Below are 57,671 nucleotides of genomic sequence, written 5' to 3'. Positions count from 1 at the left end.
GGTGATTTTTTTAGAGCCAATCGCGCTGTATATGACCCGCGACTTACTGACCCCCGGCGATGGCGGCTGGCTGTGCGATTATCCGCTGCCCGATACGCCACTGCCGGCACTGGGTGAGCCAGCGGTGTTTATTCAGGGCCCTGAGCAGAGCCCTGAGCAGAGCCCTGAGCAGAGCCCGGCAACACCGCCGCAACTGACGATAATCAGTTATGGCAATGGCTATTACTTAAGCCGGCAGGCGGCAGCTGAGCTGGCGCCGGCCGGTTATAGCCTGCGGTTGCTCGATTTACGTACCCTGGTGCCACTTAATATCGAGGCCATTGTTGCGGCACTGGCCGATTGCCAGCAGGTACTGATTGTTGATGAATGCCGCAAACGCGGCTCGCTCAGTGAAGAGTTATTTACCGGCTTACATGAAGCGCGGCCAGGCTTTTATCAGCTAAGCCGGATCACCGCCCATGACAGCTTTATTCCGCTGGGCGCAGCGGCTTATGCGGTATTGCCGTCGAAGCAGCAGATAATCGATAAAGTGCAGCAGTTGCTAAGCGGAGAGCATCCAGCATGAGCCAGAAAAAAACCGCTGTGGTGGTGTGTCCGGGCCGCGGCAGCTATAACCGGCCGGAGCTTGGCTATATAACGCAGCAGCTGGCTAACGACGGGCCGTTTCGCCAGCAGCTAAACGAATTTGATGCGCTGCGCGGTGAGCTGGGTTTGCCAACGGTCACTGAGCTGGATACGGCGGCCAGTTTCAGCAGTGGCCTGCATCTTAAGGCTGAGAACGCTGCCGCGTTAATTTTTGCGGCCGGCCTGGCCGATTTCAGCCAGATCAACCGTGATAAGTACGACATAGTGGCTATTACCGGTAATTCTATGGGCTGGTATACCGCGCTTGGCTGTGCCGGGGTCTGGCAGGGCGGGCAGAGCATGCAACTGGTGACCAGTATGGCGCAGCTAACCGCCGGCGCGGCAGGGGCCCAGTTTATCTACCCGATACTAAACAGCGACTGGCAGCCTGATATTGATAAACAGGCCCGGCTGGCCGAACAGTTATATCTGCATCAGGGCGCGTTGTTTATGTCGATTGCCTATGGCGGTTATGCGGTGCTGGCCGGTACCCAGAGCGCAGTGCAGCAGGCAATGCAGGCACTGCCGCCCTGTGATGAGCGCTTTCCGTTATTACTGCCGGGCCATGCTGCTTTTCACAGCCCGCTAATGCAGCCAGCGGCTGATCAGGCACTGGCAAGCTTTGCCGAAGCCTTATTTGCCACGCCGCAGTTGCCGCTGGTTGATGGTCGCGGCGTGATCTGGCCCCGCCAGTTGTCCCAGGCCGCGGCGTTAAAAGCCTATACCCTGGGCCAGCAGGTATGCGATACCTTTTACTTCAGCCGTGCCGTTCAGGTGGCAGTAAAAGAGTTTGCTCCCGAGCATCTGATCTTGCTGGGGCCGGGAAGTGGTCTGGGCGGTGCCGTGGCGCAAAGTCTGATTGCTATTAACTGGCAGGGGCTGAACAGTAAGCAGGATTTCAGCGCCGCCCAGCAAGCTGATATGCCTTTTGTGCTTAGTATGGGTTTACCAGAGCAGCGCCAGCTCGTTATCTGAAGCGGGCGCTTTTGCCTAATCATTCAGCCACTTAATTTATCAGTTGTTTCACCGACAAAAGCCGGCCATTGAGCGCAATATGGCTTTTTGTGCTTGCTAACATACAAGCGTGTATGTATATTGCCGGGCTAAGCTGGTCTGAGTTTACGGCTGAAATAAACAGGCGTTGGTTTATGAAGCCGGCGCAGCTTTTCCCCAGCAGTTTTCGACAAACTTGGTCAATACAGGACACTTTATGCACTTTTTTAAGCCGTGGGCTAACCCACTGACTTCGCCTGCTGGCATTGCGCTACTGGCTGCTATGTTGTTGCTGGCGGGCTGCAGCGAGCCCGCCGCACCAACGGGACAAGGCGCCGCAGTGCCTGAAGTGGCCGTAGTAACCTTAGCGCCCCGTGCGGTAGAACTGACTACCGATCTGCCCGGGCGCACTACCGATTTTCGCCAGGCTGAGATCCGGCCGCAGGTCAGCGGTATTTTACAGCAACGGCTGTTTACTGAAGGCCAGCAGGTGGCTGCCGGCCAGTTGCTGTATAAAATTGACCCGGCCCCCTATCAGGCAGCGCTGAGCAGTGCCGAAGCTGCGCTGAGCAGTGCCAAAGCGATGCAGCACAATGCCCGCTTAAAAGCAGATCGGATTGACGGTTTGCTTGGTAGTAAGGTGATTAGTCAGCAGGATGCGGATGATGCCAAAGCTGCCCTGCTGCAAGCTGAGGCGGCAGTGGCCAGTGCTGAAGCGGCGCTATTAACTGCACAAATTAATTTAAATTATACCGATATTACTGCGCCTATCGCCGGCCGGATTGGCCGCTCTCTGGTCACTGAAGGCGCGTTACTTACCGCTAATCAGGCACAGGGGCTGGCAACTATCCGCCAGCTTGAGCCGATTTATGTTGATTTAACCCAGTCGGGTATCGAGTTATTAAAGCTGAAGCGGCAACTGCGGGTGGATATGCCGGCAAATGAGAGCGCTGCGCTGAAGGTTGAGTTGCTGCTGGATGACGGTAGCCGCTACGCTGAGCCGGGCCGGTTGCAGTTCTCGGAAGTGAATGTTGACCCAGGTACCGGCATGGTGACCTTGCGCGCGGTATTTCCCAACAGCAACGCTGACTTACTGCCGGGTATGTTTGTCCGCGCCCGGCTTTATCATGGCAGTATTGAGCAGGCGATATTAGTGCCGCAAAAGGCCGTTAGCCGCACCCCGAAAGGCGATGCCACGGTGCTGCTGGTAAACAGTGCTAATCAGGTCGAGCTGCGGCCGGTTACCCTGGGTAAAAGTTATGGTCAGCACTGGCTGGTAACCGAGGGGCTGCAAAGTGGCGAGCGGGTTATTGTCGCTGGTTTACAGAAAGTGCGGCCCGGTGCCACGGTCACCGTCGTCAGCGCGACAGACGGGGAATAAGCCATGGCCAACTTTTTTATCAGCAGGCCGATTTTTGCCTGGGTTATTGCCATTGTCATTATGCTGGCCGGATTACTGGCCATTAAGCAGCTGCCTATAGAGCAATATCCACGAATAGCCCCGCCGGCTATCAGTATCAGTGCCTCGTATCGCGGCGCATCAGCCCAGACCGCAGAATATGCCGTAACTCAGGTGATTGAGCAGGCAATGAATGGCCTGGATAACCTGATGTATATGTCGGCCAACACTGACTCGTCCGGCAATGTCAGCCTGACTCTGACCTTTGAAACCGGCACCGATGCCGATATTGCCCAGGTGCAGGTGCAGAATAAACTGCAGCAGGCCTTGCCGTTACTGCCGCAGGAAGTGCAGCAAAATGGCGTGCGGGTCGCCAAGTCTAATGGCGGCTTTCTGATGGTTATTGGCTTTATCTCAGAAGATGGCAGCCTGGCGCGCGATGATATTGCCGATTTTGTCGTGGCCAATATTAAAGATCCGCTAAGCCGCACCAACGGCGTCGGTAATGTGCAGGTATTTGGCAGCCAGTATGCGATGCGGGTATGGCTCGATGCCGATAAGCTGAATCAGTTTCAGTTAACCCCGGCCGATGTGACGGCAGCAATCCGGGTGCAGAATAATCAGGTAACGGCGGGCCAGTTAGGCGGCGCACCGGCATTGCCCGGCCAGCAGTACAATGCGGCAATTCTGGCGCAGACCCGGCTGACTACTGCCGAAGAGTTCGGCCAGATATTGCTGAAAGTAACCAGCGACGGCGCCACGGTTAAACTGCGTGATGTGGCGCGGGTTGAACTGGGCGGTGAGGATTACTCGATTATTGCCCGCTATAACGGCAAAATGGCCACCGGTTTGGCGATAGAGCTGGCCACCGGCGCCAATGCGCTGGATACCGCAGCCGCCGTAAAAGCCAAACTGGCTGAGCTGGAGCCGTATTTCCCGCGCGGCTTAAGCGCCGTTATTCCTTACGACACCACGCCCTTTGTTGAAGTATCAATAAGCTCAGTGGTACAAACCCTGATTGAAGCCATTATTCTGGTATTTCTGGTGATGTATCTGTTTTTACAGAACTTCCGCGCAACATTAATTCCGACCTTAGCGGTGCCGGTGGTGTTGCTGGGCACCTTTGGCGTGATGGCCGCTTTTGGTTTTACCATTAATACCCTGACCATGTTTGGCATGGTGCTGGCCATCGGTTTGCTGGTCGATGATGCCATTGTCGTGGTTGAGAACGTCGAGCGGGTAATGAGCGAAGAGGGGCTGAGCCCGGTTGAAGCTACCCGCAAATCGATGGGTCAGATCACCGGCGCGCTGGTCGGGATTGGCTTGGTGTTATCGGCAGTGTTTGTGCCAATGGCCTTTTTTGGTGGCGCCACCGGTGCTATTTATCAGCAGTTCTCGATTACCATCGTTACCGCAATGGCGCTGTCGGTGCTGGTCGCGGTTATTTTTACCCCGGCGCTGTGCGCTACTATGCTGAAACCGATTAATGGCAATCATCAGGCGAAGCGCGGTTTTTTCGGCTGGTTTAACCGCGGCTTTGAGCGCAGTAACCAAAGCTATCAGCGCGGTGTCGCAGGCATGCTGGCGCGGCCAAAGCGCTCTATGCTGGTGTATGGCGTTATTGTGCTGGTAATGGCTCTGATGTTTATCCGCCTGCCGACCTCGTTTTTGCCGGAAGAAGATCAGGGCGTATTTTTAAGCATGATCCAGCTGCCAACCGGGGCCAGCCAAGAGCGGACCGAGGCGGTGATGGATAAGGTCGCTGCCCATTATGCCACTGAACAGGCAGTAGAATCGGTTTTTACCGTGTCGGGCTTCAGCTTCGCCGGTCGCGGTCAGAATATGGGGCTGGCGTTTGTCCGGTTAAAAGACTGGGATCAGCGTGGCCCGGCTGACAGTGTCCAGGCGGTAATAGGCCGGGCCTGGGGCTTTTTCGGCACAGTAAAAGAGGCCCAGATTTTTGCTTTTAACCTGCCACCGATTGCCGAGCTTGGCCGGGCAACCGGCTTCTCGTTGTTTTTACAGGATCGCGGTGGTCTGGGCCACGACGCGCTGTTAAATGCCCGTAACCAGTTGCTGGGGATGGCGGCGCAGCAACCCAACCTGCTTGGCGTGCGGCCCAATGGCATGGAAGATGCGGCCCAGCTACAGATTGAAATTGACCAGTTACAGGCCCGGGCGCTTGGGGTATCCCTTAATGATATTAACCAGACCTTAGCGATTGGCTGGGGCTCTACCTATGTTAATGACTTTACTGACCGCGGCCGGGTGAAAAAGGTATTTGTCCAGGCTGAGCCCGAATTCCGGATGACACCGGAAGATATCAGCCGCTGGTATGTGCGTAACAGCAGTGGCGAGATGGTTAGTTTCAGCGCATTTGCCAGCAGTGAATGGGTATACGGGCCGCAGCGGCTGGAGCGTTATAACGGCGTGTCGGCGATGGAAATTCAGGGCGAGCCGGCGCCCGGCACCAGCTCAGGCGATGCGATGGCGACGATGGAGCAGTTAATCAGCCAGTTACCGCCGGGTATCGGTTTTGAGTGGACCGCCACCTCTTATCAGGAAAAACTGTCTGGCTCACAAGCGCCGGCATTATATGCACTGTCAATTCTGGTGGTGTTTTTATGTCTGGCGGCGCTGTACGAAAGCTGGAGCGTACCCTTTGCTGTGATTTTAGTGGTGCCGTTGGGGATTATCGGCGCGTTAACCGCGGCCTATCTGCGCGGTATGGGCAACGATGTCTATTTTCAGGTCGGGCTGTTAACGACGATGGGCCTGGCCTCGAAAAATGCGATTTTAATTGTCGAATTTGCCCGCGAACTGCAAAACCAGGGCAGGGAACTGAGCGCCGCCATTCTGGAAGCGGTGCGATTGCGGCTGCGGCCGATTATCATGACCTCAATGGCGTTTTCGCTTGGGGTACTGCCGCTGGTGATCAGCTCCGGTGCCGGCTCGGCCAGCCGCAATGCCATTGGTACCGGCGTGCTCGGTGGCATGATCTCGGCCACGGTGCTGGCCGTGTTTTTAGTGCCGGTATTTTATCTGGTGGTGATGAAAGTGTTTGCGAAAAAAGTGGCAGCAGCCAGCTAAGTTATGTCTTAAAAGTTAGTACCTTTGCCAGCTGAACCGTTTTGCAATTGCGGCCAGCTGGCTTTTTTATGCCTTTTTCAGGCCCTGCAACATCGTATCAATCAGCGCCGGAGCATGTTGCATCAAGTCACACTGCTGCGGTTTTAACAAGAAATGACTTATTATGCCGCCGACATACATATGCATGGCATTAGCCGCCAGCCTGGGGGTAATACCGGGGCGCAAGGTGCCTGCGGCCTCAGCACGCTCAAACGCCCGCTGCATCACGGCGACGGTCTGGGTATCTAATTCATCTTGTTTGGTTACTGCGGGGTTTAACTCATCAATATATTCGCAGCGATGAAAAATAATAGTCAGGACCCGGCGTTTCTGCTCGCTACTGGCAATCAGTTGCAGGCCATTGGTAAACAGCTGCTGTAACTGACTGAACGGATCAGCGGCCAGGTTATTATCTATTTCCGTTAACATGGTTTGAAACGGCAGCCGGACCCGCTCCATCATCGCATTAAATAAATCGGCTTTATTCTGAAAGTGCCAGTAAATTGCACCCCGGGTGACATTGGCTGCTATCGCAATTTTCTCAAGGGTAGTGCGGGACACTCCCTGCTTAAAAAACAGCAGTTCGGCAGCATCGAGAATGGCAGCACGGGTGCTTTCTGCTTCGGCTTTAGTACGTCTGGCCATAGTTAAGTTGGGCTAAAAAGTTAAATACATTATGGCCTAATACTAACAGAACAATGCCAATAGCTCTAATGGCAATAGCGCCAGGTGCAATGGCAAATGCGACAGGCCAGTATCAGAGGCAGGGCAAGATTATTGTTAAAGGCAGCTGCCCGGCAGCAGGGAGAACCACCAGGCAACTGAAGTTGGTGCTTAACGCAGGCATTGTGAAGATGCCAGCTGAGCAGGTCTAGTTAGCGGGGCTTAGAAAGTATAATTCAGGCCCACTGTCATCAACGACACATCAGACTCAATCAGGCCGTCATCTTCGTCTTCCAGATCGGGCAATACATTGTACTCAGCCACCAGACTTAAATTATTGGTCAGGTGAAAGTTTGCGCCTGCGCCATAAATAAAGCCACTTTCGGTGGTAGACTCTGAGCCAGTCAGACCGGGAATATCGTAGGCAAAATTGTATTTGGTTTCGCCATAACCAGCTGTGGCAAACAGGGCAAAGCGATCACCCAGTGGCAACGAGCCTTTAGCCATCAGTGCCATATGGCGGTCTATTTCATAACGGGCTGAATCGTCGTCATCAAAAATTTCTTCATCTTCTACGCCAATGGCATAGCGGGCTTCCAGCGCCAGAAAACTGGTTAGTTGCAAACCGGCATTGACCCCGGCTACCCCAAATTTAACATCGGTGTCGGCAAAATCGGATTCCAGTTCTACTTTATGCTGGCCGTAGTGGCCGCCCAGATAAAAGCCCTTGTCGTAGGTTTGGGCAGCAGCGGCTGCAGAAAAAAAGGTCCCTGCGAGTAGGGTGGTCGCGAGTAGTTTATGCATAGTGACTCCTTAATTGCGATTAAGACGAGTAAAGTCACTAACAGGTATAGCAAGGCACCGCTGAATCAATTATTAATTCAATGTAACTTTTTGTAATTTTTTGCCGCTTATTTAATGACAAAATCAAAATATTGGTCGGTATAGACCGGCGGCTGATGGGTAAAATGCCACCATTCCATGCTGTACACCTTAAAACCGGCTTGCAGCATAATATTTTCCAGCAACTGACGATTGGCCTGCTGTGTTTTGCTGATGGTAGGGTTGCCGACATTGGATACCGGGTCAAACATATCAAACGGCGAGCCCATATCCAGCGGCTGCCAGTTGCCCGCTTCATCTTTGGCGGCCAGCGTTAAATCGAGGGTACTGCCGCGGCTATGGCCGGACTTTTCCGCAATATATTCGCCTACCAGCTGATCTTTGCCAAGGTTGGGATAATACTCGGCTTTAGTGCTGGTATCGGTTAAATCGCTGGCCCAGCGCATAAAATGATTAACCGCCCGCTGCGGCCGGTAGCAATCATAAATCCACAGGGTTAAGCCTCTGGCCGCTGCCGCTTGTTGTGCCTGCACCAGCGCATTGGCGGCGTTTTGCTGCAAATAACATTTATTGGCCTTATAACCATCAACCTGACTGCCGACAAAGTTATTGCTGCCAAGGTACGCCATATGAATTTGGGCTTCGGGCAGCAGGCTGGCGACATCGGTAAAGTCGGCTGGTACTGATGGCTCAGCAGCAACCGGTAACGGGTTGGTCAGAGCCAGCAGGGTCGTAAACAGAGCCATTTTCATCATCGTTATCTCCGTTAGATCATCAGTACGCCGGCAATCACAAAGCTGATTAAGGCGATAGCGCCACATACCAGCGCATAGGGCAGCTGGGTTTTAACATGCTCCAGTAAATCACAGCCGGCGGCAACCGAGCTTACTGCGGTACTGTCGGAAATAGGCGAGCAGTGATCGCCAAATACCCCGCCGCTTAAAATCGCCGCCAAAATCAGCTGCGGTGGCAGCCCCAGCAGACTGACCATTGGCATGCCGATTGGAATAAGAATAGCAAAGGTGCCCCAGCTGGTGCCGGTGGTAAAAGAGATTAACGCGCCGGCTAAAAACAGCAGCGCTGGGATCAGCACCTGCGGCAGGTTCTGATCAACGATACTGGCAATAAAGGTACCGGTGCCCAGCAGTTTTAAGCTGGACCCGAGCGACAACGACAGCAGCACGATGGTCACCAGTGGCAGGAGTTCACTGATGCCTTTAAAGCCGATATCAACCAGTTGCTGATGTTTAAAACGGCGGCTGAATAACATCATTGCGTACACCACCACGCAGGCCAGTGCCGTGGCATAGAGCACCGACTTAGAACCTGAACCCTGCACCAGCTGGCCATTGCCGGTTAGCAGCATAAAGCCCAGCATGGCACCGACCAGGGTTACCAGTGGCACTAACATATAAGATGGATGGCTGGGTTCAGTCTCAATTTCACTATGGTGCGATAACGTATGCAGCTGCTGCTCTGAGGTACGCATCGGGCCGTATACTTTGCCACTGATGATGGTATACAGCACCACCACTAAGGTGATCAGGGCATAGAAATTAAGCGGGATGGTGCCAATTAAAATGGCCACCGGGCTCTCTGGTAAATCATAGGTGCTAAGCAGCCCCAGAATATAAGCGCCCCAGCCATTGAGTAAAATAATAATGCAAATCGGCGCACTGGTGCTGTCGATAATATAGGCCAGCCGGGCCCGGCTCATTTTAAATTTATCAAACAGGCCACGCGAGCTGATGCCGGCAGTCAGCGAGCTTAAGTTTGATTCAATAAAGGTGACACTACTGATAAAAAAGGTCAGTAAACCGGCCTGGCGGCCATTGCGGGCAATACCTTTATTAACCAGCATCGCTACCGTGGCCGACACGCCGCCGGAGTAGCGCATATAGGCCAGTAAGCCGCCGACTAAAAGCGAGAACATTAAAATACGGGCGTTATCGGCATCGCCGGTAACGGCAATAATCCGCTCCAAAGTCTGAATACTGCCATCCAGCAATAAACCAGCGCCAAAGCTCTGGCCGTTTTGCAGAAAAATCAGCAGCTCTGAGGTACATAGCGATAACAGCAAGGCCAGAATCACTTCTTTGCGCCACAGTACCACGGCAATGGCGACAAGCGCCGGAAGCAGGGTTAACCAGTCAGCCACCTTAGGCTCCTTTTTATTGTTTTTATACAACTAATTTATACAGTTACTTTTATACAGATAAGCATGCCGGCGAGCAAGTCGGCCACTGGCGTTTTGGCCGTTTTCTGCTTTACTTAGTGGGTTCTGTACCAGGTAATTCTGATATAAATTTTTTAACCTGAAGCTTGCCTTCGTAATCTGGTATGCAGTTAGCCGGTGATATGCAGCATCAATATCTTCAATAACAGGGAGTGTCGGTTATGCGTTTTTTTAAAGTTGCAGTGGTGCTGTTGTTATTTTGTAGTTTTCTGGCTGAAGCTAAATTAATAAGAGGCGGTGGTCGTGGCTCAGAAACTTCAACCCGGCCACAAAGCTATGGCTTATTTGATAACAGCTTTATCAGAGACGGTTATTTACAGTACAGTGCGCCGGCTATTAACCGGGTAAGTTTTACCATAGGTGATCTTGAGTTATTAGCCGTACCAGGAGATTGCTGGCTGATTACAGATATGCTACCACCGCCTGAGTACTGGCAGGAAGACCCTTGTTACTATGAGTTTATCCAAGGAGAGCAGCTGGATTTTGAGGGCGCGCTATTATGGGACTTCCCCTCTGCCTTTGCTGCTGAATTTAGCTGGACCTTGCGCCAGGGGGAGCAAAGCTGGACGTTTTCCGCTTTACGGGAGAATGGCTTTAACCCGGCGGCACTGAGGCCGGATGACTTAGTGCCCGGCGAATACTGGCTGACCTTTAACAGTGCCTTTTACTCAGGCCCCGATCGGGATTTTTATTATCGCAATGATCGCGATGACTGTTTTCCGGTGTTTCTGGATGAGGGCGATGAAAATTGCTACTACCAAGGCAGACGCTCTGATGTGTTGGGCTTTAGCTCGCCGTCAGAGCGGGTATTTATTCTGGAGCCGCTCGCGGTGCAGGTGCCATTACCGTCTACCTTAAGTTTATTTGCTGGCTTAGGGTTACTATTGTTTAGGCGGCGTAAGGTCCAACTGGGCTCGCGTAAGCGCTAACTGCCGTTGCTCATTAATTGCATTTTCCAGTTGCTGGCGCAATGGCGCCAGCTGCTGTGCCGGAATACTTTGTAAAATTGGATCATGAAAAGTCCACCACTCGCGCCAGCCATAGGCCATGGCCTGCTGCAATTGTTGTATTGCAGTTTTATTATCACCTTGCAAAGCAGCCAGTCTCGCTGCCAGATGATTTAGATAGCTATCCCGCAGTTCACTTTGCAGCGCGTCTTGTAATTGCTGCTGACATTGATTTAATAGCTTGTCAGCTGGCTGAGTTTGAGCATGTTGTTTTAACGCCCAGGATATTTCAAGGGCCGGACTACACATCGGCATGTTATAAAGCTCTTTAGCATCAAATACAGGGTAGCTTTGCAACAACAGTTTAATCGCAATATCTTTTTCGCCAACTAGCATGTGGTACCAGGATGCTTCAAATTTTAACCAGGGGTCGTCGGGTTCTGCTGCCAGTCGAAACTCCATTTCACGAAATAATGTTTGAAATTCACCTCGACGCATTAAATAACTTGGTCTGTAGTCTGGTTCTTCAATAAGTTCAGGCTGCATTATCACTAAATCAAGGGTTAGCAATAATGCTCGATACTGCTCAAGAAAATAATAGTTCTCTGGCGACAATTGCCATGCTTGTTGCCAATGCTGCAGACTATCGGCCAACTGCCCCTGATGAAAGTCGGTTAAAGCCAGACCAGCATGACCCAAAGGTGATTCAGGGAAGTCCTGTAATAACTGGCTAAAGCTTTCGGTCGCCTTAGTAAACTGGCCGCGGATCGCCTGTTCATAGCCGCGGTTATACAGCACCGCCACCGATACCGGATCCAGCTGATAAGCCTGCTCCAGCGCTTGTAAGGATTCATCATAACGACCCTGTTGCTTTAACAGCAGATACTGCCACATATGCGCCACTGCCAGGTTAGGGTTAAGAGCCAAGGCCTGCTGATAAGCGGCCAGCGCCGGCTCAAACTGCTGTTGCAGCTCGAGCATTTTGCCCTGAATGGCATAGGCTTCGGCCAGCTGTGGCGCGCGGGTAAGTGCTTTGTCCAGATATTCTGCCGCCAGTTTGGTGGCGATATCCACCTCAATAATGCCAAACTCTTTGCTGCCATCGCTTAGCAGCAGCAGGGTATCGGCCAGGCCAACATAGGCCAGCGCATATTCCGGATCCTGACCGATGGCTTGCTCAAATAACTGGCGGGCCTGCTGCATCGCTTCGCTGGTTTGCAGCCGGTATTGCTCGCGGGCTTTTAAATAGCTGATATAAGCATCGGCACTTCGGGTGCTGGCATTGGCCGATAAATCTTTTATCGTGCTGCCGGGTGCTAAGCTGGCCTGCAAGGCATTGGCGACCGAGCGGGCGACTTCGGTTTCCAGCGCAAATACATCTTGCAGCTCGCGGCTAAGCTGCTGACTCCATAAGGTCTGGCCGTTTTGGCCGTCGAGCAGCTGTAAGCGGATGTGCAGTTGCTGGCCGGTGGTACTGATACTGCCGGTCAGCAACGTAGCGACCTGCAGCCGGCTGGCGATTTCAGCAGGGCTTAGTTGCTGGCGACTGAGTACCTGGCCGGAGCTGGCTGCGGCTACCGTTAAGCCGGGGCTGCGCGCAAGCTGGCTGCTGATCTCCTCAGCCAGGCTGTTAGTTAATAAAGTCAGCTCAGGGCTCTTTACCAGCGGCGCCAGCTCAGGGCTGTTTTTCAGCGGCGATCGCTCAGGGCTGTTTTCAGTTGGATTTATAGCGGTAAAAGGCAGTACGGCAATCGAGTTGGCCGTCAGGCTCAGTGGCTCTGATGTCGCGGCAGATCGGCTTTGTAAATAATACTGATACCCGAGCAGAGCGCTGCAGAGAGTGATTAGCAGTAAGCTGCTAAGCTGCTTAGCGCCAAAAGCCGGCGGCTCGCCATCAGCACCGGCGATTAACTGCAGCCGGCCTTGCTGAACCTGATAGTACCAGGCCAGATAGCAGACGAGTGGCACCGCCGCGACCAGACTAATGGCGATAATACGACCGGGCAGCGGCGGCAGCTGCAGCAGCTGAGAAACCACAGAAACCACCTGCAGCGCCAGCCAGACAATAACCAGGTAAGCCAGTACTGTGGTTAACACCTTACGCTGGCGCAATTGCTGATAAAACTGCCGGGGACTAAACAATTAAAATTATCCTGGTTAATTTAGCATTGGCTAAGCTTAGCCTGAATTTAGCCAGTATGCTGAGCGCAGCTGCTTATGTTATGGTTAACATAGTCGGCAAAACCGCTCTTACTTCAAGTTGGCCGGGATATACCCAAAATCATTGAAGTTGCAGGTAGGCGGCAAGTGAGTGAAACTCCATGAGCATAGCTCTCTATGTGATTGGGGTGAGAGAGCGCAGCCAACACCGCTGCAGCTTTAAGGATAACGGGTATAGAGGATGCTATGTTAAAGCACGTATCATTATGGTTAGCATTAAGCGCGGTGTTATCAGGCTTGGCCAGCGCAGCTGATTACAGCAAATTTACCACGCCGGGCCTGGCCAAAGCACAGATAACTCATAGCGATATTGCGCCGCTGATAAGCTACTATCAGCAACAAAACTGGCTGGAGGTGACCGAGCTTGGCCGCTCGGTGGAGCAGCGGCCGGTTTATCTGCTGAAAATTGGTCACGGTGAGCGCAAAGTACTGGCCTGGTCACAAATGCATGGTGATGAGCCAACCGCCACTGCCGCCATTTTTGATTTGCTGGCCATTATTGATGCCCAGCAGCAACAACAGGCGGCAACCGGTAAAGGCGGCCCGGCCTGGCTGGATGAGATTAGTTTGTATCTGATCCCGATGCTGAACCCGGATGGCGCTGAGCGTAACAGCCGCTATAACGCGCTGGGCATTGACGTTAACCGTGATGCGCTGGCGCTGCAGACCCCGGAAGGCCAGTTACTGATGCAGGCAGCCAAAAACATCAAACCACATTATGGCTTTAACCTGCATGATCAGAATCGCTACCACGGCGCCGGGGATAATAAAAAACCCGCCACCATCTCTTTACTGGCACCGGCTTATAACGAGGCCCGGCAGATTAACCCCAGCCGCCATGCGGCAATGCAGCTGATAAGCGCGGTAAAGCCACTGCTTGATAAGGTGATACCTGAGCAGCTGGGCCGCTATGATGATGAGTATTCAATGCGCTCGTTCGGTGATACGTTTTCCGGCATGGGGATCAGTACCGTGCTGGTGGAAGCAGGTGGTAATTACAATGATCCGTTTCGCCAGCTGGCCCGCCAGCTAAATGTGCAGCTGTATTTACGCTGGCTGGAATTGATTAGCAGTGGCAGCTACCGGGATTACGATTTAAGCGGCTATAACAGCATACCGATGAACAACAGTGGCGGTATGAAAGATTTAATTATCAGCAATATCAATTTGCCCAAGGTTGATGGCAACGGTGTGCTGGCGCGGGTCGATTTAGCCTTTACTGCCGGTGGCAATGGCCGCGGTAGTGTCGGCCTGGATGAAATAGGTGACGCCGGTATTTATGGCGCTTATCACAGCCTGGATGCCAGTGGTATGGCATACCACGCCGGTAAGGCGTATCCGCTGGCTAAACCGCTGCAGTTAACTACCGATAAATACCTTAAGCTGCTGGCTGACGGCTACAGCCATTTTAGCGGCGATGCCGGCCTGCTCAGCAATAACTCCGGCCTGCCGGTGGCAATAAACCCGCGCGGTGTAAACGGACCCTGGCCGCAGCGGCATGCCAGCACGACCTTTTTACTCAGTAAAGACAATAAGGTGCAGCTTGCGGTGATTAATGGCCGGCTGATCAGGCTGGCGGATGGCAGCCTGATCGATCCGTTTGGCGGCAATTAAATCTGCACGACTGTTTCAGCTTTACTGGTTCAGCTTTTTCGGTTCAGCTTTTCTGGCCATTTAAGCGCTGCTGCCAGGCCAGCAGCGCGGCCAGCAATTTGCGGACATTAGCCTGAATTTTCTCGTCAGTTAAATCGCCGTCGGTATCAAAGGCGCCGCTGAAGGCATTAGCAAAAACCTCGGGCTGATTCAGCGGATGCAGGTTCAGATAAACACAGACCTGACGTAAGTGGTACTGGGCGCGGCTGGAGCCCATACCGGCGGCTGAACCCATAATGGCGACCGGTTTGCCGCTTAATAAATGATTGTCAGGCTCGCGTGAGGCCCAGTCCAGCGCATTTTTCAGTGCCGGTGCCAGCGAATAGTTATATTCGGGGCAGGCCAGTAATAACGCATCAGCTTCGGCCATTTGCTGCTGCAGGGTTTGCACTGCCGGCGGTTTTGCACCAAGATCGGCATTATAAAATGGCACCTCCATTAAATCGGCCAGGTGAATTTTCATGCCGTCCGGGCAGTTGGCCATCGCGTAGCGCACCAGCCCCCGGTTAGTTGATTTCGCCCGCAGGCTGCCGCAAATTGCTAACACATTTATACTCATCTTCACTCCTTTTTATGCAGACCGGTTTTTATACAGGCCGGCTTTCAGTGTAGTTCATCCGGGCCGGATGTCTGGTTTAAGTTCAGGCTGGGTAAAGTTGGCGGCGCGACAATGGCCGCTATACTGTAGCTTTCTGATACTACGTCTATTGCTACTATTTTTCGCCACGGAGCTTGTTATGCGTTACTCAGTTAGTCTGCCTGGCAACAGCTGCCATTTTAAAAAAGTGTTTTACCTGTTTTGTGCCGCGACAGGCATATTTATGCTGACCGCTTGCCAGCCAGAATCAACCCGCCCGGCCAGTGAGCCGGCTCAGCAACAGTCGCCAACCCCGGCCGATACCAGTCAGAATGCGCTGGACTGGCCTGGTAGCTATCAGGGGGTGATCCCCTGTGCCGATTGCCCCGGAATTAAACTGACGTTGCAACTGCAGGCGGATCAGCGTTATCAGTTGTCGCGTTATTATCAGGAGCGGGCCGATGAGCCGGAGCAGACAGAGGGCGAGTTTAGCTGGAGCAGCGATGGCCGGCAGATCACGCTGGACGATGCCGCCGGTACGCAATTTCTGGTCGGTGAAAACCGGCTACTGCTGCTGGACCCGCAAGGGCAAAGAATAGACGGCGAGCTGGCGGCACAGTACTGGCTGGATAAGCAGGATGACACCACGCCGGCAGATGCTGACAGCGTAAATATTGCCGGCAAATGGCAACTGACTGAACTGCAGCAACAGCCGGTAGATACCGATAACAAGGTGTTTTTACAGTTCGATCCGGCTGGCCGGGTAACCGGCTATACCGGTTGTAACAGCCTGACCGGCACCTATCAGTTGCAGGGCAGCCGGCTGCGTTTCGGCCCGCTGGCGACAACGCGCAGAGCCTGTCTGGAGGAGACCGTTGAACCGCAATTACTGGATGTATTAAACAAGGTAGATAACATCAGCATTGCCGCTGATGAGCTGAGTCTGAACCGGGCCAGAATGGCGCCGCTGGCCCGCTTTAGCCGGATGCCGGCAGCTGAGCAATAGCGGCTCAGCCTGCCGCAGCCAGTTTATCAGGGGTAGAGCAAATACGGCTGGCGTTTGGCAGCGAACTCGTTAAGTGCGCTTTGCCAGCTGGCCCGGATTTGCTGCCCGGTTAAGCCCTGTTCAATTTGCTTACGCAGGGTATCGCTACCGGCCAGTTTATCCATAAAGCCCGGCGAGTTAAAAAAAGTGGCGTTGTTTTCCGCAAATAAGCTGTACCAGTTAATTAAATAACTTAAATCTAAACCGCCGGCCTGAACCTGGCGCAGGTCCTGGCCTGTGCTGGGTGTGTCTTTTAATGGCGGGTTCATTGCCGCGCCAGGGGTGGCCACCGGGGTAAAGCTGAAATCGCCGAGGCTGAACTTATCATAGCCCAGCAGCTGAAACGGCATAGAAGTGCCACGGCCGACACTTAACGGGGTGGCTTCAAAAAAGCCAAGTGACGGATACAGGGCAATGGCCTGATCATTGGGTAAATTCGGGCTGGGCGGCACCGGCAGACTATAGGCCATATCGCGCTGATAATTCGCCACCGGGATCACCGTCAGCTGCAGCTGTTCAGCCTGCTTTATCCAGCGCTCGCCTTTAATCATCCTGGCCAGTTCGCCAACAGTCATACCGTGCAGTAGCGGTATCGGGTGCATACCGACAAAAGACTGAAAGGCTAAATCCAGCACCGGGCCGTCCAGATAGCGGCCGTTCGGGTTGGGGCGGTCGAGTACCAGCATGGCGACATTATGCTCAGCCGCGGCCTGCATCAGGTAATGCATTGAGCTGATATAGGTGTAATAACGCACGCCAACATCCTGAATATCGAAAATAACGATATCCAGAGCCTGCATTTGCCCGGCACTGGGCGCTTTGTTGGCGCCATACAGCGATAGCAGCGGAATACCGGTTTTACTGTCGATGCCGGAGCTGACGCTGGCGCCGGCATCATGATCGCCCCTGAAACCATGCTCGGGCGCGAAAATACTGACAATATTAACGTTATTGGCCAGCAGCACATCAACCAGATGCTGCTCGCCCACCAGCGAGGTCTGGTTAATCAGCAGACCCACTCGTTTGCCCTGCAACAACGGCAGATAGGCGGCCAGTTGCTCTGCGCCGGGGGTGATCCTGGAAGTAGTTTCGGGGGCAGCAGACGGCACAGTCGGATTCGGCTGACACCCGGCCAGCCACAGCATTGCCAGTACAGTTAGCAGGCGCCTCATTTTGCTGTCTCCAGCGCCTTGCTGACAAAACCGTTGTTATCAGCCAGGGCCTGCTGGCAGCTGGCTAAATCCTGGCCGGTCAGGATCAGTAAAATAGCCAGCTTGGCACTCATACCGGCCTGCAGCAAGGCAGCATTGGCCGTAACACTGTCGCAATCGGTAGCCTGCATCACGATGCGCACCGCTCGTGCCTCCAGTTTCTGATTGCTGGCATGTAAATCAACCATCAGGTTCTGATACACCTTGCCGCTGCGCACCATGGCGGCGGTGCTTAGCATATTCAGCAGCATTTTCTGGGCGGTGCCGGCTTTCATCCGGGTAGAGCCGGTCAGCACTTCCGGGCCTACTTCGGCACAAATGGCAATATCTGCTGCGGCCAGAATGGGACCGCTGGCATTACAGCTGATGGCAACGGTAGTGGCACCCAGCTTGCGGCCATAAGCCAGTGCACCCAGCACATAGGGTGTGCGACCACTGGCGGCAATGCCCACCAGCACATCATCCGGACCAAAGTTAATGGCAGTCAGTTCTTCCACTGCCAGTTCAGGGCTGTCTTCTGCGCCTTCTACTGCCTGCTGAATAGCTTTGCTGCCACCGGCAATCAGGCCAATAACCTGGTTAGCCGGCACACTGAATGTCGGCGGGCACTCAGCTGCGTCTAAAATGCCCAGTCGGCCACTGGTGCCGGCACCAACATAGATTAAGCGGCCGCCACAGCCAAAAGCCTGCACTATGGCATCAACCGCCCGGGCCACCTGCGGTAAACAGGGGGTAATTGCAGTGGCAACGCTTTGATCGGCCTGATTAATCAGGCTGACAATGGCCAGGCTGTTCAGCTTATCCAGCTCGGCGGAAGCGGGATTGCGTGCCTCGGTACTCATATTCGCCAGCTGTTGCAGTAATTCAGTTTGACTCATCAGACACTCACTTTGTAAATTCAGGAATATAAATCAGACTGGACTGATCCGGGCCAGTTGCCTGGCTGCCAGAATAAGGCCGCCGTCCAGCGCATCACCGCGAGGGGCTTGTAACAGTTTGCCGATATCGGCGCTGAGCAGCGACTGACTGCTGGCGGCCAGGCCACCGAGTAAGACCACCGGCAACGCACGCCGGCCACGACAGCATTGAATAAGTTCGGTAATGGCAGCCGCTTGCTGGTGCAGGATCTGTTGGGCCAGCGGGCAGCTTTGGTGGCTGAACACCAGCGGCGCCAGCGCGGCAAAATCTGTAGCACCGGCCTGTTTTAACCAGGGCAGCACCGTACTGACATTGTCGCCACAATGCTGGCTGAGAGCCTGAGTCAGCGGGCTGGTCAGTCCCTCGTCACTGTCCAGTTGCCAGAGCAGCTGGCGCACGGCCAGTTTACCCAGCCAGGCCCCGCCGCCTTCGTCACCGATATTAAAACCCCAGCCTCCGGTCTGCTGCTCGCTGCCATCCTGGTCCAGCCGCATCGCTACCGAACCGGTACCCAGCGCAACCATTACCACAGGCTGGCCGTTGTTGGCGCCATACAAGGAGGTGCGGGCGTCGGTTGTCAGCTGCCAGGCGGCAAAATTCAGCTGCAATTGCTGACAAAAGGCACTGTGCAATTGCGGGTTGCCGGCACCGGCCAGGCCAATACAGGCCATGACCTGATGCAGGCCAATACCCGCCTGCTGGCACAATTGTAAACTCAGCTGGCGTACCGTTCTGATAGCCAGATCCAGATTATTGGACAACTGGGCCGGGCCGCCGGCAGCCTGCCACTGCTGGCCGCTGAGCGAATGCTGCAGTCTGGCCAGGGTTTTACTGCCGCCACCATCTACCGCCAGTAAATACATTTAATGCTCCAGGTTAGTGGCCACTGCATCGGACCTAGCCGACCGCGGTGCACCCATCAGACAAACCAGCCAGGCAACCAGGGTGCCCAGACAGAGTTGCCAGGTAAAGCCCAGATCCCAGGCTGCCAGCGTCGGGCTGATCAACCGTAAAAGGTACGGCTGCATTAACAGGGTAACAGTGAACCCGGCCAGCAGCGCCGCGGTAACACTTTTGCTATTGCCTCTGCTGCTGAACAGCGCGGTAAAAAATACGCCCAGCAAGCCGCTGTATGAAAATACCATTACACTCAGGGCAAACGCCAGTAACGGCATAGCAGAATACTGCTGCCAGTAAAAACACAGAATGGCCATCGCCGACAAGGTTACTGCGGTTAATAACATGGCCCACTGGCCTGCCCGCACATAGTGCCGCTCTGTCGTTACAGCCTGGCGCTGCTGGCGCCAGGGCTTATAAATATCCGCCACTAGCACTGATGCCATCGAGTTTAAGCCGGAGGTTATCGTTGATAACGCTGCGGCAATCACGCCCACTACTACCAGGCCGCGCAATCCGGATGGCATTTCATTTAATACATAATACATAAAGACAGTAATTTGTTCACCGCCAAAGCTGCTGCTGTAGCTGGCGTCGTTACTGAATACGTCGGGCCGCTGATAATAGATATATAACAGCAGACCAATAACGATAAATACCAGCATCACCGGAATCACCATAAGTGCCGACGACAACAGCGCTTTGGCGCCACCGGCAGCGGTTTTACAGGTTAGCACCCGCTGGGTCATATCCTGATCCAGACCAAAGGCTGCAATATTTAACAGCACAAAACCGGTTAGCGCAGACCAGATGGTAAACACGCCGCTGCTGCTGAAATCAGGCCGGAAATCAAACAACAGTAATTTAGAGGTGCCGTCGGCCAGCGGCTCACTGAGTACGGCGTATAAGCTGGCCAGATCCAGCTGCAGGCTGCTGTACAGATAGCCAAGTACCACCAGGGCCGCCGTTACATACACGGCACATTGCATCGCGTCGGTATAAATAACCGAGCGGATACCGCCAGCCATGGTGCAGGCCAGGCCAACAGCAGCCAGCAGGGCAATCGCACTGATAACACTGCCGGGTTCAATATTATTAAACAGCAACATGGCAACAGCCAGCGCTGCCATATAAAGCCGGGCGCCACTGGCGAAAACCCGGCCAAACAAATACATTTTACCGGCATGGTTTTTAGCGGTGGCGTTAAACCGGCTTTCCAGCAGCTCGTATACGGTAGTGACTTTCAGCTGATAATAACGCGGGATCAGCCATTTTATTACCAGTAAACTGGCAATAATGGCGCCGATGTTGGTGGCCAGATAGGTTAAATTACCCCGGAAACCCATGTCGGGGCCGCCCAGAAAAGTGGCCGCAGATTGCGAGGTCGCCAGCACCGAAATTGCTACCAGAAAAGGCGGCATATTGTTACCGCCAAGAAAATAGTCACTGCTGGTATCGGCCCGGCGCCGGTTTACCCAGACTGCCAGGGTCGCCAGCAGCAGAAAATAGCCAAAAAATACTGTCCAGTCTAACAACGTTAATTGCATGGCGAGGTTCCCGACACATCGTATTAGGGTTAATTTTTGTTAAGCAGCACCCCGCTACTGGCGGGCGCACGTTTTTTTTGTTCTACTGCTGGCAGTTACCTGAAAAAGGTTACGTTAACAACGATTACGTTAACAAAGGTTACCTTACCACAAGCGGAGAAAACAGTGTGGCAGATAAGCAGAAAGGTCGGCAACGAAAATGGCTGGAGTGGTTTATCACAGGTTGCACCCTATCCGGTGCGCTGGTTATGAGTAGTCAGGCGCAGCCAACTGCTGCTACTGCAACCGCAGCCACGGTCCGCCAGATGCTGGGCCAGAAGCTGATGCTGGACTTACGCTATTACTGCCCTGAGCCGACAGCAGCTGGCAAATGTCGTACGCCGTTAACCAGCCTGCCGCCTGAGCTGGCAAAGCTGATTAGCCAGTATGATATTGGCGGGGTAATTTTATTTGCTGAAAACCTGCAGCACACGCAGCAGATTATTGGCCTTAACCGGCAATTACAGCAAGCCGCTGCGCAATCTGCGTTAAAGCAGCCGCTATTTATCAGTATTGATCAGGAGGGCGGCCGGGTCGCCCGCTTGCCGCGGCAACTGGCCACGTCGTTCAGTGGCAATATGGCTATTGGCGCCACCTATCCGCAGCATGGTACTCATTTTGCTGAACTGGCCGGGGCCATTACGGCTGCGGAATTGCTGGCGCTCGGTATTAACGTAAATTTTGCGCCAACCGTCGATGTTAATGTGAATCCGGATAACCCGGTGATTAATGTCAGGGCTTTTGCTGAAGATCCGGCTGTTGTGGCAGAACTGGGCGGCGCCATGACTGCAGCGATGCAGCAACGTGGGGTTATTGCGGCGCTGAAACATTTTCCGGGCCATGGTGATACCCATGTCGACAGTCATTTAGGCCTGCCAAGGGTAGAGCATAGCCGCGAGCAGATTGATCAGGTGGATTTATTGCCGTTTACTGACATCATTAACAAGCAGCAGCCGGGCATGATTATGACCGCGCATATTCAGTATCCGGCGCTCGACAGCAGTACCTTTATTGCCAAAGATGGCCAGCAGATGCTGAAGCCGGCCACCTTATCACGGGCAATCCTGCATGATTTACTACGAGAGCAGCTCGGGTATCAGGGCCTTATCGTCACTGATGCACTGGATATGGCCGGCATCAGCCATTTTTTCAGCCCGCACGATGCCGTTATTGCTACCTTTGCCGCCGGCGCTGATATCGCGTTGATGCCGGTGAAACTGCAAAGCCCGGCAGAGCTGGCTGATTTAGCTGCGCTGCTAAGTGCGCTGGAGCAGGCAGTGGCCAACGAACAGCTGAGTAAAACCGAGTTGCTGGCCTCGTATCAGCGGATCATCAGTCTGAAACAACAGTATCCCTTATTGCCGGAGGGAACAGCGGCAGAGCAACTGGCCAGAGCGGATCGTCTGCTTGGTAGTCAGGCGCATCGTCAGGCTGAGCTGGCGCTGGCCGAGGCAGCGATTACCCGCATTCCGATGCCAGACAACAACGATAAAGCCGCGCTGCCTGAGCTGAGCGGTAAGCAAATCCTGCTTATTATGCCGGACAGTAATAAGGCCGCTGCGCTCAGCGTGGCGTTGCAGCAGCAAAGCCCGCAGCCGCTGACAATTACCAGCCTGAGTTTATTGCAGGACGATCTGACCGGGGCCGCGACCCTGTTGGCACAGGCCGAGGTGGTGATCAGTGGCTTTATCACGCCAATGCCCTCGCTGGCAGAGATTGGCGGCATGGACGATATCAGCGCGCTCGGGCCTTTAGCCGCCCGCTATCAGCGCCAGCAGTTGGATTTTCTGGCGTTGCTGCGCCAGCTTGCGCAGTTACAAACCCCGCATGTGTTTATCAGTCTGCGCGCGCCTTATGATGCTGCTGTTTATGGCCAGTATGCTGATGTCAGCCTGGCCAGCTATGCCTATAACAGTGAAGATAACGCCATTGCCGCTGGTGATCCGGGCGCGACCTATACGGCACTGGCCCGGGTATTGCTGGGGCAGGTCAGGCCCGCCGGTCAGTTGCCGGTGACGATAAATACCGGTTCAGCGCAGCAGCCTGTGCCGGCAGCGGCCGATAAGCCGGCTCAGGCGCGCTGATATATGCTGAACTGGCTAAAAGCCCACTGTGATGCCATTCTGGCAACCTTGCCACCCCAGCGGCTGCTGGCGCTGGATGCGTTGCGGGGCTTAACCATTACGGCGATGATTCTGGTTAATAACCCGGGCAGCTGGAATTATGTGTACGGGCCGCTGCGCCATGCGACGTGGCATGGCTGGACGGTGGCTGATCTGATTTTCCCCTTTTTTATCGTGATTGTTGGTATGTCGCTGCAATTCAGCCTGCAGCGGCAACACAGTCAGGGTAAAAACAGCCTGCCCAAATCGCAGCTGATCCAGCATGCTGCCGTGCGCAGCCTTAAGCTGTTTGGCCTGGGGCTGTTTCTAGCTTTGTTTTATTTTAATTTTGCTGATCCGGCTTACAGTTATATTGAACAGAAACTGCTGAACCTGCGCTGGCTTGGCGTGCTGCAGCGGATTGGCCTGGTGTACTTCGCTACGGTGCTGATTGTACTTTACTGTGGCACCCGGGGCCGGCTGGCCTGGCTGGGCGGGCTTTGTCTGGTGTACCTGCTGGCCATGTGGTACCTGCCTTATCAGGACAGCCAGGGTAATACTTTCAGCGGCCTGCTGTTATCCGGCAATAGTTTTGCCGCCTGGCTTGACCATACTGTGCTGGGGGTTAACCATCTGTATTACCGCTCGGCGACGCCGTTTGCTTTTGACCCTGAAGGTATCTGGTCAACGCTGCCTGCTACAGCCAGTTGTTTAAGCGGGGTGCTGCTGGCGCAATGGCTTCAGACTGACCGCAGCCTGGCGCATAAAGTCCGTGGTTTGCTGCTGGCAGGTGTTATAGCAGTCTGGCTGGCTGAGTTATGGCATTTCAGTTTGCCAATAAATAAAAGCCTATGGACCCCCAGCTTTGTGCTGTTAAGCAGTGGCTATTGTGCGATTGCGTTGGCAGCGTGTATCTGGCTGTGTGATATTAAGCGCTGGCGGCGCTGGAGTGCGCCTTTTGTGGTGTTTGGCGCTAACGCCATTTTGTTTTATATGCTAGCTGGCATGATGGCACGGCTACTGGTGATGATCCCGGTTGGAGATGGCTTGCTCAAGGGCTGGATATTCAGCAACCTGTTCCAACCCCTGTTTGGTAACCTGAATGGCTCATTGGCCTTTGCCCTGACATTTCTGGCGTTATCCTATTTGCTGATGCACTGGTGTTACCGGCGGGGCCATATTTTTAAAGTGTAACAACCGCAAGCGGGTACAGTGGGCGTAACAATGCCCTTTGCAATTTATGCTGGCTGCAGTAAGCTCAATAACAGAATAACTACTTTGTGACGTGTCTATGCTTCGTATCGCCCTGTTTCTGGCATGCATACTGTTTACTGCCAATGGGTTGCTTATTACATTTGCTGTTGCCAATGAACCAGCTGCGCCGGTAAGCCGGACCCTGGTGGTAGGCATTTACCAGAATCCGCCCAAGGTTTCGGTTAGTGCGGATGGCATGCCGACCGGGATTTTTGGTGACTTGCTAAAACACGTTGCGCTGCAGCAAAACTGGCAGTTAAAACCGGTAAGTTGCGACTGGGCATATTGTCTGGAGCTGCTGGCAAGCGGCGATATTGATATTCTGCCAGACGTGGCATTCAGCCCACAGCGGGCGCAGGATATGAGTTTTCATCAAACCCCGGTACTGTACAGCTGGTCAAGGTTATACAGCCTGCCTGAATATAACATCAGTGAGCTAGCCGAATTGGCCGGGCTGCGAATTGCAGTACTACTGAACAGTTCCCAGTACCACTTTTTACATAACTACAGCCAGCAGCAGCAACTGGATATTGAATTGCTGGAGGTTAAGTCGCTGCAGGCGGCTTTTAATCTGGTGGCAGCCGGTGGTGCAGATATTGCCGTGGCAAACCATTTATTTGGTGATAACCGGGCGGCAGAATTTCAGCTGCAGGCTAATCCGTTGCGCTTTAATCCGGTTGAGCTGTTTTATGCCACCGCGAAGGATCGTAATCTGCAGGTTTTAAGCCGTATTGATGACGCGCTGCAACAATGGCAGGCTGATCCGCAATCCTATTATTTTCAAACCATTAACCGCTGGAGTCAGCCGGGTTTTAGCAACCAGAATGATATTTCAGCGCTGCTGATCTGGGCCATACTCAGCAGCGTGTTACTGCTGCTAAGTGCAGCAGCATTGCTCTGGTATCAGCGGCGCAGTAACCGGCAGCTTGGCGAGTTGCAGTTGAGTCAGGACAGGCTGACAACCATTCTGAACAGTGTTGATGCCCATATTTACATTAAAGACACCCGCAGCCGCTATCAGTACGTTAATCACAAGGTTGCTCAGTTGTTTGGCCGCTCGCCGGAGCAGATTATCGGCCATACCGACAGTCTGTTTTTTGATGCAAAAACAGTGAGTCAGCTTCAGGTTAATGATCAACGGGTGCTGAAGTGCGGCGAGCGGATTGTTGAAGAAGAAATTAATGCCATGGCGGATGGCAGCGGCGAGCATGTTTATTTGTCGGTAAAACTACCACTGCGCCATGCCAACGGCGAAATTTATGCGTTGTGTGGTATTTCAACCGATGTTACTGCCCATAAACAAAATCAGGAGGCTATTCATCAGCTGGCGTTTTATGATGCCTTAACATCGTTGCCTAACCGCCGGCTGTTGCTGGAGCGGCTGGAGCAGGCATTTAGTCTGGCTGGCCGGATGCCCTGTCAGGGGGCTGTATTGTTTATTGATCTGGACCATTTTAAAGATTTAAATGACACCCTGGGCCATGCTGTCGGCGATGAGCTGCTAAGTCAGGTTGCCAGACGGCTTGGCGATCAGCTGCGTAAAAGTGACACCCTGGCCCGCTTTGGTGGCGACGAATTTGTGGTGCTGTTAGCAGAATTACAGCCCCGCCCTGATTTAGCCGGGCAGCGCGTTGAATTACTGGCGATGAAACTGATGGATATCCTGAGCCAGCCGTTTCAGCTGGCAGAGCGCAGCTATAGCATCAGTGCCAGTATTGGTATTGCGATGTTCAGTGACGCCAACAACGTCGATGAGCTGCTGCAGCGGGCCGATTTGGCCATGTATGATGCAAAGGACCGCGGCCGCAACCGTTATAGTTTTTATAACAGTAACCTGCAGGCCAAAGCGCTGGCGCGCTCAGCACTGCAAACTGGTTTGCGCCAGGCGTTAAGCCAGAAGCAATTCAGTTTGCATTTTCAGCCACAGTATCACAGCGACGGTCAGGTGCTGGGCGCCGAGGTGTTATTGCGCTGGTTCGACGAAGAGCTTGGCCCGGTATCACCAGCCGAGTTTATTCCGCTGGCAGAAGACAGTGGCTTAATTTTGCCGATTGGGGCCTGGGTGTTGCAGCAAAGCTGCCGGCAACTGGCTGACTGGCAGCATGACCCGATAAAAGCAGACTGGCATCTGGCAGTTAACTTAAGTGTCCGCCAGCTGCATGATCCGCAATTTGTGCAACTGGTGCGGGATACGCTGCAGCAAACTGGCGCCAGGCCGGAAAAGCTGGTGCTGGAGCTGACCGAAACCCAGCTGCTGGAGGATATTGAAGCGGTTATTGTCAAAATGCAGCAGCTAGGCGAGCTTGGCGTCCGGTTTTCGCTGGACGATTTTGGTACCGGCTATTCGTCGCTCAGTTACTTAAAACGCTTACCCCTGAACCAGTTAAAAATAGACGGTAGCTTTGTCCGGGATTTGCTGGACGACCCCAGTGATGCCGCCATTATCAGAACTATTCTGGCGCTGGGTAACAGTCTGGAGCTGGCGGTTATTGCCGAGGGCGTTGAAACCAAACAGCAGTATCAGGCGCTGCGTAAACTGGGCTGTCAGCAGTTTCAGGGCTATCTGCTGGGGCGGCCGGCACCGGTTGAGCAGTTAAGCACCGCATTGCAAACGCCAGGGCAGTAGCTGCGGCTTGCCGCGCTACCAACATTAACATCGCGACTAAGACCAGAGCGCCAGCCGGCCCAGAAACAACTGGCCATGTTGCGACAATAACCAGATAAGTAAAATACCATTACCAATAATGACTAGCAGAAATTCTCTTTGAAACAGGAATTTACGTTTTTTGTGTGACAGCTTTTTCTGAGCCAGCAAGGCGCCTGGCCAGCCACCAATTAAACTGAATAACTGCAAACTCTGCTCCGGCAGGCGTTGGCGCTGGCGGGCCTTCGCTGCAGCTTTGTCGGCCCGGTACAGCCAGTAGGTGAACAAGCTGGCTTCGATATATAAGATGGGCAGTACATAGGGCAGGGTGCCAAACAGCAGGGCGATGACAACCAGCACCAGGAAGGCACAGCGGAAATACAGGGCGACATCCTGAGTGTAGTCAAGGTCAATCAGTTCCTGCTCTGGCACGGGGGCTGCTTTTGCCGGCGTCGAAATCACCTGTAAGGCGGTGGCGATTGGCCGCTGTCGTCTATCTTTACCCAGACTGAATTGCAGGCGGCAGCCTTCCGACGGACGGATTTTACTGTCAGTGAAATCGCGGATATGAAAAAACAGTTGCGGGTTTTCGGTATCCGGCACGGCCTGATCCGGTACTACAAAACCGAAACCTTTGTCGTCGCGCCAGTGCACCACTTTTCCTGTCAACTGTTCTGATTCTGTCAGCTGCATTGACTATTACCAGACTACAGGTGTTGCAATGGCCTGAGTGTATCAGAAGATTACTGAACAGTGGTTTAACTAGTTAATGCAACTTTGGGGAATATTTGCAGCTGTTCAGTTGGCAATCTGTAGCCGCATTGATAAATCAATCGCCTGCAGATGTTTGGTCAGGGCACCACTGGAAATAAAATCGACACCGGTAGCGGCCAGCTCAGTTAAGCGTGCAGCGGTAATGTTGCCCGAGACCTCCAGTTTTGCCTGGCCATTATTCAGCGTAACCGCCTGGCGAATGTCGGCCAGGCTGAAATTGTCCAGCATAATAATATCGGCGCCGGCAGTTAATGCCTGGCGCAGTTCATCCAGATTTTCGGTTTCGACCTCTACCGGTTTACCGGGGAAATTTTGCCGGGCCTGGGCCACGGCGGCCTGAATAGAGCCTGCGGCCGCAATATGATTCTCTTTAATCAGGAAGGCATCAAACAAACCAAACCGATGGTTTAAGCCACCGCCACAGTGCACAGCGTATTTCTGGGCAAAGCGCAAACCGGGCAGGGTTTTGCGGGTGTCCAGCAAACGGGTGCGGGTATTGGCCAGCAGGCTGACATACTGAGCGGTAACCGTTGCGGTGCCGCTTAGCAGCTGTAAAAAATTCAGGGCACTGCGCTCACCGGTCAGTAGCAGACGGGCCGGGCCGGTCAGCCGGCATAACAGGCTGTCGGCGACAACGTTGTCACCGTCATTTACCTGCCAGCTGATGCTGACCTGGCCATCAACGCTTAACTGATTAAGCTGGGCAAACACTTCATCCACCCAGGCGGTACCGCATATCACACAAGCCTCACGGCTGATAATAGTGGCACTGGCCTGCTGGCTCGCCGGGATCAGGCTGGCAGTAATGTCGCCATCGGCCAGCGGCAGAAAGCCTAAATCTTCTGCCAGGGCAGCCCGCACGCTGCGGGTCATTTCCGGCGCCAGATAAGGATGATGGGATCTTGCAGTGGTTTGCTCTGTCATATTAATTTCGCTGGATCAGGGTCAGTTGGTTTCCTTGCTGGCGGAATTCTAACTGGTTTAGCGCGCTCATGCCTAATAAAATCTCGGCGCCACCTAAATTGGGCACGACACTGGCTGTGACCTGTTGCAGCACGATATCGCCCAGTTGCAAGGAGGCTATCTCGCTCAGATAGGCCGTGGTAATACCATTGGCGGTTGCAACCTGAATTTGCCGGCCACGGGGCAGTCCCAGCTTTTCCGCGGTACTCTGAGCAATAGCAACGGTAGTGGCGCCAGTATCAAGCATAAAATCGACCGGTTGGCCGTTTAGCAGGGCGGTACCAATATAATGGCCGGCGCGGTTGCGGATTAATACGGTACTGATTTCGCCCGCTGCACCCTGAATACTTTGCAGCTGCTGATTCGGATTGCGCTTGTCTGTCAGGTAATCCTGAAAAAACAGAAACAACATACTTAGTAGCAACAACCAGGCTAACCAGCTGAAGGCTTTGGCAAAAGGTGTTCGTTGCTCAGGTGCTTGCATTCATGGGCCTCAACCTAGACAATAGTGCCCTAGCTTAATCACAGTGCGGGCTAAAGGCAAAAATTCCGATGAAAACTGCTGCGCAGCCAGAGTGTCCACCGCTTTTGCAACGTCCTTCCACTCATTTTGATGAGCGCCCGGCGGACGGGTCTATTAGTTTGCTGGTTATTCATAATATCAGTTTGCCCGCCGGCAGCTTTGCTGCTGCCCCGCAGCAGGGCAGCCATGTTGATAACCTGTTCTGCGGTACCCTTGATTGTACTGCCCACCCCGACTTTGCCTCGTTACAGGGGCTGCGGGTCGCGGCTCATTGCGTGATCTGGCGTGATGGCACAATTTTTCAGTATGTACCCTTTGCCAAAAGGGCCTGGCATGCCGGCAAAAGTGAGTTTGCTGGTCGGGCCAACTGCAACGATTATTCGATTGGGATAGAGTTAGAAGGCTGCGATAATATACCGTATACTGAGAAGCAGTATCAGAGCCTGATAGCGTTAAGCCATTTTTTGCTGGCGAGCTATAAGGAGATAAGCCCGCAGCGGATTGTCGGCCATTGCGATATCGCGCCCGGGCGTAAAACCGATCCGGGGCCGACGTTTGACTGGGCGTATTACCGGGCCGCAATTGAAGCCGCAATAAAGGAGAGCAGGGAATGACGTTAATCAGTATGTTGCTGGCATTAATTATTGAGCGGCTGGCTGTGCGCAGCAATGCCTGGCAGGCCCAGCGCTATGTCAGAGCTTATTTGAAATTCAGCCTTAACACGCCGCTGGCCGCGCTGGCCCGCCATCAGCTGGGGCAGTATGTGTGGATAGTGCTGCCAGGTGCAGTTGTTACGCTGGTGCTGTGTCTGTTCGACAGCCGGTTGCTTACCCTGATAGTTAATACCCTGGTGTTGCTGGTCGGTATTGGTTGCTGGCACTATCGCCAGCTGTACAAACAATATCTGAATGCCCAGGAGCGCGGTGATGCTGAATCGGCACATCTGACCATGCAGCAAATTCGTAATGACAGCGGCAGCAGTATGGAGCAGAACAGTTATGGCCAGACCCTGATCTGGCTTAATTTCCGGTATTATGCGGCGACCGCGTTCTGGTTTTTAGTATTCGGTGCTTTTGGGGTTATCACCTATGCGTTGCTACGCCAGTTGCAGGAACCGGTAACGCTTAGTACTGCAGAGGAGACAGCCGGCAGTAATGAAGAAGTATCGGCTTATGCAGAATTACAACCAGACACCGCCGGCCCTGATGCCGTCCAGTATATGACATTCTGGGCGCAGTGGCTGCCCACCCGGCTGTTCGGTCTGGGGTTTGCGTTGGTAGGGTATTTTTCGCGGGCATCGAACACTCTGTTGGCGTACTTTATGGATTTCAGCACTGACAACGAGCAGGTACTGACAGAAGTGGCGGTGGCTGCTGAGCCGCTGGAGCAGGAGCAGCTTAATACCGCAGATGAAACCAGCGCCATGGTGCAGTTAGCCAAACGCAACATGCTGTTTTTTCTGGCACTGGTTGCCGTGCTGACCTTAAGCGGAGTGTTGCGCTGATATGGCTCAGTCTGCAGCGCAGTTACTGCCCTATATTGCCGCAACCTTTGATCAAATGCCGTTTAACCGTCTGCTTGGGTTGCAGGTGAGCCGGTTTGGCGCTGATGAGGTGGAAGTGCGTTTCCCCTGGGCTGAACAATTGGTGGGCAATCCTATTCAGCAAATTTTACATGGTGGCGTTATTGCCACCGTGCTGGATGTTGCCGGCGGCATGATGGCGGTGGCCAGTGCGCTGGAGCGCTTCAGCGACATCGATGAAACTGAACTGGTACAGCGCTTTGGTAAAATGAGTACCATTGATATCCGCACTGATTATCTGCGTCCCGGTCGGGGCCAGGAGTTTATTGCTACCGCCAGAGTGATCCGTTCCGGCAATAAAGTGGCCGTCTGCCGGATGGAACTGCATAACGAACAAGGTGTGCATATTGCACTGGGTACCGGTACTTATCTGGTTGGTTAAGTAGCCGTTTTTGGGATAAAACAATGTCGTTAAGCAGGGAACAGAAGCTTGGTGGGGTATTCGCCGCCAGTGCTTATACCCTTTGGGGCATTGCCCCATTGTATTTCAAGCAAATTAATTTTATTGCTGCCCCGGAGATCCTGGTACACCGGATTGTCTGGTCGTGCCTGCTGCTGTTGCTAGTATTACTGGCATTGAAGCAGGGGCCTAAGCTTGTCCGGTTATTGTGCCAGCCAAAACTGATGTTATGGCTGTTATTTACCGCGGTGATCCTCGGTGCCAACTGGGGGTTGTTTATCTGGGCGGTGAACAGTAACCATATGCTGGACGCGAGCCTTGGCTATTATATTAACCCGCTGCTGAATGTGTTACTGGGCATGTTATTCCTCGGCGAGCGCTTAAGAAAACTGCAATGGCTGGCGTTGGGTCTGGCAGCAACCGGGGTGATGATCCAGGTGGTGATATTTGGTTCTATTCCCTGGGTTGCCATGGCGCTGGCCGGCTCTTTTGCCATTTATGGTTTGTTGCGTAAAAAACTGGCAGTAGAAGCGCTGACCGGGCTGTTTGTCGAGTCATTACTGTTATTGCCGCTGGCCGTGGGGTACTGGTTGCTGTTTGCCAACAGCAGTGCGGTTAATATGTTGCATAATACTCTGGGCCTGAATTTACTGCTGGTGGCAGCGGCGTTTGTGACAACGGTGCCGCTACTGTGTTTTATTGCCGGCGCCAGACGGCTGCAGTTATCGACGATGGGCTTTTTTCAATATATCGGGCCGAGCCTGATGTTTGTATTCGGCGTCTGGTTGTATCATGAGCCGCTGCGGCCGGCCAGTTTACTGACCTTTGGTTTTATCTGGCTGGCTTTGCTGATTTATAGCTGGGATGCGTGGCGCCATCTGCGCTACCAGCGTAATTTATTGCGCAGCGCGGTATGTTAAAGCCGGCTGCCACCTACCGTTTTTGAGTTGCAGGAGTATCTTATGCCAGGCCCGTTAGACTTAATTGCCGTTATCTGGTTTTTCGTACTCTGGATTGGCTACACCCTGTTTGCCAAACGCAAGGCAAAGGTGGTCAGTTGTCTGTCATTTGAGCTGCGGCGTAAACGCACTGACTGGATGCAGAAAATGCTGACCCGCGACAACAAAATGGCTGATGTTGGCTTAATTTCTACTCTGGAGCGCAATGTTACTTTCTTTGCCTCCAGTTCGCTGCTGATTTTAGCCGGTTTGCTGACCGCCATGTCATCGGCTGAGAAACTCAGTCTGATGCTGTCGAATCTGGTGCCCTGGGCAGACTATACAGAAGGCTCGGTGCAACTGAAATTGCTGCTGCTGACCTTTATTTTTGTGTTCGCTTTTTTTCAGTTTACCTGGTCGTTGCGCCAATACGGTTTTTGCGGGGTGCTAATTGGCGCAGCGCCGGATGGCCGGAATCTAAACGAAGATGATCAGGCATTGTACGCCAACCGGGCTGCCAAGGTCATTGACCAGGCCGGCCACTCGTTTAACTATGGGCTGCGCGCCATTTATTTTTCATTGTCGGCATTGTCGTGGTTTATCGACCCTTTGCTGTTTATGGTCAGCTCGGTAGTGGTGATGTTCGTTATGAAGCAGCGCGAATTTCATTCAAAAGTGCTAAAAGCACTGCAGGAATGTTAAAAAAGGGGTCGGAGTGAATAAATTATTCACTCCGACCCCTTTTTAGGCTTAGCGCCGTTCAAAGGCTTTGACTACCCGGGCTACGCCGTCAACGTTGCGGGCAATATCTACCGCTTTGTCTGCTTCCGGGCCCTGTACCAGGCCCATTAAAAATACTTCAGCGTTTTCAGTAACTACCTTGATATTCAGGCCTGCAACGTCGTCGTCGGCCAGTAACTGGGTTTTTACCTTGGTGGTTATCCAGCTGTCGCGGGTGCGGGTGGTTAAAGAGGTACTGTTGCCCAGCCGGATCTGATTATGAATATCGCGCACGCCCGGCGTGTCTTTAATCAGCAGCTCTGCCTGCTGCTTTATCACATCGCTGCTAACCTGTCCGGTCAGTAAAATGACGCCGTTATAACTGCTAACGTTAATATTGCTGCTGTCAGGGATGCTGTCGGCAGTGCCTATTGCCCGTCTGGCCCGGATAACAATACTGTTGTCGTCCAGCTGGGAGCCAAGGGTGCGGCGATCATTGGCCGCGGTTGCCGCCGTAGCGCCACCGGCGACCACTGCTGCTGCGCAGCCCTGTAACAGTGCAATAGCGGCGGTCAGTGCAATAAGTTTGCTGATATTCATAGTTCTCCCTGCTGTGGAAACAGCGTAGTGTCAATTAGTTCGCAAATGCAATGCAGTAAAAAGGTGTAGCATTCAAATACCCGCGCTGGCCGGTGCGCCGGCACTTTTAACTCGACATCCTGCTGGTTCAGCAGGCCGGCAAGTTCGCTGTCGTTGTCAATTGTCAGCGCGACCACTTTCATATCGCTGGTTACCGCCGCTTCGACTGCTTTAATCAGGCTTTGTTCGGAGCCGGTCAGCGAAATAACCAGTAATACATCAGTAGCACTACCGAGTGCCCGCACCTGCCGGGCCAGATAATCCTGATTAATATGATTGTTCGGGTGCAGGCTGGACATATCGTTCTGTAAGGCCAGTGCCGGCAGGCAGGGCCGTTCGGTTTCAAACTGATCGAGCAGCAGCTGGGCAAAATGACCGGCCAGGCCATGACTGGCGCCAGCACCACAGCACAGTACTTTGCCGCCGCTGATCAGGCTGTTAACGATAACCAGCGCACTGTTTTCAATCGGTTCGGCCAGCGCTTCGCTGGTGGCGATCATGGTTTGAATATTTTCGCTGAAAAGCTGGCGGATATGTTCCTGCATTTACCCTGTCCTTCTAACTGAATGCATTTTGCAGCCAGTTGTAGTGAAAGGGCTCGCGCCCTTCAATTGCTAATACATCAATCCGGCATGGCTGGTTCTGGCCGCCATGTTGTTGTAAGTACCAGCGTACGGCCCGTAACAGCTTCTGCTGTTTGGCGGCAGTCACCGCCGCCAGGGCACCGCCAAAAGCGGCGCTGGCACGGTATTTTACCTCAATAAACACCAGTTGCTGGCCCTGACGCATCACTAAATCAATTTCGCCGGCTTTGCACTGAAAATTCCGGCATACCAGACTAAGACCTTGTTGCTGCAAATAGTCCAGTGCCAGTTGCTCGTAGTATTCGCCTTTGCTATTCATATTCAGCTATTGATGCTCAGGGTTCCTGTACCGCAATTAAGCGGTTATTCCGATAACTGGCCCAGCTTAGCCGGCGTACCACACTGCCATTTTTATCCAGGCTGAGCTGACCGGTCAGACCGGAAAAAACCAGCGCGGGTAAATGCTGTTGTTGTTTCAGGCGGGCGATAAGCTGATACGCATCGTGGCCCATGGCGTAAAGCCGTTGCAATACTTCATCCTGATCGGTAAACAGTTGCTGGTATTGCTCGCGCAGTTGCACACTGCTTTGCTCGCCCAGCATCCACGGCATCTCGGTAAAGGTCAGGCCGTTTAAATCACGCTGTTCATTGCGGTCCAGGCTGGCGCTGAAACTGCGCGAACTGGCATAAACCGGTAGCCTGGGGGCGGTCTGGTTTACCGATACATCAACATAGGGCTTAAATAAGCGGGTCTGTACCGGATCGGCCAGCAGGTATATGGCATCAATATCAAGCCGGCTGTGCGGTTCCGCTTCTAATTTGGTATTGGCGCTGACCAGGCTACTAATGCTGCGAATACGGTTCTGGCTGATATCGGTTTCCAGCAGACTGCTGACAATGGCTTCCAGCTCGGCTTTGGCACTAAACTGATAAAGCTCTGGCGCCGGGTGGCCCATTGCCTGCCACTGGCTGGCGAAATGCTGCTGCATTCGCTGGCTGATATTATTGCGGGCACTGATTACCACCGGGCGCTGGTAATTTTTGTGCTGAAACAGCTCTGCCATCTGGCTGGCTTCATCTTCCAGGCTCAGCGCGTAAAAAAAGTGATTAGCTCTTTTCGGCGTGTCCGGCAGGCGGCTGTTTAAAAACAGGGTCGGCCAGGGCCAGTCCTGCTGCTGGCTAATAAGGTCTACCTGATCCCGCAACAGCGGGCCGATAACAAAATCCACCAGTTGTTGTTTCAATGCGGCGGTGATTTGCTCAGGGCTTTGCTGACTGTCGATAAAAATAAGCTGAGCGGCCTCTTGCTGGCTGCTGGCGGCGCTGACCAGACCATATTGCAGGGCTTTGGCATGAGCCCGGAAGTTGCCGCTAAACGGCAGCAGTACGCCAATTCGCTGTGGCTGATACGGCGTTAAATTAAGCAGTTGCTGCAATGCCTGGGGCAGCGCATCAGGGCCCGGCATAAACGGGTAACGCTGGTGCCAGTCGGCCAGCGCCTGTTGCAGCGCCTGTTGCTGACCAATATTGTCCCGGCTTAATTCAGTCAGATTGAGCCAGGCCAGATTGCGCGCAGTAGCATTGGTCCGAAGGGTGGCCAGGTTGCTCTGGCTTAACGAAGTAAGTTGCTGCCACAGCAAGTCCCACAGCTCAGGATAGTCATCATTAGTTTGTTCGCGCTGGTCCAGTTGCAACAGCCAGCGACTGGCAGCCAGGCTACGCTGCTGGCGGACATAAAACCGGGCGCCCTGCCACAGATACTCGCTGACATCTGTCTCAGGCAGTGCATCAAGCGTGGTTTGTTCCAGTAAGGCGCTGGCGCGCTCTGTTTCATTGTTGGCCAGATAGGCCTGCAGCAGTAACAGGATATTGCGCTGGCGGATCAGCGAATATTCACTGTTTGCCAGGGTATGGGTGATTGCCAGCGCCAGCGGATACTGTTGTTGCTCCAGCGCTGCCCGGGCCGCACGCAGCAAATGAATTTGCCGGGCCTCGCCCTGGTAATCGCTGGCTTGCTGATACAGCTGCGTAGCATCAGCCATAACAGTGGCTGGCACGTCCTGCTCTTTGACCGGTACCGGGCGATCGACAGTGGTTGTCGGTTGCTGGGCACAGCTGGCTAACAGGCCGCACAGGCTTAAAAATAGCAGTGGCTTTAATTTGCTGGAATTCACGTTGCACAGTACCATTAGGCTTTTAATAGGGCTATCTTACTTAGACTGCCCGCCAAGCTCAATTAAATAGCGAAATATGACCAAACAAACCGGATCTTTGTATGTTGTTGCCACACCTATCGGCAATTTAACTGATATTAGCGAGCGCGCGATTGCTACGTTAAAGCAGGTTAGCTGTATCGCCGCTGAAGACACCCGCCATACCGGCAAACTGCTGGCGCATTTAGCCGTGCAAACCCGCACCCTGGCGTTGCATGATCACAATGAAAAACAACGGGCAGCCAGTATTATTGAGCGCTGTCTGGCCGGTGAGGATATGGCGCTGGTATCGGATGCCGGTACACCGCTTATTAGCGACCCGGGCTATAATCTGGTGCGCCAGTGCCGCGAAGCCGGGGTCAGGGTAATACCGATACCCGGGCCAAGCGCTGTTATTACGGCGTTGTGCGCGGCCGGGCTGCCAACCGATAAGTTTTTGTTTATTGGTTTTCTGGCCGCAAAAAGCAGCCAACGGCAAAGTCAGCTCTCGGCATTGCCGGCAGATGTCGGCACTATTGTTTGTTATGAAACCGCCCGGCGTATTCAGGCCTGTCTGGACGATGTGGCCCTGGTGCTGGGGGCGGAGCGTGAGCTGGTGCTGGCCAAAGAGCTGACCAAAACCTTTGAGGCGTTTTGTCATGGCACGCCGGCGCAAATTCAGGCCTGGCTGAATGAAGACCCGCAGCGCTGTCAGGGCGAAATGGTGCTGATGATAGCGTCTGAACCGGCCCGGGCTGCCAGTGACATTAGCGAGCAGGCCCAAACCACCTTAAAAATTCTGCTGGCGGAACTACCGGTAAAACAGGCAGCAGCGCTGACAGCGCAAATACATAATGAAAAGAAAAACGCCCTGTATAAGCTGGCGTTGGAATGGGCTGGTGAAAGCTGACAATTCGGGTATAATCCGCGCTGAGTTGGCCAAGACAATCGCTGCTTGCGCAAGCAAGGGGAGGAAAGTCCGGGCTCCACAGGGCAGGGTGCCAGGTAACGCCTGGGGGGCGCGAGCCTACGACCAGTGCAACAGAGAGCAAACCGCCGATGGCCCGTGCGCAAGTTCGGGATCAGGTAAGGGTGAAAGGGTGCGGTAAGAGCGCACCGCGCGACTGGCAACAGTTCGTGGCACGGTAAACTCCACCCGGAGCAAGATCAAATAGGCCCTCTATGGCGCGGCCCGCGTTGAGGGCGGGTAGATTGCTTGAGGCTCAGGGTGACCTGAGTCCTAGAGGAATGATTGTCACTCTGGCAACAGAGCACAGAACCCGGCTTAATGGCTAACTCACCTATTTAACAGATAACCGCGCAAAGGCTGCTGCCTGGCGCGGTTTTTTTATGTCTGTTTACTGCCCTGAGCTTTTGCTCAGAAAAAAGCCCGCGCAAGGCGGGCAAAAGGTACCAGGAACAACATGGGATTAGAAATCAATACCGACTGATAACTGGATTCGACGTGGGTTGTAGAAGTCACGGGCCTGACCGTAATCTGCCTGATAGTCGTAGGGGTTTACGTTGTAGCCAGTCTGACGGTCGAACAGATTAAAGATATCAATCTGGAATTTCATAGCCAGCTTGTCAGTTACTGCAAAGTTCTGGGTGTAATTTAAATCTACCTGCCAGTGACTGGATGTTCTGCGACTTCCGGCTTTTTCGGCATAAGCGTTAGCAGCATAGTAAGAACTGGTTGGGGCATGGCCATAATATTCAGCTGACCAGGTTTCCCAGGCCTGACCGGATTGATACAGGAAGTACGCACCAACATTGGCATCCCAGTCCAGGGTGTAATAACCGAACACTTTCAGCAAATGCGGTTTATCTGCACTTAAGGTACCGTCTTTGTTATCCCAGGAGAACTTACCTGGTTCATCGTTATAGAAAGATGAACCGATGAAGGTATTGGCATCATTGTTAGTGGTGGTATTGTCCTGGTCAAAGTTACCGGTGTAGCGACTCCAGACATAAGAGGCATTAATATAGGTACGTTCACCTATCCATTCTGCTTCAATGCTGGCTTCCCAGTATTTGGTATAACCGCCATCCACTTCTGCAATAACATAGCTGGAACCACCAATTTCACTGCGGTAATCGGCCAGCTCTGGAATATACAGACCCCGGGCAGCAATATCTGCTGGTACCTGACCATTACCATAGGTACCAGACAGCCGGGCGGCGTTAGGTACGTCTTCCCAGAAGTTGGAACCTTTACGATGGCGGATATGGCCGCGTAAATATAACTGGCTGCTCACAGCCTTAGTGGTACCAATAGTAAACTCATCTATCTTGCGGGGTTTTAAGCCATCAGCAAAAAACTTACCTGATGAAGAGCCACGATATCTTTCTTCAACGAAGTCACCGTTTTCATCAAAATAAACGTCGGTGATCCGGTTCAGAGTCGATCTGTCCCACGACGCGGCGCGGGCCAGAGAGTTGGCTTCCGGATGATAGACAGCGAAATTACCAAATACGGTATTTTCACCGTCATAACGCCAGGTTACGCCCAACCGGGGCTGGATCATATCATCCCAGTCCATGGTGTACATTTTGTACTTATTCCCGGGAGCCAGCTCAAAGCCCGACAGATTATTGGAGTTTTCCCGTAAACCCTGGCCATACAGCACGTCTTTACTGATCAGCACGCCAATGTTGTATTCAAAGTCGCCGGCAGTAATGGTGTCATTAATTTCCAGGTTATAGGTTTTAACTGACGATTCCAGCACGTTCAGGTCGCTACCGACACTGGGGTCGGCGCCAACTATCGTCGCCTGATAAAATGCACCCGGCACCGTGGTGCTTAAACCACCCAGGTAGCCAATAGTGCCCCAGCCATTCGATACCCGGCTTAGCTCTTCTTTCAGCTCGGAAAATTTAAAGCCAATATGGAAGTTATGCCAGGCATTGCCAAGTTCCATTTCCCGATCCAGCGCAATTTCAAAACTCTGGCGGGAGAATTCGGTAATATCAAACTGATTATAAGCACCCACCCGGCCGCCACCCGTCCGCTCACCGTCTTCGCCAATATAACCATAACGGTCAATAAGAGTTTGTGCTGCGGCATTAAAAGCAGCATTTTCCGGGGTATCTGGTCTTAACGTTGGCACACTGAACCGACCCATCTGGTTCAGGTTATTTAAATCGAGGCTCGAGCCAATCGTTGGGTTAACGCTGAGAATGGTATCGGGCGTACCAGAAGATTTCAGCGAGAAATTATTAATATTAAAAGTCAGAGCAGTGTCACCATCAATCAGCCATGAGCCATCGAAGGTGAAAATATCCTGTTCGGCTTTTTCGCCAAGCGAGCCTTCATCGCTGTCCAGAGAACCAATCGAGGCACCTACCACTTCACGTTCAGAACTGCGCTGGCTTATATTAAACAGCAAATCATCGCTTGCCGCCCAGGTTAACTTGCCAAAAAACTCATCCCGGGTGCTGTTATAGCTTTTCACTTCACCATAAGCGGTTTCTTTATTTACCCGGTCTACTTCCGGCCGGTAATACGAGCCATAGAAATACAGCACATCTTTAATTACCGGCCCGCCAATGCCGGCAGTAATCCAGCTTTGATCCAGCTCGTACGGGGTATCGCCGGTAATGTCAGATACCATGCTTTTATCCTGCAGCTTGTATTCCAGACTGCCTTTATATTCATCAGTACCTGATTTGGAAACTGTGTCAATGGCAAAACCGCCTGAACGGTTAAAGCCAACCGCTTTGGCTCCGCCGCGATCCATTGACACGTGCAGCACGTCGTGGGTTGACGGCTCTGATGCTAAGTTGCCAAACAGCGGCAACGATACATCAACCCCATCAAAGCCATACTTGTTATCAACACCCGAACCACCGGCTGCCGGGCCGAGCGTGGCATTTTCAGAATATTGTACACCCGGTATCAGTTTCAGTAAGTCCCGGTAGTCCTGACCAATCGGCAGGCTTTCAATAGCGGTTGCGCCAAGTGAGTTGGTTAAGCTGGAATTACCTTCCCGCACGATAGTGCTACCAACAATTTCAATCACTTCAATGTCGCTGGTGCTGCCATCTAGCTGAACATCAACATTTGACGTTTGTTCAAGCCGTACTTCTACTTCTGTCCGTCGCACTGAACCATCTGCCGCGGTAAAAGTCAGCTGGTAACGGCCGGGGATGAGTAACGGCAACGAGTAGCTGCCATCTGCTTTAGTTACCGCGGTTCGGGCTCCCGGCAATACATTACTGGTTGCGGTGACGGTAACACCGGCCAGTGAGTCACCAGTTTGCTCGGTGGTCACCTTACCGCGAATACCACCTACCTGTTGTGCTGCTGCCGGTGCACAGGTCAGAATTCCTGCCAGTACCATCGCAGTGACCGTAGCCGGGGAGCGAAAAGCGAATTGGGTTGCTTGCGCCAACCGACTTTTTATAAATTTAAGCTCGTTATACTTCATCAGTATCTCTCCTGGAGTTGCGTTTTGTAGCTGTCCGTAACAGGGTTCTGCTTGCCCTTTTTAATACCCGTTTATAGTTATAGTGCGAGGTGTTTATTTTCTGCACAAAATTAACATAGCAATAATTTTTTGGTTTTGAAAATAATTTATGCTAAAAATTACTATTAATTGGAATATTTGATTCTATTTGCAGCTATTATAAAAGTCAGCCGGTATTTTCCTGCTGCTGATAAGAGGGTGAAATGAGACCAGGTTATTGGTTAATAATACTTTTTTGCGTAGGCAGCAGCATTGTTCAGGAAAATGTTTATGCGAAGTCAGATATTCCTATGTTAAAGCCCGATCACCTCAGTGCCGACTTCTGGCTGGCGAAGGTCGCTGATCCCGACCGGCTGTTGTTAACCGGGGCGCAAATCAGCACCAGAAACAGCGAAACCTTTGCCAGACAGCCTGAAATGACCCGGCTGGCAGATTTACCAGCCAGCTTTACGGCAGCACAGCTGGCTGACATTATCGATAATGCCAGTGCATCGGCTAAGCAGCAGCGTTTTTACGCCAATGGCCAGCCAGTAACCGCTACCCAGTGGCAGCACTACCGGCAAAACCTGAATACTGATGCCGTGCAACCTGCTAATCCGGTCCGTTTTGCTTTAGTAGTTAAGCGCACCGATTTACGCAGCATGCCAACCGAAGACAGAGTGCACAATGAACAGATGGCGCTGGACTTAGACCGCTTTCAGGAAACCGCGCTGTTTCCGGGCGAGCCAGTCGCGGTGCTGCACCAAAGCCACGATGCTAATTGGCTGCTGGTACAGAATTATCATTATACCGGTTGGGTGCAGGCAGCCGATGTTGCTACTGGCAGCAGGCAACAGGTACTTGAGTACAGTGAGCAAACGCCGTTTCTGCTGGTAACCGGTGCCCGGGCCTATACCAGCTATACGCCTGCGGTACCGGCAATTTCAGAACTGCTGCTGGATATGGGCACCCGGCTGCCGCTGTTAACTACTGATGACACCGGCCATAACGTCAATGGCCAGAACCCGCATGCCAGTTATATTGTAAAACTGCCGCTACGCAGTGCTGATGGCAGCCTGGCGTTTACCCCGGCACTGATTGCCCGCCAGCAGGATGTCAGGGTCGGTTATCTGCCCTATACGCCGGCAAACGTGCTGCAGCAGGCATTTAAGTTTCTGGGCGATCGCTACGGCTGGGGCCATGATTACGACAGCCGGGATTGCACCGGCTTTATTATTGAAATTTACCGTAGCTTTGGCCTGCTGATGCCGCGTAACTCCGGTCAGCAGGGCGAGGGCAGCTATGGTCAGAATATCCGCTTTAGCGCCCAAAGCAGCCAGCATGAAAAACTGGCCGCAATCAGCAAAGCCAGCGCCGGTGATTTAATTTACCGGCCGGGCCATGTGATGCTGTATCTGGGTGAGGATAATGGCGAGCCCTTTGTTATCCACTCAGTACATGAGCTGGCCTACTTTTCTTATAAAGAGTCTTACAAAGCGTCTGACAAAGCATCTGGCGACGCGTCTGACAAAGTGTCCGGGCAAAATGCTGACGCTACACCTGAGCTGTATCAGGGGATTTTAAATGGGGTAGCGGTAACGCCGTTAACCCCGCTGCGGCTTTCGGCCGACAGCAGTTATCTGGATAAAATATACGCGCTTAAATCGTTGCGTTAACCGAGGCACCTATGAAAATTACCGACATCCGGCTGGGCATGCTTACCATACCACTGAAAACCCCGTTTAAAACGGCGCTGCGCACCGTGCAGCAAATTGAAGATGTAGTGGTCATGATTGAAACCGACACCGGCCATATTGGCTATGGTGAGGCCCCTGCCACGGCAGTAATTACCGGTGATATTCATGGCTCGATTATTGATGCGATAAAAAGCGTGTTAAAGCCCAAGCTGGTTGGCCAGCAAATTGCCGATTTAAATCATATTATCCGGCTGATCCAGGGCGCTATTATGAAAAACTACAGTGCCAAAGCAGCGGTGGAAATGGCGGTGTATGATTTATTCGCCCAGCTTTATCAGGCACCACTATATAAAATTCTCGGTGGCGGTGTGCCAAAAATAACCACTGATATCACTATCAGCGTCGACTATATCGATAAAATGGTCGCCGATTCACTCAGCGCTATCGACCGCGGTTTTGAAACCCTGAAGGTAAAAGTGGGCAAAGATATCGGCGTCGATATTGAGCGGGTGAAAGCCATTTATGCCGCAGTAGCCGGCAAAGCGTTAATCCGGCTCGATGCCAATCAGGGCTGGACGGCCAAAGAGGCGGTGTATGCCCTGCGTAAACTGGAAGATGCCGGAGTGCGGCTGGAGTTGGTGGAACAGCCGGTAAAAGCGTATGACTTAGAGGGCTTAAAATATATTACCGAGCGGGTGCATACCCCGGTAATGGCCGATGAAAGCAGCTTTGGCCCGCGCGAAGTGATAGAGCTGATCAAAATGCGTGCGGCCGATATTATCAATATTAAACTGATGAAAACCGGCGGCATTGCCAACGCGATTAAAATTGCTGATATCTGCTCGTTTTATGATATGCAGTGCATGATTGGCTGTATGCTGGAGGGTAGTATCAGCGTGGCTGCGGCGGTGCATGTCGCGGTAGCCAAGTCTGATGTTATTACCAAAATTGATTTAGACGGGCCATCGCTCTGTGCTTTTGACCCGGTGCGCAGCAGCGTGAATTTTAATGATGCTGATATTACTATCGGCAATGCGCCGGGACTGGGTATTACCGCTATTGATGGCCTGGTGATGCTGGACTGATAGCCTGGGGATATTGCACTGATAGCTTAGTGCTTTGCCAGCAGACCCGGTTAACCAGGCGCGGTCAGGGTTTTTCCAGCAGGCCCAGTAATTCGGTGCTTTCAGTTAAGGCTAAATCGTTATTCTGCCACTGGCAAAGTTGCAGATACAGCATATGACATAAATGCTGCTGGGCCAGCTGGGTGAGTATCGGATTTAAACGGATATCTTCTTCGGCGCTTAAGGTAAACAACGTAATGTCAGCCGCCAGGCTCTGGGCATTGGTTTTATAGCTGGTCAGTGAAATAATTTTCAGCTGGCGGCTTTTGGCATAATGTTCCAGTTTCAGCAAATCATTGTTCTGGCCGGAATCCGAGACCAGCAGCAAAACACTGGTGTCGGTTAAACTGCGGGCCAGCTGCAATGCTAATGCCGGATCGGCATGATGCAACGCCAGTTTACCCAGTTGCAGCAGCCGGAACTGCATATCTGCCACTACAATCGCCGACTTGGCGAAGCCGGCCAGTAATATTTTATCGGCACCCTGTAATAAGCGGGCGGCCTTTAGCAGGGTTTTTTCATCATTAATGGTCAGTAAGGTGCGTAAATGCTGCTGCAGACTGAACTGTAACTGCTCGCCAATGCCGATCAAGCTGCCGTCATCACTGTTTTTATCGGCCTGATCCCGGCTCAGGGTGCTGGCCGTGACCACCGCTTCATTAATCGCCAGCTTCAGATCAGGATAACCCTTATAGCCCAGCTTCTGACAAAACTTGACCACACTGGATTGACTGATCCCGACAGCATCAGCTAGCTGTTGCGACGAGTAATCGCGCAGCATATGCGCATTGTCCAGAATAAACTCGGCCAGCTTGCGCTCTATAACCGACATTTGGTCCAGCATGCCACGTATCTTTAGTAAACTCAGCATAGGCGGTGGTCTTAGGCTCAACCGGCCTGTCAGCCGGTTATAAAAAATTAGTTATGCGATATGTAAATTTATATTGAATAATTTATTCGGCAATAGCAAGTTTTCTGCTGAAAAAGCCGGCAAAGTAAAATTAATTGCCAGCAGCCTGCGCCTGCTGATTTTCAGTGACACCACTTTTCCCCACCAAAATCATCAACTTTAAGCCAGCGCCCGATTTTACTGGATCTTTATCGATCAGCAGACTTGGTTTTTACCTTGACATTGGTTAAAGCAGAGCCCTAAACTGTATCGTTGTGGGGATTTGTGGGTAATTGTGGATCATTTTGGAATAATCCAGACGATTCAGGCGGGCGCTGCGCTGAAAAATGCAGCCCGATTAACCAGGCAGATAAGTTATGTTTCGTGGCTCGTTTACACTGACAATGGATGATAAGGGACGGTTGGCGCTGCCTGCGCGCTACCGGGAAGTCCTGTTGTCTGAAAATCAGGGCCACCTGATCTGCACCATCGACCTGCACGATCCCTGCTTATTATTGTATCCGCTGGCAGAGTGGGAAGAAATAGAAGAAAAACTGAAATCGCTGTCCAGCCTGAACCCGCAGGAACGCCGTCTGCAACGCTTGTTGCTGGGCAATGCCACTGACTGCGATATGGATAAAAACGGCCGTATTTTAGTGCCGGCGCCACTGCGTCAGCACGCGGGTCTGAGTAAAAATATCCGGCTGGTAGGCCAGCTGAATAAATTCGAAATCTGGGACGAAGCCGCCTGGCATGATCGCTTAACCGCTGATATTGAGCTGGAACAGGCACAGGCCGGCAATGTTGAATTATCTGAACGATTACAGGACTTTGTACTGTAAATGACAAGCCATGCTCATATCTCTGTCTTGCTGAAAGAAGCAATTGACGGACTCGCAATTAAAGCCGACGGGATTTACCTGGACGGTACCTTTGGGCGTGGCGGCCATAGCAGGGAAATTCTGAAACAGCTTGGCCCGAATGGCCGCTTATTTGCAATAGATCGCGACCCCGCCGCTATCGCTGCTGCAGCCCCACTGCAAGCTGATGCGCGTTTTCATATCACCCATACCCCCTTTGCCGCCCTGGCAACCGTGGCTGAGCAGCATCAGCTCAGTGGCAAATTAGACGGCATTCTGCTGGATTTAGGCGTGTCTTCCCCGCAACTGGATGACGCCGACCGTGGTTTCAGCTTTATGCGGGACGGCCCGCTAGATATGCGGATGGACCCAAGCAGTGGTATGTCGGCCGCCCAGTGGCTGGCGACTGCCGATGTAGAAGATATCAGCTTTGTGCTGCGTGAATATGGCGAAGAGCGGTTTGCCTGGCGGATTGCTCAGGCCATTGTGGCCGCCAGGGCTGAGACCCCCTTTACCCGTACTGCACAGCTGGCGAAGTTGATTAGCGACAGCGTGCCTAAAAGCCACAAAGAGAAAAAGCATCCTGCTACCCGTAGTTTTCAGGCTATCCGGATCTACGTCAACAGTGAGCTGGAACAGGTCAATCTGGCGCTGCACGCTGCGATGGCAGTGCTGAAACCCGGTGGCCGGCTGGTGGTAATAAGCTTTCATTCGCTGGAAGACCGGCTTGTGAAGCAGTTTATGCGTCGTTATTCCAAAGGTGAACCGGTACCCAGGGGGATGCCATTAACCGACGCCCAGCTAAACAAAGCCATTCCGCTGAAACTGATTGGCAAAGCACTGATGCCCTCTGACGCCGAACTGGCCGCCAACCCGCGTGCCCGCAGTGCGGTGCTGCGCATCGCAGAAAAGCAGGGTATTGCTCCGAAACAGGCCGGCGGGGAGCAACAGACATGAGTCAGATCCAGCTGGAACGATTAATCAGTCAGGACTGGCGTCAGCATAAGCTGGCCGGTGTGCTGTTGCTGGCATGTATCGTTTCTGCGCTGGCGGTGGTGTATCTGGCCCATTTAAACCGCCAGCTGACCATCGCTCAGGATACTTACTATCAACAGCGGGACCAGCTTGATACCCAATGGCGCAATTTGTTGCTTGAACAACGTTCGCTGGCAGAGCACAGCCGGGTGGAGGATATCGCCAGGCGACGCTTAAATATGCAGCGGCCCAGCGGTGAACGCGACATTATGGTGAGGCAGCAATGACAGCTAAACCAGCAAAAAGCCAGGCAAAAGCCCGTCAGTATCCGTCAGTTATCAGCTGGCGTTTTGCGTTTGTAATGGTAATGCTGACCTCAGTATTTGTGGCATTGCTGGCCCGGGCTGCCTGGTTGCAGGTAGTCGAGCCGGAAATGCTGGTGACCCAGGGTGATCGCCGCAGCTTGCGGGTTGAGGCTGATACGGTAATGCGCGGCATGGTATTTGACCGCCACGGTGAAGCGCTGGCAGTCAGTGTGCCGGTAGAAGCCATCTGGGCTGACCCTAAAATTGTTATCGAACGCAACGCCCCTGCTGACGAGCGGCGCTGGCACGCGCTGGCTGACATTATGCAAATGAGCCCACAGCAACTGCTGAGCCGGATAGGCGATGACCCGAAACGACGCTTTGTCTACCTGCAGCGTCAGGTCAATCCGGCAGTGGTCGACTATGTAAAAAAACTGAAAGTGCCGGGTATTTACTTCCGTCAGGAATCAAAACGCTATTACCCGGCCGGCGAAGTGACTGCGCAGTTAATCGGCTTTACCAATGTCGATGATGTTGGGGTGGAAGGCATTGAAAAGCGTTTTAACGACTTACTGACCGGCACGGCGGGTCGCAAAGTATTTCGCAAAGATGCCAAAGGCCGGGAAATTGAAGTACTGGAACGACAGGACGCCACAGCGCCGGCAAATTTACAGCTGAGCATTGACCAGCGTATTCAGACAGTAGCCTATCGTGAACTGAAAAAAGCAGTATTGTCGCATGGTGCTACCTCCGGTTCAGCGGTGGTGGTCGATGTGGCCAGCGGCGAAGTTCTGGCCATGGTTAACAGTCCGTCCTTCAACCCGAATAACCGGCGCAATACGCCGGTTCACCGCTTTCGTAACCGGGCCATTACCGACACCTTTGAACCGGGTTCGACGATGAAACCACTGGCCGTGCTAAGCGCGCTGGAGTTTGGCAGCGCCACCCTGGATACCGTGGTTGACACCCATCCGGGCACGATGCGAATTGGCGGCAGCTGGGTGCGCGACCCGAGAAATTATAAAGAGCTGGATTTAACCGGCATTATTCAGAAATCCAGCAACATGGGCGTGGCAAAGCTGGTGCTGGATATGCCGCATCAGCATGTGGTCGCGTTATATAACAATATGGGCCTGGGTGAAGATACCGGTCTGGGTTTAAATGGTGAAAGCAGCGGTCTTTTCAGTTACCGCCAGCGTTGGTCTGATTTTGAGCGCGCAACTTTCTCTTATGGCTATGGCTTATCTGTTACTGCCGTGCAGTTAGCCCGGGCTTACGCCACTATGGCAAATGGCGGTATCAACCGGCCGCTGAGCATTCTGAAGAATAATGAACCGGATCCGGGACAACGGGTGCTGGCAGAGAGACATGCGCTGGCCATGCTGGAAATGATGGAAGCCAATATTGGCCCCGGTGGCACCGCCAACCGGGCGCAGGTGCACGGCTACCGGGTTGGCGGTAAAACAGGTACGGCACGTAAAGCCGTCGCTGGCGGCTATGGTGATGATTATATTGCTTCTTTTGCCGGTGTAGGGCCAGTGTCTAATCCGCGGATTGTCACGGTGGTGGTTATCAATGAACCCGCTGGTGATTTTTATCATGGTGGCGAAATTGCCGCGCCGGTTTTTGCCAGCATTATGGGTGCCAGCCTGCAACTATTAAATGTGACGCCTGATGCCGATACCGGTCCGGCGCTGATCAGCCGGGCGGGAGGTAATAATGGCAACTAACCAGCTCCATTTATGGTTGCCTGAACTAGCAAAACGGCTAGCTGACCGGCCACTGCGCCATTTGCAACTGGACAGTCGCCGGGTTACCGAGGGTGATGTGTTTGTCGCCCTGCCGGGCACCCGCGAGCATGGTAACAACTACATTGAGCAGGCGCTGGCCCAGGGAGCGGCGCTGGTGCTGACCAATAGCACTGCAAAGCTAAGCGGTCAGGACGATCGGATAGTGGTGCTGGACGATTTGCCGGCGCAAATGCCGCTACTGGCGGCCCGGTTTTATCAGCAGCCACAACAGCATCTGCAGCTGATAGGCATTACCGGCACTAATGGTAAATCCAGTACCAGTTGTTTTGTCAACCAGCTGGCAGAGCATTGTGATACGCGCTCAGCGGTTATTGGTACCCTGGGCTACGGCCACTGGCAGCAGCTGACACCGTTGCTGAATACCACGCCTCATTACATTGAAATACAACGCATTCTGGCAGAATTCGCTGCCAATAAGCGTCAGCTGGTAGCAATGGAAGTGTCGTCGCATGCGCTGGCGCAGCAGCGGGTCGCCGGTATCCAGTTTCAGGTGGCGGTATTTACCAATTTAAGCCGGGATCACCTCGATTATCATGGCAGCATGGCCGAGTATGGCCAGGCGAAAAGTCTGCTGTTTCAACCTGAAACGAGTCGTTGTGCGGTACTGAATGTGTCTGATGCGCTGGGTAAGGCGCTAGCCAGTCGCAACGATATTCCGGTATGGGCCTATGGCAAAGCAGAAGATTGTCAGGGACATAGCCGCTTTCTGGGCTATCACCAGCTAACCGCTACTGCCCGGGGTTTTCAGTGCTTACTAACCAGCCAGGCCGGCGAGCATAAACTGCAGTTACCACTGCTGGGCGAATTTAATATACAGAACGCCTTGGCGGCCATCAGCAGCTTGCTGGCGCTGGGCTACGACTTAACTGAATTACTGCATGCTGCCAGCAGCCTGCAACCGCTGGCCGGGCGGATGGAACAATTTCCTTTCAGCCATGGTGTCACTGTGGTGGTTGACTACGCTCATACCCCGGATGCCTTACAACAGGCGCTGCAGGCACTACGTCAGCATTGTAAAGGCCGGCTATGGTGTGTATTTGGTTGTGGTGGCGATCGCGATAAAGGCAAGCGGCCACTAATGGGCCAGCTGGCGCAGCAATACGCTGATCACTGCATAGTTACCTCAGATAACCCGCGCAGCGAAGCGCCACTACAGATTTGTCAGGATATTGCGGCCGGTATGCAGGATGCCGACAATTACCGGATCGAGGAAAACCGCCAGCTGGCAATTAAGCTGGCGCTGGCCAGTGCCCAGCCCGGCGATGTCATTTTGCTGGCCGGCAAAGGCCATGAAACCACCCAGATTATCGGGCACGAACAGCAACACTATGATGAACGTGCTTACGTGCGGCAACTTATGTCGGAGATGGCATTATGATAACGCTAAGCTGTGCAGAAATAGCTACCTTATTACAGGGGCAGTTAATAGGCGCCAACCAGCCAATCAGCGAGGTCAGCACAGATAGCCGAACGATAAGCGCCGGCGCGCTGTTTATTGCCTTAAAAGGCCCTAACTTTGATGGCAGTCGCTTTGTTGCCGATGTCATTGCCAAAGGCGCAGCTGCTATTGTCGCCGAGCGGCCACTGGATGCGGATATCAGCCAGATAGTGGTCTCTGATACGCGGTTGGCACTGGGCCAGTTGGGGGCAGCGGTTAAAGCCCGGGTTCAGCCAAAAACTATCGCGGTTACCGGCAGTGCCGGTAAAACCACAGTCAAAGAAATGCTGGCTGCTATTTTAAGCCGCTGTGGCCAGGTGCTGGCGACCCAGGGCAATTTTAACAACGATATTGGGGTGCCTTTAACCCTGCTGCGCTTAACGGCGCAGGATCAATTTGCCGTGATGGAGCTGGGCGCCAATCATGCCGGTGAAATTGCCTATACCACCTCCCTGGTAAAGCCGGATGTCGCCATTATTACTAACGCTGCAGCGTCACATCTGGAAGGCTTTGGCGATACTTACGGCGTGGCCAGAGCAAAAGGCGAGATTTTCTCCGGCGTAGCCGATGGTGGTATTGCCATCATGCAACACGACAGTGAGTTTACCGAATACTGGCGTAACCGTTGTAAGCATTTAAACATTATCAGCTTCGCCAGTGATTATAAAACTGACAGTAATGCTGATAACAGCACTGCTGATATCAGGGCAGAGCAAATCAGCCTGAACAGTCAGGGCTGTGCCCAGTTTAACCTGGTGTACCGTAACGAGCAGGTGCTGGTGCAGCTTAGCCTGCCGGGCAAGCACAACGTTGCTAATGCGCTGGCGGCTGCGGCTGCAGCAATGGCGGTTGGCGCTAAGCTTAGCGATGTCCAGCTGGGGCTGGCGCAGATGGCCGGGGTAAAAGGCCGGACCAATATTATTGAACTTAGCAAAAGCATTAAGCTGATAGACGACAGTTACAATGCCAATGTTGAATCGGTAAAAGCCGCAATTGATTTGCTGGCCAGTTATCAGGGCTACCGGGTATTGCTGTTAGGTGACATGGCAGAGCTGGGCGCAAATGCCCGTTTATACCACGAAGAAATCGGCTTATATGCCAAAGATGCCGGTATTAATCTGTTATTCACCCTGGGTGTGTTATCACAGAGCGCCAGTGACCTGTTCAACGGACAAGGCTCACATTTCAGCTCGCGGCAGTCGATGTTAGACCGGCTGATACCGCTTATTACAACCCAGCAGAATGTCACGATACTCGTTAAGGGCTCTCGTAGTGCGAAAATGGAGTTAGTAGTGCAGGACTTGCTAGAACGATGTCAGCAGGAGCGTAGCCCATGCTAGTGTGGTTAGCCGAATATTTAACCCAGTACATTAGCTTTTTTAATGTGTTCAGCTATCTGACCTTCCGGTCAATTCTGGGCGTGTTAACGTCATTATTTTTAAGCTTATATTTCGGGCCGATCCTGATTGCCCGGCTGCAGAAAATGCAGATTGGCCAGGTAGTGCGGGGCGATGGCCCGGAAAGCCATTTTTCGAAAAAAGGCACCCCTACCATGGGGGGCTTACTGATTTTAGGCTCTATTCTGGTCAGTACCCTGTTATGGGCGAATTTAACTAACAAATATGTCTGGGTGGTGCTGTTTGTGCTGGTCAGTTTTGGCACCATCGGCTTTATCGATGACTACCGCAAGGTGATCCGCAAAGACCCGAAAGGCCTGATCGCACGCTGGAAATATTTCTGGCAGTCGGTATTCGCCATTATCACTGCTTTATTTTTATATATGACCGCAGAGCGGCCGGCTGAAACCGCGCTGCTGGTGCCGTTTTTAAAAGATGTGATGCCACAGCTGGGGCTGCTATTTCTGGCGTTAAGTTACTTTGTTATCGTCGGTACCAGCAATGCCGTTAACCTGACCGATGGCCTGGACGGCCTGGCGATAGTACCCACCATTATGGTCGCCGGCGCTTTTGCCATTATTGCTTATGCCAGTGGTAACGTGAATTTTGCCGGTTATCTGAATATCCCTTATCTGCCCTATGCCAGTGAGCTGGTGGTGCTGTGCGCAGCGATGATCGGCGCCGGTCTGGGCTTTCTGTGGTTTAACACCTATCCGGCCCAGGTTTTTATGGGCGATGTCGGATCCCTGGCACTGGGTGCTGTGCTGGGCGTGATTGCTATTTTAGTCCGCCAGGAAATTGTGCTGTTTATTATGGGCGGCATTTTTGTCATTGAAACGGTGTCAGTCATTCTGCAGGTGGGATCATACAAATTACGGGGCCAGCGGATTTTCCGGATGGCACCCATTCATCATCACTACGAATTAAAAGGCTGGCCGGAGCCGCGGGTTATTGTCCGCTTCTGGATATTATCGATCATTTTTGTGCTGGTGGGTCTGGCGACCCTGAAACTGAGATAACTGATGCAAACGAACCTTAACGCCAAACGCATAGCGGTAGTGGGGCTGGGCCTGTCGGGTCTGGCCACAGTACGCTTTTTGCTGGCGCATGGGGTAAAACCGGTACTGATGGACAGCCGCAGCAAACCTGCCGGGCTGGAGCAAATTGCGGCCGACAAGGTAGACGGGATTTACCTGGGCGAGTTTGACGCCAACCGGCTGGCACAAATGGACATGATTATTGTCAGCCCCGGGCTGGCTCTCAGCCACCCGGCCATTCGCTTTGCCAAAGCGCAGGGCGTGGAAGTGCTGGGCGATGTTGAACTGTTTGGTCGTTTTAATCAAAAACCGGTTATTGCTATCACCGGCTCTAATGGCAAGTCGACTGTCACCACGCTGGTGGCGGAAATGCTGCAGCAAAGCGGTATTAACGCTGTCGCCGCCGGCAATATTGGTTTACCGGTACTGGATGCCATCCGCCAGCAGGATGCAGCCGTATTTGTGCTGGAACTATCCAGTTTTCAGTTAGATACCACAATCAGCCTGCAAAGCCGGGCCAGCTGTTTGCTGAACGTCAGTGCCGACCACCTGGACCGTTATGTTGATATGGCCGCCTATACGGCGTCAAAACAGCGGGTTTATCAGCATAGCGAGCTGACCGTTTATAACCAGGCGGACCCGTTAACCTATCCGGGTGCTGCAGCAGGTGAGGCTGAGCGGCTGGCGATTAGCCTGCAAGACGCTGACTACGGCATTACAACGGTAAAAGGTGAGCCATGGCTTAACGTTGCCGGTGAACCTTTATTGCCGGTCAGTCAGCTGGCTATTACCGGTAGCCATAACCAGTTTAATGCGCTGGCGGCTGCGGCATTAGCGCTTAGCGCAGGCGCAAACAGAAAGGCCATTGTCCGCACCTTGCAGCAGTTCGGTGGCCTGGCTCATCGCTGCCAGCTGGTTCGCTCAGACAAAGGGGTTCGCTGGATCAATGATTCTAAGGCCACCAATATTGGCGCAACGCTGGCGGCAATTGCCGGCCTGCGGCCTGAGATCAGTGGCAAGCTAATCCTGATTGCCGGTGGCGATGGCAAAGGGGCTGATCTTACTGAACTACAACCGGTGTTGCAGCGTGATGTCAGCCATGTCATCACCCTGGGGCAGGATGGCCCGGCCATTGCCTCATTGCACCCGCACGCTATTCAGGTAAAAGATTTAACTGCGGCAGTTCAGCAGGCCGCCAAACTGGCTCAGAGTGGCGATATGGTGTTGTTATCACCGGCCTGTGCCAGCCTGGATATGTTTAAAAGTTATGCCCAGCGCGGCGAATTGTTTGCCAAAGCGGTTAAGGAGCTGAAGCTATGAAGCAGCTTAACTTAACTGTCTGGCAAAGTGCATGGCAAAGCGTCTGGCAGAATCCGTGGCAGAGTATCAGTGCCGCCTGGCAGCGCGATGACAACGCGGCCTACGACAAACTGTTTTTAACCCTGCTGATGCTGATTTTGGCTATCGGCGTGGTCATGGTAACCAGTGCTTCGATGCCGGTGGCCGAGCGGTTATTTAATAATCCGCTGCATTTTACTATCCGCCATATGGTGTATCTGGGTATTGGCCTGACGCTGGCTGTGCTGGTATTACGGGTCCCGGTAAGCTGGTGGCATCGTGGCAATATGTGGCTACTGCTGCTGGGTATTCTGTTGCTGGTGGCAGTGTTGCTGTTTGGTCGCAATGTTAATGGCAGTACCCGCTGGTTATCATTGGGCCCCATTGGTTTACAGGCCGCAGAGCCGGCCAAGTTATTCTTTTTTGTTTACCTGGCCAGTTATCTGGTGCGCCGGCATGAGGAAGTGCGGGATAACCTGAAAGGCTTTTTAAAACCATTAGCGGTGCTGTTTTTGTTTGCAGTACTGCTACTGATGCAGCCGGATTTAGGCACCGTTATTGTCATGTTCGCCACAGCCGTTGCGCTGTTGTTTTTAGCCGGCGCTAAAATCTGGCAGTTCCTCTGTTTAATGGCCACCGGTCTGATGGCGATTGGCGTGTTAATTGTTTACAGCGAATACCGCTGGAAGCGGGTTACTGCGTTTCTTGACCCGTGGGCCGATCCCTTTGGCAGTGGTTACCAGCTGACTCAGTCATTAATGGCGTTTGGCCGCGGTGGCTGGTTTGGTCAGGGCCTGGGTAACAGTATTCAGAAACTGGAGTACCTGCCCGAAGCCCATACCGACTTTATTCTGGCGGTCATTGCTGAAGAAACCGGCTTTATCGGCGTGGCAGTACTGATGACGCTGCTGTTTGTCCTGGTCTACCGGGCGCTGTGGATTGGTCAGCGCGCCTTGGCCAAACAATTAAGTTTTCATGGCTTTATGGCATACGCGCTAGCTATCTGGATTGGCTTTCAGGCCGCGGTGAATGTCGGTGTGGCAACCGGCGCCCTGCCAACCAAAGGCTTAACGCTGCCGTTTGTCAGCTCAGGCGGCAGTAGTCTGGTCATTATGCTGCTTGCCGCCGGCCTGCTGCTACGGATTGATTTTGAAGTGCGCTTAAAAGGTAAACAGGCGCTAAGCGGAGGCAAACATGGCTAAACCGCTGGCACTGATTATGGCAGGTGGCACCGGTGGCCATATATTCCCGGCGCAGGCGGCGGCAAAGGCGCTGCAGGCCGAAGGCTGGGATATCGCCTGGCTGGGCAGCAGTGATCGGATGGAAGCACAGCTGGTGCCGGGTTTTGGCTGGCCGTTTTACGGTATCAGCGTGGCGGGCCTGCGCGGCAAAGGGCTTGGCAGCAAACTGACCGCGCCCTGGATGCTGGTAAAAGCACTGTGGCAGGCGGCCAGGGTATGCCGGCAGTTAAAACCGACCATAGCGCTGGGTTTTGGTGGTTATGCCAGTGGCCCCGGTGGCCTGGCAAGCTGGCTTAGCGGCACGCCGCTGCTGATTCATGAGCAGAATGCGGTTGCCGGCAGCACCAATAAATTACTGGCCAGGCTGGCCAACCAGGTGCTGGTGGCTTTTGACAGCGCCTTTAAAGGCCACAGTAAACGGCAACTGGTGGGCAACCCTATCCGGGCTGAACTGCTGCATTGCCGGGCAAACCGGCCACAATCCGACAGTCTGAATATTCTGATTATCGGCGGCAGCCTCGGTGCCCGGGCGCTGAATTTGGCGCTGCCGGCGCAACTGACTGAGCTGGCCAAAGCTGGCCGCATTGCTGTACGCCATCAAACCGGCACCGCCATGTATGACGAAGTACTACAGGCGTATCAGGAGCTAAAAGCGGGCGGTGGCGAGGTTGAGGTCAGTGCCTTTATTGATGATATGGCCGGCGCGTATCGCTGGGCCGATGTGCTGATTTGCCGCGCTGGTGCGCTGACCGTCAGCGAAGTAGCCGCTGTCGGGGTGGCCGCCATTTTTGTGCCGCTGCCAACGGCGATTGATGATCATCAGAGTGCCAATGCCCGGGTGCTGGCCGACCGGGATGCTGCCGTGTTATTACCGCAGCAACAATTACAACAACAGGGTGTGAAGCAGGTTATGCGCCCCTGGTTAACCGATAAAGCACCGCTGCAGCAAATGGCGCAGCGTGCCAGCAGTCTGGCAACAACGGATGCGGCGGCTCATATTGCCGCGCTGTGCCGGCAAGTAACAGGACAAGTAGTATGATTACCACGCTGCAACATAAAAAACAGGCGATGCGCCGGGTAGAGCGGATCCACTTTGTCGGTATCGGCGGCGCCGGTATGGGCGGCATTGCCGAAGTACTGCTGAACGAAGGCTACAAAGTAACCGGCTCTGATCTGGCGGTTAATTCCGTGGTGGAACGGCTGGTGTCGCTGGGAGCAGAAGTAAAATTTGGCCATCATGCCAGCCAGGTGGATGGTGCCAGTGTGGTCGTAGTATCCAGTGCTATTAAGCCGGCGAACCCCGAAGTGGCTGCCGCACTGGCTCAGCGGATCCCGGTGGTGCGCCGCGCCGAAATGCTTGGTGAGCTGATGCGTTTTCGCCACGGTATCGCCATCGCCGGTACCCACGGTAAAACTACCACCACCAGCCTGCTGGCGTCTATTTTCGCCGAAGCCGGTACCGACCCGACTTTTGTTATTGGTGGCTTACTGAATTCAGCCGGCTCTAACGCCCGGCTGGGAGCGGGGCGCTACCTGATTGCCGAAGCGGACGAAAGCGATGCGTCTTTCCTGCATTTACAACCGATGGCGACGGTAATTACCAATATCGAAGCCGATCATATGGACACTTACGAAGGTGATTTTGAAAAGCTGAAAGACACCTATCTGGAGTTTTGTCATAACCTGCCGTTTTATGGCATGGCGGTGGTGTGTATCGATGACAAAGTGCTGCGCGGGCTGATCCCGGCCATTGGCCGCACCGTGCTGACTTATGGCTTTAGTGACGATGCCGATTACCAGATTTCTGACTTTACGCAGCAGGGTACCCGCAGCTTTTTCCTGATCACCGATCCTGCCGGTAACCAGCGTGAAGTGCAGCTTAATTTACCGGGTAAACATAATGCGTTAAATGCCACTGCGGCCTTTGCCCTGGCGGCAGATGAAGGGATCAGCGAGCAGGCCATTCTGGCAGCGCTGGGGAAATTTGAAGGCATAGGCCGGCGTTTTCAGCAATATGGCGAGTTTGACACTGGCCGCGGCAAGGTATTGTTAATTGACGATTACGGTCATCACCCGACGGAAGTGGCCGCGACGATAGCGGCGGTGCGCAGTGCCTGGCCAGAGCGTCGGCTGGTGATGGCTTATCAGCCGCACCGGTTCAGCCGTACCCGCGATTTATATGAAGATTTCACCCAGGTGCTTTCCAGCGTCGACAAATTATTGTTGCTGGAAGTTTACGCTGCCGGTGAAGCCCCGATTGCCGGCGCTGACAGCCGCAACCTGTGCCGGTCAATCCGCGCCCGGGGCCAGATAGAGCCGGTATATGTTGCCGAACCCAAAGCGCTGGCCGGTGCGCTGGCTGAAGTGCTGGCAGACGGTGATATCGTGCTAACCCAGGGCGCCGGCAATATTGGCACTCTGGTGAAAGAGCTGGCCGCAACCGGGTTGGATATCAGCCGGTTAAAGCAATTGTCGGAGAGTGCAGCATGAGTAACTTTGGCAAAGTGGCAGTGATGTTGGGTGGTCATTCTGCTGAGCGCGACGTGTCGCTGCGCTCGGGCAAAGCGGTACTGAGTGCGTTACAGCAAGCCGGCATTGATGCGGTAGCCTTTGATCCGGCCGAACAGGCGCTGCCGGCACTGCTAAGCGACGTAAAAGCGGACCGGGTATTTATTGTATTACATGGCCGCGGCGGCGAAGACGGCACTATGCAGGGCGCACTGCAGTTACTGGGGCTGCCATACACCGGCAGCGGTGTACTCGGCTCGGCACTGGCGATGGATAAAATTCGCTGTAAGCGTTTGTTTATCGCTCAGCAGCTACCGACAGCGCCTTTTGCGGTAGTGCATAGCGAT

At 53.3% G+C, this 57,671-nt stretch carries 49 protein-coding genes and 1 other RNA gene (2 of these 50 running past the window's edge); 31 read left to right on the top strand and 19 right to left on the bottom strand.

Features of this window, described 5'->3' with window-relative positions; all coding sequences use genetic code 11:
* The 4 genes from R3187_RS08465 to R3187_RS08450 all read left to right on the top strand — a co-directional run.
* Positions 1-565 carry the final stretch of a dehydrogenase E1 component subunit alpha/beta gene (locus tag R3187_RS08465; RefSeq protein WP_318966301.1) on the top strand. Its footprint begins 1,703 nt before the window's first position, so the window shows 565 of its 2,268 coding nt (coding positions 1,704-2,268); the start codon falls outside the window, past its left edge; it ends in the stop codon at positions 563-565.
* The gene (locus tag R3187_RS08460) at positions 562-1,599 is read left to right on the top strand and encodes a malonyl CoA-ACP transacylase (RefSeq protein WP_318966300.1); all 1,038 of its coding nucleotides are present in this window, start codon (positions 562-564) and stop codon (positions 1,597-1,599) included. Before R3187_RS08465 ends, R3187_RS08460 begins: the two co-directional genes overlap by 4 nt.
* 235 nt (positions 1,600-1,834) lie before the next feature.
* The gene (locus R3187_RS08455; RefSeq protein WP_318966299.1) at positions 1,835-2,998 is read left to right on the top strand and encodes an efflux RND transporter periplasmic adaptor subunit; all 1,164 of its coding nucleotides are present in this window, start codon (positions 1,835-1,837) and stop codon (positions 2,996-2,998) included.
* 3 nt (positions 2,999-3,001) lie between these two features.
* Positions 3,002-6,106, top strand: a complete 3,105-nt coding sequence (locus R3187_RS08450) for an efflux RND transporter permease subunit (RefSeq protein ID WP_318966298.1) — start codon at positions 3,002-3,004, stop codon at positions 6,104-6,106.
* A 66-nt stretch (positions 6,107-6,172) separates the two neighbouring features.
* Here R3187_RS08450 and R3187_RS08445 read toward each other — a convergent pair whose 3' ends face one another.
* The 4 genes from R3187_RS08445 to R3187_RS08430 form a co-directional block, all read right to left on the bottom strand.
* Positions 6,173-6,790, bottom strand: coding sequence for a TetR family transcriptional regulator (locus tag R3187_RS08445; protein ID WP_318966297.1), 618 nt, complete (start codon positions 6,788-6,790; stop codon positions 6,173-6,175).
* A gap of 240 nt (positions 6,791-7,030) precedes the next feature.
* Positions 7,031-7,612: a porin family protein gene (locus tag R3187_RS08440; protein WP_318966296.1), complete on the bottom strand. Its 582-nt coding sequence runs from the start codon at positions 7,610-7,612 to the stop codon at positions 7,031-7,033.
* Positions 7,613-7,719: 107 nt separating this feature from the next.
* Positions 7,720-8,406 carry a M15 family metallopeptidase gene (locus tag R3187_RS08435; RefSeq protein ID WP_318966295.1) on the bottom strand — a complete coding sequence of 229 codons (687 nt, stop codon included), beginning with the start codon at positions 8,404-8,406 and terminating at the stop codon, positions 7,720-7,722.
* 11 nt (positions 8,407-8,417) lie between these two features.
* Entirely contained in the window at positions 8,418-9,809 is a 1,392-nt protein-coding gene (locus tag R3187_RS08430; RefSeq protein ID WP_318966294.1) for a Na+/H+ antiporter NhaC family protein, read from the bottom strand.
* A 239-nt stretch (positions 9,810-10,048) separates the two neighbouring features.
* Here R3187_RS08430 and R3187_RS08425 point away from each other — a divergent pair, with 239 nt between their 5' ends.
* Positions 10,049-10,816 (top strand): hypothetical protein, encoded by a 768-nt coding sequence (locus tag R3187_RS08425; protein ID WP_318966293.1) that lies wholly within the window; start codon positions 10,049-10,051, stop codon positions 10,814-10,816.
* On the opposite strand, the gene R3187_RS08420 is transcribed toward R3187_RS08425, so the two are convergent.
* The gene (locus tag R3187_RS08420) at positions 10,769-12,976 is read right to left on the bottom strand and encodes a tetratricopeptide repeat protein (RefSeq protein ID WP_318966291.1); all 2,208 of its coding nucleotides are present in this window, start codon (positions 12,974-12,976) and stop codon (positions 10,769-10,771) included. The two genes, R3187_RS08425 and R3187_RS08420, sit on opposite strands and share 48 nt — an antisense overlap.
* Before the next feature lie 264 nt (positions 12,977-13,240).
* Here R3187_RS08420 and R3187_RS08415 point away from each other — a divergent pair, with 264 nt between their 5' ends.
* Positions 13,241-14,668: a M14 family zinc carboxypeptidase gene (locus R3187_RS08415; RefSeq protein ID WP_318966289.1), complete on the top strand. Its 1,428-nt coding sequence runs from the start codon at positions 13,241-13,243 to the stop codon at positions 14,666-14,668.
* Positions 14,669-14,711: 43 nt separating this feature from the next.
* Here R3187_RS08415 and R3187_RS08410 read toward each other — a convergent pair whose 3' ends face one another.
* The gene (locus tag R3187_RS08410; protein WP_318966287.1) at positions 14,712-15,266 is read right to left on the bottom strand and encodes an NAD(P)H-dependent oxidoreductase; all 555 of its coding nucleotides are present in this window, start codon (positions 15,264-15,266) and stop codon (positions 14,712-14,714) included.
* Between the two features lie 178 nt (positions 15,267-15,444).
* Here R3187_RS08410 and R3187_RS08405 point away from each other — a divergent pair, with 178 nt between their 5' ends.
* Positions 15,445-16,290 carry an META domain-containing protein gene (locus R3187_RS08405; RefSeq protein WP_318966286.1) on the top strand — a complete coding sequence of 282 codons (846 nt, stop codon included), beginning with the start codon at positions 15,445-15,447 and terminating at the stop codon, positions 16,288-16,290.
* Between the two features lie 26 nt (positions 16,291-16,316).
* Here R3187_RS08405 and R3187_RS08400 read toward each other — a convergent pair whose 3' ends face one another.
* Genes R3187_RS08400 through R3187_RS08385 form a run of 4 tightly spaced genes read right to left on the bottom strand, consistent with a single transcriptional unit; the run spans position 16,317 to position 20,902 of the window.
* Positions 16,317-17,501, bottom strand: coding sequence for a DUF1343 domain-containing protein (locus tag R3187_RS08400; protein WP_318966284.1), 1,185 nt, complete (start codon positions 17,499-17,501; stop codon positions 16,317-16,319).
* Positions 17,498-18,418, bottom strand: a complete 921-nt coding sequence (gene murQ, locus R3187_RS08395; protein ID WP_318966282.1) for an N-acetylmuramic acid 6-phosphate etherase — start codon at positions 18,416-18,418, stop codon at positions 17,498-17,500. The genes R3187_RS08400 and murQ overlap by 4 nt, the downstream gene beginning before the upstream one ends.
* A 33-nt stretch (positions 18,419-18,451) precedes the next feature.
* Complete coding sequence (locus R3187_RS08390) at positions 18,452-19,321, bottom strand: BadF/BadG/BcrA/BcrD ATPase family protein (RefSeq protein ID WP_318966280.1); 870 nt, start codon at positions 19,319-19,321, stop codon at positions 18,452-18,454.
* Entirely contained in the window at positions 19,322-20,902 is a 1,581-nt protein-coding gene (locus R3187_RS08385) for a sodium:solute symporter (RefSeq protein ID WP_318966278.1), read from the bottom strand.
* A 167-nt stretch (positions 20,903-21,069) separates the two neighbouring features.
* Between R3187_RS08385 and R3187_RS08380 the strand changes: the two genes are divergently transcribed.
* From R3187_RS08380 to R3187_RS08370, 3 genes are all read left to right on the top strand, one after another.
* Positions 21,070-23,025, top strand: coding sequence for a glycoside hydrolase family 3 N-terminal domain-containing protein (locus R3187_RS08380; RefSeq protein ID WP_318966277.1), 1,956 nt, complete (start codon positions 21,070-21,072; stop codon positions 23,023-23,025).
* A gap of 3 nt (positions 23,026-23,028) precedes the next feature.
* Positions 23,029-24,237 (top strand): acyltransferase family protein, encoded by a 1,209-nt coding sequence (locus tag R3187_RS08375; protein WP_318966276.1) that lies wholly within the window; start codon positions 23,029-23,031, stop codon positions 24,235-24,237.
* 97 nt (positions 24,238-24,334) lie between these two features.
* Positions 24,335-26,923: an EAL domain-containing protein gene (locus R3187_RS08370; protein WP_318966275.1), complete on the top strand. Its 2,589-nt coding sequence runs from the start codon at positions 24,335-24,337 to the stop codon at positions 26,921-26,923.
* Between the two features lie 36 nt (positions 26,924-26,959).
* On the opposite strand, the gene R3187_RS08365 is transcribed toward R3187_RS08370, so the two are convergent.
* From R3187_RS08365 to R3187_RS08355, 3 genes are all read right to left on the bottom strand, one after another.
* Positions 26,960-27,634 carry a DUF1294 domain-containing protein gene (locus tag R3187_RS08365; protein ID WP_318966274.1) on the bottom strand — a complete coding sequence of 225 codons (675 nt, stop codon included), beginning with the start codon at positions 27,632-27,634 and terminating at the stop codon, positions 26,960-26,962.
* Positions 27,635-27,739: 105 nt separating this feature from the next.
* Entirely contained in the window at positions 27,740-28,639 is a 900-nt protein-coding gene (gene nadC, locus R3187_RS08360; RefSeq protein WP_318966273.1) for a carboxylating nicotinate-nucleotide diphosphorylase, read from the bottom strand.
* Position 28,640: 1 nt separating this feature from the next.
* Complete coding sequence (locus tag R3187_RS08355) at positions 28,641-29,162, bottom strand: retropepsin-like aspartic protease (protein WP_318966272.1); 522 nt, start codon at positions 29,160-29,162, stop codon at positions 28,641-28,643.
* A gap of 68 nt (positions 29,163-29,230) precedes the next feature.
* Here R3187_RS08355 and ampD point away from each other — a divergent pair, with 68 nt between their 5' ends.
* From ampD to R3187_RS08330, 5 genes are read left to right on the top strand one after another with little or no spacing between them, the layout of a single operon-like run.
* On the top strand, positions 29,231-29,815 hold the full coding sequence (gene ampD, locus R3187_RS08350; protein WP_318966270.1) for a 1,6-anhydro-N-acetylmuramyl-L-alanine amidase AmpD: 585 nt from the start codon (positions 29,231-29,233) through the stop codon (positions 29,813-29,815).
* On the top strand, positions 29,812-30,705 hold the full coding sequence (gene ampE / locus R3187_RS08345) for a regulatory signaling modulator protein AmpE (RefSeq protein ID WP_318966269.1): 894 nt from the start codon (positions 29,812-29,814) through the stop codon (positions 30,703-30,705). Before ampD ends, ampE begins: the two co-directional genes overlap by 4 nt.
* 1 nt (position 30,706) lies before the next feature.
* A complete protein-coding gene (locus R3187_RS08340) occupies positions 30,707-31,165 on the top strand; it encodes a thioesterase family protein (RefSeq protein WP_318966267.1) in 459 nt (152 codons plus the stop codon).
* A gap of 23 nt (positions 31,166-31,188) precedes the next feature.
* Positions 31,189-32,103 (top strand): EamA family transporter RarD, encoded by a 915-nt coding sequence (gene rarD / locus R3187_RS08335; protein WP_318966266.1) that lies wholly within the window; start codon positions 31,189-31,191, stop codon positions 32,101-32,103.
* Between the two features lie 42 nt (positions 32,104-32,145).
* The gene (locus R3187_RS08330; protein ID WP_318966265.1) at positions 32,146-32,823 is read left to right on the top strand and encodes a DUF599 domain-containing protein; all 678 of its coding nucleotides are present in this window, start codon (positions 32,146-32,148) and stop codon (positions 32,821-32,823) included.
* 48 nt (positions 32,824-32,871) lie between these two features.
* On the opposite strand, the gene dolP is transcribed toward R3187_RS08330, so the two are convergent.
* From dolP to R3187_RS08310, 4 genes are read right to left on the bottom strand one after another with little or no spacing between them, the layout of a single operon-like run.
* The gene (gene dolP / locus R3187_RS08325; protein ID WP_318966264.1) at positions 32,872-33,441 is read right to left on the bottom strand and encodes a division/outer membrane stress-associated lipid-binding lipoprotein; all 570 of its coding nucleotides are present in this window, start codon (positions 33,439-33,441) and stop codon (positions 32,872-32,874) included.
* The gene (locus R3187_RS08320; protein ID WP_318966262.1) at positions 33,438-34,025 is read right to left on the bottom strand and encodes an SIS domain-containing protein; all 588 of its coding nucleotides are present in this window, start codon (positions 34,023-34,025) and stop codon (positions 33,438-33,440) included. Before R3187_RS08320 ends, dolP begins: the two co-directional genes overlap by 4 nt.
* Positions 34,026-34,038: 13 nt before the next feature.
* A complete protein-coding gene (locus R3187_RS08315; protein ID WP_318966261.1) occupies positions 34,039-34,383 on the bottom strand; it encodes a YraN family protein in 345 nt (114 codons plus the stop codon).
* 16 nt (positions 34,384-34,399) lie between these two features.
* Positions 34,400-36,238 (bottom strand): penicillin-binding protein activator, encoded by a 1,839-nt coding sequence (locus tag R3187_RS08310; RefSeq protein WP_318966260.1) that lies wholly within the window; start codon positions 36,236-36,238, stop codon positions 34,400-34,402.
* Between the two features lie 76 nt (positions 36,239-36,314).
* Between R3187_RS08310 and rsmI the strand changes: the two genes are divergently transcribed.
* Both rsmI and rnpB read left to right on the top strand, forming a co-directional pair.
* Positions 36,315-37,166, top strand: coding sequence for a 16S rRNA (cytidine(1402)-2'-O)-methyltransferase (gene rsmI / locus R3187_RS08305; RefSeq protein ID WP_318966259.1), 852 nt, complete (start codon positions 36,315-36,317; stop codon positions 37,164-37,166).
* A gap of 21 nt (positions 37,167-37,187) precedes the next feature.
* Positions 37,188-37,560, top strand: an RNA gene (gene rnpB, locus R3187_RS08300) — RNase P RNA component class A.
* Positions 37,561-37,686: 126 nt separating this feature from the next.
* On the opposite strand, the gene R3187_RS08295 is transcribed toward rnpB, so the two are convergent.
* Positions 37,687-40,686: a carboxypeptidase-like regulatory domain-containing protein gene (locus tag R3187_RS08295; RefSeq protein ID WP_318966258.1), complete on the bottom strand. Its 3,000-nt coding sequence runs from the start codon at positions 40,684-40,686 to the stop codon at positions 37,687-37,689.
* Positions 40,687-41,015: 329 nt separating this feature from the next.
* Between R3187_RS08295 and R3187_RS08290 the strand changes: the two genes are divergently transcribed.
* Both R3187_RS08290 and R3187_RS08285 read left to right on the top strand, forming a co-directional pair.
* Positions 41,016-42,380 carry an SH3 domain-containing protein gene (locus tag R3187_RS08290; RefSeq protein WP_318966257.1) on the top strand — a complete coding sequence of 455 codons (1,365 nt, stop codon included), beginning with the start codon at positions 41,016-41,018 and terminating at the stop codon, positions 42,378-42,380.
* A gap of 11 nt (positions 42,381-42,391) precedes the next feature.
* Positions 42,392-43,486: a dipeptide epimerase gene (locus R3187_RS08285; RefSeq protein ID WP_318966255.1), complete on the top strand. Its 1,095-nt coding sequence runs from the start codon at positions 42,392-42,394 to the stop codon at positions 43,484-43,486.
* Between the two features lie 64 nt (positions 43,487-43,550).
* On the opposite strand, the gene R3187_RS08280 is transcribed toward R3187_RS08285, so the two are convergent.
* Positions 43,551-44,396: a MurR/RpiR family transcriptional regulator gene (locus tag R3187_RS08280; RefSeq protein WP_318966253.1), complete on the bottom strand. Its 846-nt coding sequence runs from the start codon at positions 44,394-44,396 to the stop codon at positions 43,551-43,553.
* 395 nt (positions 44,397-44,791) lie between these two features.
* Between R3187_RS08280 and mraZ the strand changes: the two genes are divergently transcribed.
* The 12 genes in view from mraZ to R3187_RS08220 are tightly spaced (at most 3 nt apart) and all read left to right on the top strand, a layout consistent with a single transcriptional unit that may run on beyond the window.
* On the top strand, positions 44,792-45,256 hold the full coding sequence (gene mraZ / locus R3187_RS08275) for a division/cell wall cluster transcriptional repressor MraZ (RefSeq protein WP_318966252.1): 465 nt from the start codon (positions 44,792-44,794) through the stop codon (positions 45,254-45,256).
* Positions 45,257-46,231, top strand: coding sequence for a 16S rRNA (cytosine(1402)-N(4))-methyltransferase RsmH (rsmH, locus tag R3187_RS08270; RefSeq protein ID WP_318966251.1), 975 nt, complete (start codon positions 45,257-45,259; stop codon positions 46,229-46,231). It begins immediately after the preceding gene.
* Positions 46,228-46,536, top strand: a complete 309-nt coding sequence (ftsL, locus tag R3187_RS08265) for a cell division protein FtsL (protein WP_318966250.1) — start codon at positions 46,228-46,230, stop codon at positions 46,534-46,536. The genes rsmH and ftsL overlap by 4 nt, the downstream gene beginning before the upstream one ends.
* The gene (locus R3187_RS08260; protein ID WP_318966249.1) at positions 46,533-48,284 is read left to right on the top strand and encodes a penicillin-binding transpeptidase domain-containing protein; all 1,752 of its coding nucleotides are present in this window, start codon (positions 46,533-46,535) and stop codon (positions 48,282-48,284) included. Before ftsL ends, R3187_RS08260 begins: the two co-directional genes overlap by 4 nt.
* A complete protein-coding gene (locus R3187_RS08255; protein ID WP_318966248.1) occupies positions 48,274-49,743 on the top strand; it encodes a UDP-N-acetylmuramoyl-L-alanyl-D-glutamate--2,6-diaminopimelate ligase in 1,470 nt (489 codons plus the stop codon). The genes R3187_RS08260 and R3187_RS08255 overlap by 11 nt, the downstream gene beginning before the upstream one ends.
* The gene (locus R3187_RS08250) at positions 49,740-51,143 is read left to right on the top strand and encodes a UDP-N-acetylmuramoyl-tripeptide--D-alanyl-D-alanine ligase (protein WP_318966247.1); all 1,404 of its coding nucleotides are present in this window, start codon (positions 49,740-49,742) and stop codon (positions 51,141-51,143) included. Before R3187_RS08255 ends, R3187_RS08250 begins: the two co-directional genes overlap by 4 nt.
* Positions 51,137-52,219: a phospho-N-acetylmuramoyl-pentapeptide-transferase gene (gene mraY / locus R3187_RS08245; RefSeq protein WP_318966246.1), complete on the top strand. Its 1,083-nt coding sequence runs from the start codon at positions 51,137-51,139 to the stop codon at positions 52,217-52,219. The genes R3187_RS08250 and mraY overlap by 7 nt, the downstream gene beginning before the upstream one ends.
* Positions 52,220-52,222: 3 nt before the next feature.
* Entirely contained in the window at positions 52,223-53,557 is a 1,335-nt protein-coding gene (murD, locus tag R3187_RS08240) for a UDP-N-acetylmuramoyl-L-alanine--D-glutamate ligase (RefSeq protein ID WP_318966245.1), read from the top strand.
* Complete coding sequence (ftsW, locus tag R3187_RS08235; RefSeq protein ID WP_318966244.1) at positions 53,554-54,777, top strand: cell division protein FtsW; 1,224 nt, start codon at positions 53,554-53,556, stop codon at positions 54,775-54,777. Before murD ends, ftsW begins: the two co-directional genes overlap by 4 nt.
* Entirely contained in the window at positions 54,770-55,855 is a 1,086-nt protein-coding gene (gene murG / locus R3187_RS08230; protein WP_318966243.1) for an undecaprenyldiphospho-muramoylpentapeptide beta-N-acetylglucosaminyltransferase, read from the top strand. Before ftsW ends, murG begins: the two co-directional genes overlap by 8 nt.
* Positions 55,852-57,306 carry a UDP-N-acetylmuramate--L-alanine ligase gene (gene murC, locus R3187_RS08225; RefSeq protein WP_318966242.1) on the top strand — a complete coding sequence of 485 codons (1,455 nt, stop codon included), beginning with the start codon at positions 55,852-55,854 and terminating at the stop codon, positions 57,304-57,306. Before murG ends, murC begins: the two co-directional genes overlap by 4 nt.
* Positions 57,303-57,671, top strand: the 5' end (the start) of a protein-coding gene (locus R3187_RS08220; protein WP_318966241.1) for a D-alanine--D-alanine ligase. It continues 570 nt past the right edge of the window; 369 of the gene's 939 nt are visible here — the first part of the coding sequence; its start codon is at positions 57,303-57,305; the stop codon falls past the right edge of the window. Before murC ends, R3187_RS08220 begins: the two co-directional genes overlap by 4 nt.

This window comes from Arsukibacterium sp. (assembly GCF_033721375.1).
Taxonomy (GTDB): Bacteria; Pseudomonadota; Gammaproteobacteria; order Enterobacterales; family Alteromonadaceae; genus Alishewanella.
This window is presented reverse-complemented; position numbering and strand designations above follow the sequence as displayed.

What these genes read in the sequence shown, in the direction of transcription:
- dolP (WP_318966264.1), bottom strand. Translation starts at nt 33,441, where the DNA reads ATGAATATCAGCAAACTTATTGCACTGACCGCCGCTATTGCACTGTTA.
- murD (WP_318966245.1), top strand. Translation starts at nt 52,223, where the DNA reads ATGCAAACGAACCTTAACGCCAAACGCATAGCGGTAGTGGGGCTGGGC.
- R3187_RS08410 (WP_318966287.1), bottom strand. Translation starts at nt 15,266, where the DNA reads ATGAGTATAAATGTGTTAGCAATTTGCGGCAGCCTGCGGGCGAAATCA.
- rsmI (WP_318966259.1), top strand. Translation starts at nt 36,315, where the DNA reads ATGACCAAACAAACCGGATCTTTGTATGTTGTTGCCACACCTATCGGC.
- R3187_RS08455 (WP_318966299.1), top strand. Translation starts at nt 1,835, where the DNA reads ATGCACTTTTTTAAGCCGTGGGCTAACCCACTGACTTCGCCTGCTGGC.
- R3187_RS08460 (WP_318966300.1), top strand. Translation starts at nt 562, where the DNA reads ATGAGCCAGAAAAAAACCGCTGTGGTGGTGTGTCCGGGCCGCGGCAGC.
- R3187_RS08340 (WP_318966267.1), top strand. Translation starts at nt 30,707, where the DNA reads ATGGCTCAGTCTGCAGCGCAGTTACTGCCCTATATTGCCGCAACCTTT.
- ftsW (WP_318966244.1), top strand. Translation starts at nt 53,554, where the DNA reads ATGAAGCAGCTTAACTTAACTGTCTGGCAAAGTGCATGGCAAAGCGTC.
- R3187_RS08295 (WP_318966258.1), bottom strand. Translation starts at nt 40,686, where the DNA reads ATGAAGTATAACGAGCTTAAATTTATAAAAAGTCGGTTGGCGCAAGCA.
- R3187_RS08315 (WP_318966261.1), bottom strand. Translation starts at nt 34,383, where the DNA reads ATGAATAGCAAAGGCGAATACTACGAGCAACTGGCACTGGACTATTTG.
- R3187_RS08435 (WP_318966295.1), bottom strand. Translation starts at nt 8,406, where the DNA reads ATGATGAAAATGGCTCTGTTTACGACCCTGCTGGCTCTGACCAACCCG.
- R3187_RS08370 (WP_318966275.1), top strand. Translation starts at nt 24,335, where the DNA reads ATGCTTCGTATCGCCCTGTTTCTGGCATGCATACTGTTTACTGCCAAT.
- R3187_RS08365 (WP_318966274.1), bottom strand. Translation starts at nt 27,634, where the DNA reads ATGCAGCTGACAGAATCAGAACAGTTGACAGGAAAAGTGGTGCACTGG.
- mraZ (WP_318966252.1), top strand. Translation starts at nt 44,792, where the DNA reads ATGTTTCGTGGCTCGTTTACACTGACAATGGATGATAAGGGACGGTTG.
- R3187_RS08425 (WP_318966293.1), top strand. Translation starts at nt 10,049, where the DNA reads ATGCGTTTTTTTAAAGTTGCAGTGGTGCTGTTGTTATTTTGTAGTTTT.
- R3187_RS08450 (WP_318966298.1), top strand. Translation starts at nt 3,002, where the DNA reads ATGGCCAACTTTTTTATCAGCAGGCCGATTTTTGCCTGGGTTATTGCC.
- ampE (WP_318966269.1), top strand. Translation starts at nt 29,812, where the DNA reads ATGACGTTAATCAGTATGTTGCTGGCATTAATTATTGAGCGGCTGGCT.
- R3187_RS08440 (WP_318966296.1), bottom strand. Translation starts at nt 7,612, where the DNA reads ATGCATAAACTACTCGCGACCACCCTACTCGCAGGGACCTTTTTTTCT.
- rarD (WP_318966266.1), top strand. Translation starts at nt 31,189, where the DNA reads ATGTCGTTAAGCAGGGAACAGAAGCTTGGTGGGGTATTCGCCGCCAGT.
- R3187_RS08385 (WP_318966278.1), bottom strand. Translation starts at nt 20,902, where the DNA reads ATGCAATTAACGTTGTTAGACTGGACAGTATTTTTTGGCTATTTTCTG.
- murC (WP_318966242.1), top strand. Translation starts at nt 55,852, where the DNA reads ATGATTACCACGCTGCAACATAAAAAACAGGCGATGCGCCGGGTAGAG.
- R3187_RS08445 (WP_318966297.1), bottom strand. Translation starts at nt 6,790, where the DNA reads ATGGCCAGACGTACTAAAGCCGAAGCAGAAAGCACCCGTGCTGCCATT.
- R3187_RS08355 (WP_318966272.1), bottom strand. Translation starts at nt 29,162, where the DNA reads ATGCAAGCACCTGAGCAACGAACACCTTTTGCCAAAGCCTTCAGCTGG.
- R3187_RS08330 (WP_318966265.1), top strand. Translation starts at nt 32,146, where the DNA reads ATGCCAGGCCCGTTAGACTTAATTGCCGTTATCTGGTTTTTCGTACTC.
- R3187_RS08390 (WP_318966280.1), bottom strand. Translation starts at nt 19,321, where the DNA reads ATGTATTTACTGGCGGTAGATGGTGGCGGCAGTAAAACCCTGGCCAGA.
- R3187_RS08405 (WP_318966286.1), top strand. Translation starts at nt 15,445, where the DNA reads ATGCGTTACTCAGTTAGTCTGCCTGGCAACAGCTGCCATTTTAAAAAA.
- nadC (WP_318966273.1), bottom strand. Translation starts at nt 28,639, where the DNA reads ATGACAGAGCAAACCACTGCAAGATCCCATCATCCTTATCTGGCGCCG.
- rsmH (WP_318966251.1), top strand. Translation starts at nt 45,257, where the DNA reads ATGACAAGCCATGCTCATATCTCTGTCTTGCTGAAAGAAGCAATTGAC.
- ampD (WP_318966270.1), top strand. Translation starts at nt 29,231, where the DNA reads ATGAAAACTGCTGCGCAGCCAGAGTGTCCACCGCTTTTGCAACGTCCT.
- R3187_RS08260 (WP_318966249.1), top strand. Translation starts at nt 46,533, where the DNA reads ATGACAGCTAAACCAGCAAAAAGCCAGGCAAAAGCCCGTCAGTATCCG.
- murG (WP_318966243.1), top strand. Translation starts at nt 54,770, where the DNA reads ATGGCTAAACCGCTGGCACTGATTATGGCAGGTGGCACCGGTGGCCAT.
- R3187_RS08320 (WP_318966262.1), bottom strand. Translation starts at nt 34,025, where the DNA reads ATGCAGGAACATATCCGCCAGCTTTTCAGCGAAAATATTCAAACCATG.
- R3187_RS08250 (WP_318966247.1), top strand. Translation starts at nt 49,740, where the DNA reads ATGATAACGCTAAGCTGTGCAGAAATAGCTACCTTATTACAGGGGCAG.
- murQ (WP_318966282.1), bottom strand. Translation starts at nt 18,418, where the DNA reads ATGAGTCAAACTGAATTACTGCAACAGCTGGCGAATATGAGTACCGAG.
- R3187_RS08400 (WP_318966284.1), bottom strand. Translation starts at nt 17,501, where the DNA reads ATGAGGCGCCTGCTAACTGTACTGGCAATGCTGTGGCTGGCCGGGTGT.
- R3187_RS08255 (WP_318966248.1), top strand. Translation starts at nt 48,274, where the DNA reads ATGGCAACTAACCAGCTCCATTTATGGTTGCCTGAACTAGCAAAACGG.
- R3187_RS08375 (WP_318966276.1), top strand. Translation starts at nt 23,029, where the DNA reads ATGCTGAACTGGCTAAAAGCCCACTGTGATGCCATTCTGGCAACCTTG.
- ftsL (WP_318966250.1), top strand. Translation starts at nt 46,228, where the DNA reads ATGAGTCAGATCCAGCTGGAACGATTAATCAGTCAGGACTGGCGTCAG.
- mraY (WP_318966246.1), top strand. Translation starts at nt 51,137, where the DNA reads ATGCTAGTGTGGTTAGCCGAATATTTAACCCAGTACATTAGCTTTTTT.
- R3187_RS08290 (WP_318966257.1), top strand. Translation starts at nt 41,016, where the DNA reads ATGTTAAAGCCCGATCACCTCAGTGCCGACTTCTGGCTGGCGAAGGTC.
- R3187_RS08415 (WP_318966289.1), top strand. Translation starts at nt 13,241, where the DNA reads ATGTTAAAGCACGTATCATTATGGTTAGCATTAAGCGCGGTGTTATCA.
- R3187_RS08285 (WP_318966255.1), top strand. Translation starts at nt 42,392, where the DNA reads ATGAAAATTACCGACATCCGGCTGGGCATGCTTACCATACCACTGAAA.
- R3187_RS08280 (WP_318966253.1), bottom strand. Translation starts at nt 44,396, where the DNA reads ATGCTGAGTTTACTAAAGATACGTGGCATGCTGGACCAAATGTCGGTT.